The sequence below is a fragment of the Streptomyces sp. NPDC048352 genome (assembly GCF_040651895.1).
GTDB lineage: Bacteria > Actinomycetota > Actinomycetes > Streptomycetales > Streptomycetaceae > Streptomyces.
In genome coordinates, this window is record NZ_JBEZKZ010000059.1 from 1 (window position 1) to 46,478 (window position 46,478).

Annotated in this window: 43 protein-coding genes; 36 read left to right on the forward strand and 7 right to left on the reverse strand. The window is 71.7% G+C overall.

What is annotated here, in order from left to right:
* Positions 1 to 295: 295 nt before the first annotated feature.
* Positions 296 to 769: a GNAT family N-acetyltransferase gene (locus AB0D45_RS25470; protein ID WP_362462972.1), complete on the reverse strand. Its 474-nt coding sequence runs from the start codon at positions 767 to 769 to the stop codon at positions 296 to 298.
* A 194-nt stretch (positions 770 to 963) separates the two neighbouring features.
* Between AB0D45_RS25470 and thrS the strand changes: the two genes are divergently transcribed.
* Positions 964 to 2,940: a threonine--tRNA ligase gene (gene thrS, locus AB0D45_RS25475; RefSeq protein WP_362462975.1), complete on the forward strand. Its 1,977-nt coding sequence runs from the start codon at positions 964 to 966 to the stop codon at positions 2,938 to 2,940.
* Between the two features lie 111 nt (positions 2,941 to 3,051).
* Positions 3,052 to 3,600: an HIT domain-containing protein gene (locus AB0D45_RS25480; RefSeq protein ID WP_361607825.1), complete on the forward strand. Its 549-nt coding sequence runs from the start codon at positions 3,052 to 3,054 to the stop codon at positions 3,598 to 3,600.
* A 15-nt stretch (positions 3,601 to 3,615) separates the two neighbouring features.
* On the opposite strand, the gene AB0D45_RS25485 is transcribed toward AB0D45_RS25480, so the two are convergent.
* The gene (locus tag AB0D45_RS25485) at positions 3,616 to 5,298 is read right to left on the reverse strand and encodes a hypothetical protein (protein ID WP_362462978.1); all 1,683 of its coding nucleotides are present in this window, start codon (positions 5,296 to 5,298) and stop codon (positions 3,616 to 3,618) included.
* 233 nt (positions 5,299 to 5,531) lie between these two features.
* Positions 5,532 to 7,736: an elongation factor G-like protein EF-G2 gene (locus AB0D45_RS25490; RefSeq protein WP_362462980.1), complete on the reverse strand. Its 2,205-nt coding sequence runs from the start codon at positions 7,734 to 7,736 to the stop codon at positions 5,532 to 5,534.
* A 265-nt stretch (positions 7,737 to 8,001) separates the two neighbouring features.
* Here AB0D45_RS25490 and pgsA point away from each other — a divergent pair, with 265 nt between their 5' ends.
* The 15 genes from pgsA to AB0D45_RS25565 all read left to right on the forward strand — a co-directional run bounded on the left by pgsA (position 8,002) and on the right by AB0D45_RS25565 (position 23,431).
* A complete protein-coding gene (pgsA, locus tag AB0D45_RS25495; protein WP_361607834.1) occupies positions 8,002 to 8,667 on the forward strand; it encodes a phosphatidylinositol phosphate synthase in 666 nt (221 codons plus the stop codon).
* Complete coding sequence (locus AB0D45_RS25500; protein WP_362462983.1) at positions 8,667 to 9,569, forward strand: phosphatidylinositol mannoside acyltransferase; 903 nt, start codon at positions 8,667 to 8,669, stop codon at positions 9,567 to 9,569. Before pgsA ends, AB0D45_RS25500 begins: the two co-directional genes overlap by 1 nt.
* Positions 9,569 to 10,732, forward strand: coding sequence for a glycosyltransferase family 4 protein (locus tag AB0D45_RS25505; RefSeq protein ID WP_361607840.1), 1,164 nt, complete (start codon positions 9,569 to 9,571; stop codon positions 10,730 to 10,732). Before AB0D45_RS25500 ends, AB0D45_RS25505 begins: the two co-directional genes overlap by 1 nt.
* A 28-nt stretch (positions 10,733 to 10,760) precedes the next feature.
* A complete protein-coding gene (locus AB0D45_RS25510; RefSeq protein ID WP_361607843.1) occupies positions 10,761 to 11,303 on the forward strand; it encodes a hypothetical protein in 543 nt (180 codons plus the stop codon).
* A gap of 136 nt (positions 11,304 to 11,439) precedes the next feature.
* Complete coding sequence (pdxS, locus tag AB0D45_RS25515) at positions 11,440 to 12,357, forward strand: pyridoxal 5'-phosphate synthase lyase subunit PdxS (protein WP_361607846.1); 918 nt, start codon at positions 11,440 to 11,442, stop codon at positions 12,355 to 12,357.
* A gap of 8 nt (positions 12,358 to 12,365) precedes the next feature.
* Positions 12,366 to 12,956, forward strand: a complete 591-nt coding sequence (gene pdxT / locus AB0D45_RS25520; protein ID WP_362462986.1) for a pyridoxal 5'-phosphate synthase glutaminase subunit PdxT — start codon at positions 12,366 to 12,368, stop codon at positions 12,954 to 12,956.
* Between the two features lie 56 nt (positions 12,957 to 13,012).
* Positions 13,013 to 13,765 (forward strand): YebC/PmpR family DNA-binding transcriptional regulator, encoded by a 753-nt coding sequence (locus AB0D45_RS25525; protein ID WP_042812451.1) that lies wholly within the window; start codon positions 13,013 to 13,015, stop codon positions 13,763 to 13,765.
* Between the two features lie 121 nt (positions 13,766 to 13,886).
* Positions 13,887 to 14,432, forward strand: a complete 546-nt coding sequence (gene ruvC / locus AB0D45_RS25530) for a crossover junction endodeoxyribonuclease RuvC (RefSeq protein ID WP_361610274.1) — start codon at positions 13,887 to 13,889, stop codon at positions 14,430 to 14,432.
* Positions 14,429 to 15,058: a Holliday junction branch migration protein RuvA gene (gene ruvA, locus AB0D45_RS25535; protein ID WP_361610276.1), complete on the forward strand. Its 630-nt coding sequence runs from the start codon at positions 14,429 to 14,431 to the stop codon at positions 15,056 to 15,058. Before ruvC ends, ruvA begins: the two co-directional genes overlap by 4 nt.
* 444 nt (positions 15,059 to 15,502) lie before the next feature.
* Positions 15,503 to 16,564: a Holliday junction branch migration DNA helicase RuvB gene (gene ruvB / locus AB0D45_RS25540; RefSeq protein ID WP_362462990.1), complete on the forward strand. Its 1,062-nt coding sequence runs from the start codon at positions 15,503 to 15,505 to the stop codon at positions 16,562 to 16,564.
* Positions 16,565 to 16,686: 122 nt separating this feature from the next.
* The gene (gene yajC, locus AB0D45_RS25545) at positions 16,687 to 17,184 is read left to right on the forward strand and encodes a preprotein translocase subunit YajC (protein WP_362463033.1); all 498 of its coding nucleotides are present in this window, start codon (positions 16,687 to 16,689) and stop codon (positions 17,182 to 17,184) included.
* Between the two features lie 151 nt (positions 17,185 to 17,335).
* Entirely contained in the window at positions 17,336 to 19,129 is a 1,794-nt protein-coding gene (secD, locus tag AB0D45_RS25550) for a protein translocase subunit SecD (RefSeq protein WP_362462993.1), read from the forward strand.
* 3 nt (positions 19,130 to 19,132) lie between these two features.
* Positions 19,133 to 20,191, forward strand: coding sequence for a protein translocase subunit SecF (gene secF / locus AB0D45_RS25555; protein WP_362462994.1), 1,059 nt, complete (start codon positions 19,133 to 19,135; stop codon positions 20,189 to 20,191).
* Positions 20,188 to 20,742: an adenine phosphoribosyltransferase gene (locus AB0D45_RS25560; protein WP_361610282.1), complete on the forward strand. Its 555-nt coding sequence runs from the start codon at positions 20,188 to 20,190 to the stop codon at positions 20,740 to 20,742. Before secF ends, AB0D45_RS25560 begins: the two co-directional genes overlap by 4 nt.
* A 265-nt stretch (positions 20,743 to 21,007) precedes the next feature.
* Positions 21,008 to 23,431 carry a bifunctional (p)ppGpp synthetase/guanosine-3',5'-bis(diphosphate) 3'-pyrophosphohydrolase gene (locus AB0D45_RS25565; protein ID WP_361599730.1) on the forward strand — a complete coding sequence of 808 codons (2,424 nt, stop codon included), beginning with the start codon at positions 21,008 to 21,010 and terminating at the stop codon, positions 23,429 to 23,431.
* A 75-nt stretch (positions 23,432 to 23,506) separates the two neighbouring features.
* Here the strand turns inward: AB0D45_RS25565 and AB0D45_RS25570 are convergent, their stop codons facing one another.
* From AB0D45_RS25570 to AB0D45_RS25580, 3 genes are all read right to left on the reverse strand, one after another.
* A complete protein-coding gene (locus tag AB0D45_RS25570) occupies positions 23,507 to 24,757 on the reverse strand; it encodes a hypothetical protein (RefSeq protein WP_362462997.1) in 1,251 nt (416 codons plus the stop codon).
* Positions 24,758 to 25,009: 252 nt separating this feature from the next.
* A complete protein-coding gene (locus AB0D45_RS25575) occupies positions 25,010 to 26,239 on the reverse strand; it encodes a DUF349 domain-containing protein (RefSeq protein WP_361599736.1) in 1,230 nt (409 codons plus the stop codon).
* Positions 26,240 to 26,429: 190 nt separating this feature from the next.
* Positions 26,430 to 27,212 (reverse strand): peptidylprolyl isomerase, encoded by a 783-nt coding sequence (locus tag AB0D45_RS25580; RefSeq protein ID WP_362463000.1) that lies wholly within the window; start codon positions 27,210 to 27,212, stop codon positions 26,430 to 26,432.
* Positions 27,213 to 27,364: 152 nt separating this feature from the next.
* On the opposite strand from AB0D45_RS25580, the gene AB0D45_RS25585 reads away from it, so the two are divergent.
* The 4 genes from AB0D45_RS25585 (at position 27,365) to AB0D45_RS25600 (ending at position 31,531) form a co-directional block, all read left to right on the forward strand.
* Positions 27,365 to 28,075, forward strand: coding sequence for an MBL fold metallo-hydrolase (locus tag AB0D45_RS25585; protein WP_361599742.1), 711 nt, complete (start codon positions 27,365 to 27,367; stop codon positions 28,073 to 28,075).
* 10 nt (positions 28,076 to 28,085) lie between these two features.
* The gene (hisS, locus tag AB0D45_RS25590) at positions 28,086 to 29,345 is read left to right on the forward strand and encodes a histidine--tRNA ligase (protein WP_362463003.1); all 1,260 of its coding nucleotides are present in this window, start codon (positions 28,086 to 28,088) and stop codon (positions 29,343 to 29,345) included.
* A gap of 175 nt (positions 29,346 to 29,520) precedes the next feature.
* On the forward strand, positions 29,521 to 30,135 hold the full coding sequence (locus AB0D45_RS25595) for a vitamin K epoxide reductase family protein (RefSeq protein ID WP_362463005.1): 615 nt from the start codon (positions 29,521 to 29,523) through the stop codon (positions 30,133 to 30,135).
* Positions 30,136 to 30,175: 40 nt separating this feature from the next.
* Positions 30,176 to 31,531, forward strand: coding sequence for a replication-associated recombination protein A (locus AB0D45_RS25600; protein WP_362463007.1), 1,356 nt, complete (start codon positions 30,176 to 30,178; stop codon positions 31,529 to 31,531).
* A gap of 37 nt (positions 31,532 to 31,568) precedes the next feature.
* Here AB0D45_RS25600 and AB0D45_RS25605 read toward each other — a convergent pair whose 3' ends face one another.
* Complete coding sequence (locus AB0D45_RS25605; RefSeq protein ID WP_362463010.1) at positions 31,569 to 32,486, reverse strand: DUF2470 domain-containing protein; 918 nt, start codon at positions 32,484 to 32,486, stop codon at positions 31,569 to 31,571.
* 55 nt (positions 32,487 to 32,541) lie between these two features.
* Between AB0D45_RS25605 and rpsD the strand changes: the two genes are divergently transcribed.
* From rpsD to nusB, 15 genes are all read left to right on the forward strand, one after another.
* Positions 32,542 to 33,153: a 30S ribosomal protein S4 gene (gene rpsD / locus AB0D45_RS25610; protein ID WP_007263048.1), complete on the forward strand. Its 612-nt coding sequence runs from the start codon at positions 32,542 to 32,544 to the stop codon at positions 33,151 to 33,153.
* Positions 33,154 to 33,339: 186 nt separating this feature from the next.
* The gene (locus tag AB0D45_RS25615) at positions 33,340 to 33,768 is read left to right on the forward strand and encodes a DUF948 domain-containing protein (protein ID WP_361599758.1); all 429 of its coding nucleotides are present in this window, start codon (positions 33,340 to 33,342) and stop codon (positions 33,766 to 33,768) included.
* Between the two features lie 8 nt (positions 33,769 to 33,776).
* Complete coding sequence (locus tag AB0D45_RS25620; protein WP_362463013.1) at positions 33,777 to 34,139, forward strand: DUF6167 family protein; 363 nt, start codon at positions 33,777 to 33,779, stop codon at positions 34,137 to 34,139.
* Positions 34,139 to 36,808 (forward strand): alanine--tRNA ligase, encoded by a 2,670-nt coding sequence (alaS, locus tag AB0D45_RS25625; protein WP_361599764.1) that lies wholly within the window; start codon positions 34,139 to 34,141, stop codon positions 36,806 to 36,808. Before AB0D45_RS25620 ends, alaS begins: the two co-directional genes overlap by 1 nt.
* 2 nt (positions 36,809 to 36,810) lie before the next feature.
* The gene (gene ruvX / locus AB0D45_RS25630) at positions 36,811 to 37,281 is read left to right on the forward strand and encodes a Holliday junction resolvase RuvX (protein WP_359121373.1); all 471 of its coding nucleotides are present in this window, start codon (positions 36,811 to 36,813) and stop codon (positions 37,279 to 37,281) included.
* Positions 37,282 to 37,404: 123 nt separating this feature from the next.
* The gene (gene mltG / locus AB0D45_RS25635; protein ID WP_362463016.1) at positions 37,405 to 39,129 is read left to right on the forward strand and encodes an endolytic transglycosylase MltG; all 1,725 of its coding nucleotides are present in this window, start codon (positions 37,405 to 37,407) and stop codon (positions 39,127 to 39,129) included.
* A 7-nt stretch (positions 39,130 to 39,136) separates the two neighbouring features.
* Positions 39,137 to 39,964, forward strand: coding sequence for a shikimate dehydrogenase (locus AB0D45_RS25640; protein WP_362463019.1), 828 nt, complete (start codon positions 39,137 to 39,139; stop codon positions 39,962 to 39,964).
* Positions 39,965 to 40,170: 206 nt separating this feature from the next.
* Complete coding sequence (aroC, locus tag AB0D45_RS25645; protein WP_361599776.1) at positions 40,171 to 41,355, forward strand: chorismate synthase; 1,185 nt, start codon at positions 40,171 to 40,173, stop codon at positions 41,353 to 41,355.
* A complete protein-coding gene (locus AB0D45_RS25650; protein WP_362463023.1) occupies positions 41,352 to 41,870 on the forward strand; it encodes a shikimate kinase in 519 nt (172 codons plus the stop codon). The genes aroC and AB0D45_RS25650 overlap by 4 nt, the downstream gene beginning before the upstream one ends.
* Positions 41,867 to 42,958: a 3-dehydroquinate synthase gene (gene aroB / locus AB0D45_RS25655; RefSeq protein ID WP_361599782.1), complete on the forward strand. Its 1,092-nt coding sequence runs from the start codon at positions 41,867 to 41,869 to the stop codon at positions 42,956 to 42,958. Before AB0D45_RS25650 ends, aroB begins: the two co-directional genes overlap by 4 nt.
* Positions 42,955 to 43,395: a type II 3-dehydroquinate dehydratase gene (gene aroQ, locus AB0D45_RS25660; protein WP_362463026.1), complete on the forward strand. Its 441-nt coding sequence runs from the start codon at positions 42,955 to 42,957 to the stop codon at positions 43,393 to 43,395. Before aroB ends, aroQ begins: the two co-directional genes overlap by 4 nt.
* Positions 43,396 to 43,441: 46 nt before the next feature.
* The gene (locus AB0D45_RS25665; RefSeq protein WP_361599788.1) at positions 43,442 to 44,176 is read left to right on the forward strand and encodes an AAA family ATPase; all 735 of its coding nucleotides are present in this window, start codon (positions 43,442 to 43,444) and stop codon (positions 44,174 to 44,176) included.
* Positions 44,177 to 44,260: 84 nt separating this feature from the next.
* On the forward strand, positions 44,261 to 45,367 hold the full coding sequence (locus AB0D45_RS25670) for an aminopeptidase P family protein (protein ID WP_362463029.1): 1,107 nt from the start codon (positions 44,261 to 44,263) through the stop codon (positions 45,365 to 45,367).
* Positions 45,368 to 45,426: 59 nt separating this feature from the next.
* Positions 45,427 to 45,993 (forward strand): elongation factor P, encoded by a 567-nt coding sequence (gene efp, locus AB0D45_RS25675; RefSeq protein ID WP_361599794.1) that lies wholly within the window; start codon positions 45,427 to 45,429, stop codon positions 45,991 to 45,993.
* Between the two features lie 2 nt (positions 45,994 to 45,995).
* Positions 45,996 to 46,427 carry a transcription antitermination factor NusB gene (gene nusB, locus AB0D45_RS25680; protein ID WP_361599797.1) on the forward strand — a complete coding sequence of 144 codons (432 nt, stop codon included), beginning with the start codon at positions 45,996 to 45,998 and terminating at the stop codon, positions 46,425 to 46,427.
* Positions 46,428 to 46,478 lie beyond the last annotated feature (51 nt).

Here is a 46,478-nt window from a genome sequence, read left to right on the forward strand (position 1 = left end):
GGCTCGGCCGCCGGTCCGGGGCCGGTGGCCGCCCCGCCGCCGGTGAGCAGCGCGGCGGCGGCGAAGCAGGCGAGTCTGACGGCGGTACGGCGCATGATCTCTCGATCCCCCTGGGGTTCCTGTGCTTCGGGCGCCCCTGTGACGCGCCCGGCCGCCGACCGGTTCCCCGTGGGACCGTCCTCCAGAGCGCGGCCGCCGGCCGTCCTCCGGGTCCCGGCCGCCGGCCGCGCTCCGGTGCCGGCTGCGGTTCCCCGTTTCGGGCGCGGCCGGGGCCTCCGCCCGTCGTAAGTGGTCCCTACCCGGCCCCGGGCAGGGTGAAGGACGCCATCCGCAGGCCCGGGACGGGGGAGAAGTCCGCGCCCCGGGTGAAGCCGTGGCGCCCGTACAGGGTCACGGCCGGAGTGTTGTCCGCGCCGGTGGCGACCTCGACCGGGCGGCCGGGGAAGAGCTCCGTCAGCGCGTGGCGCAGCAGCAGCGAGGCGACGCCCCGGCGGAACCAGGCCGGGTCCACGCAGAGCCGGTCGACGGACACGCCGTCCCGCGTCTCCTCCCAGGCCAGGAAGCCCGCCACCGCGCCGGCGCCGGTGACCGCTCCCAGCCAGCGCAGCGGCCGCGCCCGCATCGCCTCCAGGTCCTCGCCGAGCGCGGGGATGCCGTCGAAGCCGATCAGCTCCGCCTCCACCGCGTAGGCGGCCCGGCCGATCCGGTGCACGGCGGCGGCCGTCGCGTCGTCGGTGAGGTCCAGCGGGCGCGGGCGCGGGCTCGGCACGGGGTGGGGTCCCTTCGGGTCCGGGGCGGGAGGGGCCACGCTACCCGCGGGGCCGGCCGGGCCCGCCGGGATTTCCGGGCCGGGCCGGGGCCGCCCCGGCCCGGGGCGTAACCGTTTAGCGGCGCGGCCGCTCGGCTCGGTACGATTCAGGCGCGCAGCGTTCGCTCGCGTGCCCCCTCAGTCAGGAGAGACCGGTGTCAGACGTCCGTGTGATCATCCAACGCGATTCCGAGCGGGACGAGCGCGTGGTGGCCACGGGCACTACGGCGGCGGAGCTCTTCGCCGGCGAGCGCACCATCGTCGCCGCGCGCATCGCCGGTGAGCTGAAGGACCTCTCGTACGAGGTGAAGGACGGCGAGACCGTCGAGCCGGTGGAGATCTCCTCCGAGGACGGCCTCAACATCCTGCGCCACTCGACCGCGCACGTCATGGCCCAGGCCGTGCAGGAGCTGTTCCCCGAGGCGAAGCTGGGCATCGGCCCGCCGGTCCGCGACGGCTTCTACTACGACTTCGACGTCGCCAAGCCCTTCACTCCCGATGACCTGAAGACCATCGAGAAGAAGATGCAGGAGATCCAGAAGCGCGGGCAGCGGTTCGCCCGCCGCGTGGTCTCCGACGAGGCGGCCCGCGAGGAGCTCGCCGACGAGCCGTACAAGCTCGAACTCATCGGCATCAAGGGTTCGGCCTCCACCGACGACGGCGCGAACGTCGAGGTGGGCGGCGGCGAGCTGACCATCTACGACAACCTCGACGCCAAGACCGGCGAGCTGTGCTGGAAGGACCTCTGCCGCGGTCCCCACCTGCCCACCACCCGCAACATCCCGGCGTTCAAGCTGATGCGCAACGCCGCCGCCTACTGGCGCGGCAGCGAGAAGAACCCGATGCTCCAGCGCATCTACGGCACCGCCTGGCCCTCGAAGGAAGAACTGAAGGCCCACCTCGACTTCCTCGCCGAGGCCGAGAAGCGAGACCACCGCAAGCTCGGCAACGAGCTCGACCTCTTCTCCATCCCCGACGAGATCGGTTCCGGCCTCGCGGTCTTCCACCCGCGCGGCGGCATCATCCGCCGGGTGATGGAGGACTACTCGCGCCGCCGGCACGAGGAGGAGGGCTACGAGTTCGTCTACTCCCCGCACGCCACGAAGGGCGCCCTCTTCGAGAAGAGCGGCCACCTGGACTGGTACGCGGAGGGCATGTACCCCCCCATGCAGCTCGACGGCGGTACCGACTACTACCTCAAGCCGATGAACTGCCCGATGCACAACCTGATCTTCGACGCGCGCGGGCGCTCCTACCGCGAGCTGCCGCTGCGCCTGTTCGAGTTCGGCACCGTGTACCGGTACGAGAAGTCCGGCGTGGTCCACGGCCTGACCCGCGCCCGGGGCTTCACCCAGGACGACGCGCACATCTACTGCACCCGCGAGCAGATGGCCGAGGAGCTCGACCGCACGCTCACCTTCGTGCTGAACCTGCTGCGCGACTACGGCCTGACCGACTTCTACCTGGAGCTGTCCACCAAGGACCCGGAGAAGTTCGTCGGCTCGGACGAGGTCTGGGAGGAGGCCACCGCGGTCCTCCAGCAGGTCGCCGAGAAGCAGGGCCTCCCGCTGACCCCCGACCCGGGCGGCGCGGCCTTCTACGGCCCGAAGATCTCCGTCCAGGCGCGCGACGCCATCGGCCGTACCTGGCAGATGTCGACCGTGCAGCTGGACTTCAACCTGCCGGAGCGCTTCGACCTCGAGTACACCGGCCCGGACGGCTCGCGCCAGCGCCCGGTCATGATCCACCGCGCGCTGTTCGGCTCGATCGAGCGGTTCTTCGCGGTGCTGCTGGAGCACTACGCGGGCGCCATGCCGCCGTGGCTGGCCCCGGTCCAGGCGGTCGGCATCCCGATCGGCGACGGGCACGTGGAGTACCTCCAGGAGTTCGCCGCCGCGGCGAAGAAGCAGGGCCTGCGGGTCGAGGTGGACGCCTCCTCCGACCGGATGCAGAAGAAGATCCGCAACCACCAGAAGCTCAAGGTCCCGTTCATGATCATTGTCGGTGACGAGGACATGGCCGCGGGCACCGTCTCCTTCCGCTACCGCGACGGTTCGCAGGAGAACGGCGTCCCCAAGGACGAGGCGCTGGCCAAGCTGGCCAAGGTCGTCGCGGACCGCGTCCAGGTCTGATCCGGGCCTGACCGGCCCGATGACGGGCCGGGCCACGGGCGGGGCCCCCGGAGAGCGATCACTTTCCGGGGGCCCCGCTCGTTCGCCAGGACGAGGTCATATGCTGCGCCTATGACGATTGAGCCGGAGCAGCAGATCGGTGTGGGCACGCAGGACGCGTTCCAGCGTCTGTGGACCCCCCACCGGATGGCCTACATCCAGGGAGAGAACAAGCCGACCGGCCCGGAAGCCGGCGACGGCTGCCCCTTCTGCGGGATTCCGGAGATGTCCGACCAGGAGGGCCTGGTCGTGGCGCGCGGCAAGCACGTATACGCCGTGCTGAACCTCTACCCGTACAACGGCGGCCACCTGATGGTCGTCCCGTACCGGCACGTCGCCGACTACACGGAGCTCGACGGGCCGGAGACGGCGGAGCTCGCCGACCTCACGAAGCGGGCCATGTTCGCGCTGCGCAAGGCCTCCGGCGCGCACGGCTTCAACATCGGCATGAACCAGGGCAGCGCCGCCGGCGCCGGCATCGCCGCCCACCTGCACCAGCACATCGTGCCCCGCTGGGGCGGGGACACGAACTTCATGCCGGTCGTCGGCCACACCAAGGTGCTGCCCCAACTCCTCGCGGACACCCGCCAGATGCTCGCCGACGCCTGGCCGCACGACTGATCGGGCCGTCCCGCCCTACGCGTCGTAGACGTCCGCCTTGCGCGGGGCCGGCTCCTGGATGAGGCCGTTCATGATCGAGGAACGGTTGGTGAAGGCCGAGGTGTCCACGCCGTTCTCCTCCAGCACCTTGAAGGTCGCCGTGTGCACCGCCCGCAGGACCGGGGCCACCGTGCGCAGGGCGTCGTCCGCCATGAAGCGGTGGCGCCACATGGAGCCGGCCCAGACGTGCCGCAGACCGAAGGGCTCGGGCAGGACGAGCTTGCCGCCGAGGTGGTCCAGGAGCGGCGGGTACCAGGTCAGGGGGGCGCGCACGGCCAGGCGTACCACCTCCGTGGTGTCCACCAGCGGCAGCGGGCGCTCGACGGTCTCCCAGAAGCGGATGGACTTCGGGACCTCGATCACCGGGGTCTTGGACTTGGTGGTGAACAGGCCGTGCACCGGGCCGAGGGCGTGCGCGGTGACGTCCACGCGCAGGGTCTTGTAGAGGACGGTGACGGTGACCAGCATCGTGATGACGAGCTGGCCGTCCCACAGCGGGTACTGGATGCCGAGGTAGTGCCGGTTGCCGGCGCTGAACTGCTGCTCGTTGCAGATCCGGGTGATCTCGTGCGGCTTGACCAGGAAGGAGTCGACGTCCTCTCCGCTCGGCCGGGCCACTTCGGCGGCGCCCTCGCCGACGGGGGTGACGATCCAGTGCTGGATCGAGGCGGGCGGGAACCCGCCGGTGTGCAGGGGGCCGCGCTCCAGCTTGCGCAGCTGCGTGTCGATCGCGCGTATGACGTCCCAGCTGCGGAACGGGTGGATCTCGTGCCCCTCCTTCCTCGGGGTCAGCTCCTCGGCCATCTGCCAGCTGCCCCAGCGGGTGCCCATGCCGAGGATGCCCTTGGGACCCGCGTAGAAGACGGAGTTGCTGCGGTCCTCCGCGGTCAGCTTCGCCAGCTGGCGGCGCAGGTCCTCGCGGGCCTTCTCGTCGGGGTTGCCGGGGACCGCCTCCGGGATCTTGGCGGCGACGGGGGCCCCGCCCCCGAGCAGGCCGTCCCAGCGGGAGCGCAGGTCGGCGGCGGTGTTCTCGCAGATCCGGCGGGCCAGGTACCAGCCGAGGACGGGGGCGACGAGCGTGCCGAGCAGGTAGACCTCCAGCAGACCGGTGCCGGGCTCGCGCTTGACCACCCGGTAGACCAGCACCGCGGCCATGAGGAACACGGCGACCAGCAGCGCGGTGCCGATCCAGGTGCTCTTCTTGCCCCCGCCCTTGGAGAGGGACTTGCGCAACTGGAAGAGGCCGAGCCACAGCAGCATCCCGGGCAGGAACAACACCCCGCTGACCAGCGTGATCAGGCGCAGCTTGCGGTCGCGTTCCTTGCGGATGCGGGAGGCGGCCAGGCAGTGCTCCACGACGGTCTGCGGGTCGGCGCCGAAGGACTGGATGAGCGGTTTGCGGCCGGGGGCGAGGGTGCGGGCCTCGACGGCGCGGCAGAAGGCCTCGCCCAGGTTGGGTTCGAGGAGGGAGATCTTGGGCGCCTTGACGGAGGCGGGGTGGTTCTCGCTGTTCGCCCCGAGGATGGAGGACAGCGCGGTGTCCTTGCCGCCGTCGCGGTACGCGGCCGAGGCGAGCGCGTTGGTCGCCGCGGTCTGGCCGCCGCCGCCCTGGAGAGGAATCTGTGCTCCGGGCCTGAAGTCGAAACCGTCGTCCGCCACCGCTGCCCCCATCGCCGTGCCACTGTGCTCTTCGCCCGTGGTGCTGTCGTGCTCGTGCTCGTGCTCGTCGTGCTTGTCGTGCTGTGCCGTGCGCGTCGTGCATGTCGCGCTGTGTCGTGGTCCGTTGTGCTGTGCGTCGCGGCGAAAAGCCTATCGGCGTACCCGCCCCCACGGTCATGGGACAGGGAAATACCGCCCACCGCAAGCGCGTCGGGTGGGCGGCAGCCGGACCACTATGTCGACTGGCTTCCCTTCTCCGCCTGTTCGCGTACCTTGTCCGCGAGGTGGGCCGGCATGGCCTCGTGCCGGGCGTACGCGCGCCGGAACCGGCCCGTACCGTGCGAGACGGACCGCAGGTCCACGGCGTACCGGCCGATCTCGATCTCGGGGACCTCGGCGCGCACCCGGGACCGGCCGGGGCCGGCCTGCTCGGTGCCGACCACGCGGCCGCGGCGGCCCGCGAGGTCGCTCATGACCGGGCCGACGTACTCGTCGGGCACCTCCACGTCGAGTTCGGCGACGGGTTCCAGCAGGTGGATCGGGGTGTCGGCGGCCGCCTCGCGCAGAGCCAGGGCGCCCGCCGTCTGGAAGGCGGCGTCCGAGGAGTCCACGGAGTGCGCCTTGCCGTCGCGCAGGGTGATGCGTACGTCGACCAGCGGGTAGCCGGCCGCGATGCCGCGGGCGGCCTGGGCCCGTACGCCCTTCTCCACGGACGGGATGAACTGGCGGGGCACGGCGCCGCCGACGACCTTGTCGACGAACTCGATGCCGCTGCCGGGCGGGAGCGGCTCCACCTCGATCTCGCAGATGGCGTACTGGCCGTGGCCGCCGGACTGTTTGACGTGCCGGCCGCGCCCGGCGGCCTTGGCGCCGAAGGTCTCGCGCAGGCTGACCTTGTGGGGCACCGGGTCGACCTGGACTCCGTAGCGGGTCCGCAGCCGCTCCAGGGCGAGGTCCTGATGGGCCTCGCCCAGGCACCACAGGACGAGCTGGTGGGTGTGCGGGTTCTGCTCCAGCCGCATGGTGGGGTCCTCGGCGACCAGGCGGGCCAGGCCCTGGGAGAGCTTGTCCTCGTCGGCCTTGCTGTGGGCCTCGATGGCGAGGGGGAGCAGCGGATCGGGCATCGGCCAGGGCTCCATGAGGAGCGGGGCGTCCTCGGCGGAGAGGGTGTCGCCGGTCTCCGCGCGGGTGAGTTTGGCCACGCAGGCGAGGTCTCCGGCGATGCAGGCGGCCAGGGTGCGCTGCTGTTTGCCGAAGGGGGAGGTGAGGGCGCCGATCCGTTCGTCGAGGTCGTGGTCCTCGTGCCCCCGGTCGGTCAGCCCGTGGCCCGAGACGTGGACGGTCTCCTCGGGGCGCAGGGTGCCGGAGAAGACGCGGACCAGGGAGACGCGTCCGACGTAGGGGTCGGAGGAGGTCTTGACGACCTCGGCGAGGAGCGGCCCGGTGGGGTCGCAGGTGACGTCGGGGCGGGGGGAGCCGTCCGGGGCGGTGACGGTCAGGGGGGCGCGTTCGGCGGGGGAGGGGAAGCCGCCGGTGACGAGTTCGAGCAGTTCCACGGTGCCCAGGCCCTGGCGGGCGCCGTCGGCGGCGGGGGCGGCCATCAGCACGGGGTGGAAGGTGCCGCGGGCGACGGCCCGCTCCAGGTCGTCGATCAGGGTCTTGACGTCGATGTCCTCGCCGCCGAGGTAGCGGTCCATGAGGCTCTCGTCCTCGCTCTCGGCGATGATCCCCTCGATCAGGCGGGAGCGGGCGGCCTCGATGAGGTCGAGCTCGGTGGGGTCCGGGTCGCGTTCGGTGCGCTCGCCGGAGGTGTAGTCGTACACGCGCCGGGAGAGCAGGCCGAGCAGGCCGGTGACGGGGGAGTGGCCGTCCGGCCCGGCCGGTCCGTGCAGCGGCAGGTAGAGCGGGACGACGGCGTCCGGGTCGTCGGCGCCGAAGATCTCGCCGCAGACATCGGCCATCTGGGAGTAGTCGGCGCGGGCTGCCTCCAAATGGGTGACGACGATGGCGCGCGGCATGCCGACGGCCTGGCATTCGTCCCAGACCATCCGGGTGGCTCCGTCGATCCCGTCGGAGGCGGAGACGACGAAGAGCGCCGCGTCCGCGGCGCGCAGGCCGGCCCGCAGTTCCCCGACGAAGTCGGCGTATCCGGGGGTGTCGAGCACATTGATCTTGATTCCGGCCCACTCGACGGGGACCAGGGAAAGCTGGACGGAGCGCTGGCGGCGGTGCTCGATCTCGTCGTAGTCCGAGACCGTGCCCCCGTCCTCGACCCGTCCGGCCCGGTTGACGGCCCCTGCCGTCAGGGCCAGGGCTTCGACCAGCGTGGTCTTGCCGGCGCCGCTGTGGCCGACCAGCACGACGTTCCGTACGGACTCGGGGCGGTCGGCCGTCAGTGCCCTGCCGGCGGCTCCGGCTTGGTGTGATGTGGCTCCCATGGTGCTCGTGCCTCCCGGTGTCGCGGTGAGGAGGGTGATCGGGGTCCTTCGAGCTTTGCACCGCCGTCACACTGCGTCCATACGTGGTACCGGCCACGGCCGGGTGAGCCGACGGCGGGTGACGGACGGGCGACGGGCGTCCGCCGCGGGCAGGGAGCGGGGGCGAACCGGTGGGTGCGCGGCGTGGCGGGTGCGGGGCGCTGGCTACGATGGGCCAGCCGGTGGCCGTGGTGGCCGTTCGGCCCAGCGACCCTCTGGGAAGGCCATGCTGAACAAGTACGCGCGTGCGTTCTTCACGCGTGTTCTCACGCCGTTCGCCGCATTTCTCCTGCGCCGGGGGGTGAGCCCGGACGCCGTGACCCTCATCGGCACCGCCGGAGTGGTGGCCGGCGCGCTGGTCTTCTTCCCCCGGGGCGAGTTCTTCTGGGGCACGATCACCATCACCCTCTTCGTCTTCTCCGACCTGGTGGACGGCAACATGGCCCGCCAGGCCGGCACCTCCAGCCGGTGGGGCGCGTTCCTCGACTCCACCCTCGACCGGGTGGCCGACGCGGCGATCTTCGGCGGGCTGGCGCTCTGGTACGCGGGCCTGGGCGACGACAACGTGCTGTGCGCGGTCGCGATCTTCTGCCTGTCCAGCGGCCAGGTGGTCTCGTACACCAAGGCCCGCGGCGAGGCGATCGGGCTGCCGGTCGCCGTCAACGGGCTCGTCGAGCGCGCCGAGCGACTGGTGATCTCGCTGGTCGCGGCAGGCCTGTCCGGGCTGCAGACCTTCGGGGCCCCCTCGTGGATCGGGGTGCTGCTGCCCGTCGCGCTGTGGATCGTGGCGGCGGGCTCGCTCGTCACGCTGATCCAGCGGGTGGTCACCGTACGCCGCGAGGCGGCCGAGGCCGACGCGGCGTCCACCGGGGCCGAAGGCGGCGCGCTCTGATGGGCAGGGCACAGGACAGGCTCGTCGACGGGCTGTACGGGCTCGGCTGGGCGGGCGTGAAGAAGCTGCCCGAGCCGGCGGCGGTGGCCCTCGGGCGCAAGATCGCGGACGTCGCGTGGAAGCGGCGCGGCAAGAGCGTGCTGCGGCTGGAGTCCAATCTGGCCCGCGTGGTGCCGGACGCGACTCCCGAGCGGCTGCGCGAGCTGTCGCACGCGGGCATGCGGTCGTACATGCGCTACTGGATGGAGTCCTTCCGGCTCCCGGCCATGGACGCGCGACGGTTCGGCGAGGACGTCCAGCTCGAGGACGACCACATCCTGCGCGAGGCGATCGCCTCCGGGCGCGGGGTCGTCGCCGCCCTGCCGCACCTGGCCAACTGGGACCTCGCGGGGGCCTGGGTCACCGGCCACCTGGGCGTACCCTTCACCACCGTCGCCGAGCGGCTGAAGCCCGAATCGCTCTACGACCGCTTCGTGGCCTACCGCGAGAGCCTGGGCATGGAGGTCCTGCCGCACACCGGCGGCTCCTCGTTCGGCACCCTGGCGCGCCGGCTGCGCTCCGGCGGGCTCGTCTGCCTGGTCGCCGACCGGGACCTGTCGGCCTCCGGGGTCGAGGTGGACTTCTTCGGCTCCCGGGCCAGGATGCCCGCCGGGCCCGCGCTGCTGGCGCAGCAGACCGGGGCCGTCCTGCTGCCGGTGACCCTGTACTACGGGGAGACCCCGAAGCTGTACGGCCGGTTCCACCCCGCGGTGGAGGTGCCGCAGCAGGGCACGCGGACCGAGAAGACCGCCGCGATGACCCAGGCGGTGGCGGACGCCTTCGCGTCGGGGATCGCCGAGCACCCCGAGGACTGGCACATGTTGCAGCGGTTGTGGCTCGACGACCTGGAGGAGCGCCCGTAGTGAAGATCGGCATCGTGTGCCCGTACTCGTGGGACGTCCCCGGAGGCGTCCAGTTCCACATCCGTGACCTGGCGGAACACCTGCTCCGCCAGGGCCACGAGGTGTCGGTGCTGGCCCCGGCGGACGACGAGACCCCGCTGCCCCCCTACGTGGTCTCGGCGGGACGGGCGGTGCCGGTGCCCTACAACGGGTCGGTCGCCCGGCTGAACTTCGGCTTCCTCTCCGCCGCCCGCGTACGCCGCTGGCTGCACGAGGGCGTCTTCGACGTGATCCACATCCACGAACCCGCCTCGCCCTCCCTCGGCCTGCTGTCCTGCTGGGCGGCCCAGGGCCCGATCGTGGCGACGTTCCACACCTCCAACCCCCGCTCGCGCGCGATGATCGCCGCGTACCCGATCCTCCAGCCGGCGCTGGAGAAGATCAGCGCCCGGATCGCGGTCAGCGAGTACGCCCGGCGCACGCTGGTGGAGCACCTGGGCGGGGACGCGGTGGTCATCCCCAACGGCGTCGACGTCGACTTCTTCGCCCGGGCCGACCCCAAGGCGGAGTGGGGCGGGCAGACCCTCGGCTTCATCGGCCGCATCGACGAACCCCGCAAGGGCCTGCCGGTGCTCATGGCGGCCTTCCCGGCCATCGTGGAGGCCTGCCCGGACGTACGCCTGCTGGTGGCCGGCCGCGGCGACGAGGAGGAGGCCGTGGCCTCCCTGCCCGCGGAACTGCGCTCGCGCGTGGAGTTCCTCGGCATGGTCTCCGACGAGGACAAGGCCCGCCTGCTGCGCAGCGTGGACGTCTACGTGGCCCCCAACACCGGGGGTGAGAGCTTCGGCATCATCCTGGTCGAGGCCCTGTCGGCGGGCGCCGCCGTCCTGGCCTCGGACCTCGACGCCTTCGCCCAGGTCCTGGACCAGGGCGCGGCGGGCGAGCTGTTCGCCAACGAGGACGCCGCCTCCCTGGCGACGGCGGCGATCGCCCTGCTGCGCGACCCGGCCCGCCGCGCGGAACTGAGCGCCCGCGGCTCGGCCCACGTCCGCCGCTTCGACTGGTCGACGGTCGGCGCGGACATCCTGGCGGTCTACGAGACGGTCACGGCCGGCGCGGCCGCGGTGGCCACGGACGAACGCGTCCCCCTCCGCACCCGCCTCGGCTTCACGCGGGACACGTAGGGGCCCGTAGCGGGTAGTGTCGCCGCCCGTGATCGAAAACCTTGTCTGGATCGCGGTGGTGCTCGCCGTCGTCGGGGTCTACCTCAGCTGGACCGCCGGGCGGCTGGACCGGTTGCACACGCGGATGGACGCCGCCCGGGCCGCGCTCGACGCGCAGCTCGTGCGGCGGGCGTCCGTGGTGCTGGAGGTGGCCACCTCCGGGGCGCTCGACCCCGCCTCCTCGCTCGTGCTGTACGAGGCCGCCCACGCCGCCCGGCAGGCCGAGGAGGAGCACCGCGAGGTCGCCGAGAGCGAGCTCAGCCAGGCGCTGCGGGCGGTGTTCGCCGACGTGGACCAGGTGGAGGTGCTGAAGGCCGCCCCGGGCGGCGAGGAGGCCGCCGAGGAGCTGGCCGCCGCGGTGCGCCGGGTGCCCATGGCGCGCCGGTTCCTCAACGACGCCGTACGGGCCGCCCGCGCGCTGCGCCGCCACCGCAAGGTCCGATGGTTCAGACTGGCGGGACACGCGCCGTTCCCCCTGGCCTTCGAGATGGACGACGAGCCTCCGGCGGACCTCGCGGACCGCCCCGCCTGAGGTTCCTAGGGCCGCGGGGGACAAATGAAAGAGCCACCGGCTCCACATTGGCCCTTGTAGTGGACTGGTCGGTGGGGTTTTCTCAGCGAGTAGCACCCGTCTTTCCTTTCGAGTTCCTTTCGAGTGAGGTCAACCCGTGAGCACGCTTCCCACCTCTTCCCAGTCCACTGAGTCGGCCATCGGCACCTCCCGCGTCAAGCGCGGCATGGCCGAGCAGCTCAAGGGCGGCGTGATCATGGACGTGGTCAACGCCGAGCAGGCCAAGATCGCCGAGGACGCCGGCGCCGTGGCCGTCATGGCCCTGGAGCGGGTCCCCGCCGACATCCGCAAGGACGGCGGCGTCGCCCGCATGTCCGACCCGAACATGATCGAAGAGATCATCGGCGCCGTCTCCATCCCGGTCATGGCCAAGTCCCGCATCGGCCACTTCGTCGAGGCGCAGGTCCTGCAGTCCCTCGGCGTCGACTACATCGACGAGTCCGAGGTCCTGACCCCGGCCGACGAGGTCAACCACTCCGACAAGTGGGCCTTCACCACCCCCTTCGTCTGTGGCGCCACCAACCTGGGCGAGGCCCTGCGCCGCATCGCCGAGGGCGCGGCCATGATCCGCTCCAAGGGTGAGGCCGGCACCGGCAACGTCGTCGAGGCCGTCCGCCACCTGCGCCAGATCAAGAACGAGATCGCCAAGCTGCGCGGCTTCGACAACAACGAGCTGTACGCCGCCGCCAAGGAGCTGCGCGCCCCGTACGAGCTCGTCAAGGAGGTCGCCGAGCTCGGCAAGCTCCCCGTCGTGCTGTTCTCCGCCGGTGGCGTCGCCACCCCGGCCGACGCCGCGCTGATGCGCCAGCTCGGCGCCGAGGGCGTCTTCGTCGGCTCCGGCATCTTCAAGTCGGGCGACCCGGCCAAGCGCGCCGCCGCCATCGTGAAGGCCACCACCTTCTACGACGACCCGAAGATCATCGCGGACGCGTCCCGCAACCTGGGCGAGGCCATGGTCGGCATCAACTGCGACACCCTCCCCGAGGCCGAGCGCTACGCCAACCGCGGCTGGTAGTCACTGCCATGACCAACCCCGTGATTGGTGTCCTGGCCCTCCAGGGCGACGTACGGGAGCACCTGATCGCCCTGGCCGCGGCGGACGCCGTGGCCAGGCCGGTCCGGCGTCCCGAGGAGCTCGCCGAGGTCGACGCCCTGGTGATCCCCGGCGGCGAGTCCACGACCATGTCCAAGCTCGCCGTGCTGTTCGGCATGCTGGAGCCGCTGCGCGAGCGCGTGCGCGCCGGCATGCCCGTCTACGGCACCTGCGCCGGCATGATCATGCTCGCCGACAAGCTGCTGGACGGCCGTGACGACCAGGAGACGCTCGGCGGCATCGACATGATCGTCCGCCGCAACGCCTTCGGCCGCCAGAACGAGTCCTTCGAGGCGAGGATCGACTTCGCCGGCATAGCGGGCGGACCCGTCGAGGGCGTCTTCATCCGCGCCCCCTGGGTCGAGTCGGTCGGCGCCTCCGCCGAAGTCCTCGCCACGTACGACGGCCACACCGTCGCCGTGCGCCAGGGCAACGTCCTCGCGACCTCCTTCCACCCCGAACTCACGGGCGACGACCGCGTCCACGCGTACTTCGTCGACATGGTGCGCGCGGGGCTGTGACGAGGCTTCGGTAGGATCGCGGTGAACACTGTTGGTTACGCGAAGGAGACAGGCGGATGTCCGGCCACTCTAAATGGGCTACGACGAAGCACAAGAAGGCCGTGATCGATGCCAAGCGCGGCAAGCTCTTCGCGAAGCTGATCAAGAACATCGAGGTCGCAGCCCGCATGGGCGGTGCCGACATCGACGGCAACCCGACGCTCTTCGACGCCGTTCAGAAGGCCAAGAAGCAGTCGGTCCCGAACAAGAACATCGACTCCGCGGTCAAGCGCGGCGGCGGCCTCGAGGCCGGCGGCGCCGACTACGAGACGATCATGTACGAGGGCTACGGTCCCAACGGTGTCGCGGTGCTCATCGAGTGCCTCACCGACAACCGCAACCGCGCCGCCTCCGACGTCCGCGTCGCCATGACCCGCAACGGCGGTTCCATGGCCGACCCGGGCTCGGTGTCGTACCTGTTCAACCGCAAGGGCGTCATCCTCCTGCCCAAGGCGGAGCTGTCCGAGGACGACGTGCTCGGTGCCGTCCTCGACGCCGGTGCCGAAGAGGTCAACGACAACGGCGACACCTGGGAGATCATCAGCGAGGCCACCGACCTGGTCGCGGTCCGCACCGCGCTCCAGGAAGCCGGCATCGACTACGACTCGGCCGACTCCAGCTTCGTCCCGACCATGCAGGTCGAACTCGACGAGGAGGGCGCGCGCAAGATCTTCAAGCTGATCGACGCGCTGGAGGACAGCGACGACGTGCAGAACGTCTTCGCCAACTTCGACGTCTCGGACGAGGTCATGGAGAAGGTCGACGCCTGACCGGCGCCGCTCTCCCCGCTCTGCCTCCGGCGGCGGGCCGACAGGACACACCCTGTCGGCCCGCCGCTTTGTCAGTGGGGCCGGATAGCCTGCACGGACAGGTGTCGACGTAGGGGGCGGAGTGCGCGTACTGGGTGTGGACCCGGGGCTGACGCGGTGCGGCGTCGGCGTGGTCGAGGGAGTCGCCGGGCGGCCCCTGACCATGGTCGGCGTCGGGGTGGTGCGGACGCCGGCCGATGCCGAGCTGGGGCACCGGCTGGTCGCGATCGAGGCCGGCATCGAGGAGTGGCTCGACGCGCACCGGCCGGAGTTCGTCGCCGTGGAGCGGGTTTTCAGCCAGCACAACGTTCGTACCGTCATGGGCACCGCCCAGGCCAGTGCCGTCGCCATGCTGTGCGCCGCGCGCCGCGGCATACCGGTCGCCCTGCACACCCCCAGTGAGGTCAAGGCCGCCGTCACCGGGAGCGGCCGGGCCGACAAGGCGCAGGTCGGGGCCATGGTGACCCGGCTGCTGCGGCTCGCCGAACCGCCCAAGCCCGCGGACGCCGCCGACGCGCTCGCCCTCGCCATCTGCCACATCTGGCGGGCCCCCGCCCAGAACCGCCTCCAGCAGGCGGTCGCCCGGCACGCCACCGCCCCGCACGTCCTGAAAGGCCGTACCCGATGATCGCCTTCGTCAGCGGCCCCGTCGCCGCGCTCGCCCCCACCCTGGCCGTGATCGAGGTCGGGGGCGTGGGCATGGCCGTGCAGTGCACGCCGAACACCATCGCCGGACTGCGGGTCGGCGAGCAGGCGCGGCTGGCCACCTCCCTGGTCGTACGGGAGGACTCGCTGACCCTGTACGGCTTCGCGGACGACGACGAGCGCCACGTCTTCGAGCTGCTGCAGACCGCGAGCGGGGTCGGGCCGCGGGTGGCCCAGGCGATGCTCGGGGTGCACAGCCCCGACGCGCTGCGGGTCGCCTTCGCCACGGGGGACGCGAAGGCGCTGACGGCGGTGCCGGGGATCGGGCCGAAGGGTGCGCAGAAGCTGCTGCTGGAGCTGAAGGACAAGCTGGGCGCGCCCGGCGGCCCGGTGGTCGGCGCGCAGCGCGCGCCCGCCGCGTCGGGGCCCGCCCCCTGGACCGAGCAGCTCACGGCCGCGCTGATCGGGCTGGGGTACGCGTCCCGGGACGCGGACGAGGCCGTCTCCGCGGTGACGCCGCAGGCGGAGGCGGCCATCGCCGCCGGCGGCTCCGCGCCGGTGCCGCAGCTGCTGCGGGCCGCGCTGCAGTCCCTCAACCGCGCCCGCTGACGGACGGCCGCACCGCTGCGCGGAGCCGCCATCCGGGACGGACCCGGCCAGGTCGGGGAGCAACACCGCACGACGGGCCTCCGCACAGGGGGACCCCGTCGGCGCGGCGGGACCCAGCACCGGGCGCGGGGCTCCGCACTGGGCGCGGTACCGGGACCCGGCACGGGACCCCGTCGGCGCGGCGGAACCCCCGAACCCGGCACGGGGCCGGGGCTGGGACGGGACCCCGCACCGTGCGCCGGTCCTCTCTCCGGGCGCGGTACCGGGACCCGGCACGGGACCCCCGCCCGCGCAGCGGGACCCGGGACCCGCCGCGGGACCCCGCACCGCGCGCCGGTTCCCGCACCGGGCACGGGACCCCCGCCCGCGCGGCGGGATCCCGACCCCGGCCGGGCCGGGGACCGGATCGACCACCGCAACGACGTAGAAGGCAGACTGAGCACCGTGAACTGGGATGACGAGAGCGACGACCGGATCGTGGCCGCGGCTGCCGACGGGGAGGACACCGCCGTCGAGGCGGCGCTGCGGCCCAAGGACCTCGGCGAGTTCGTCGGCCAGGAGAAGGTCCGCCAGCAGCTGGACCTCGTGCTGAAGGCCGCCCGCCAGCGCGGTGCCACCGCCGACCACGTGCTGCTGTCCGGCGCCCCCGGCCTCGGCAAGACCACCCTCTCCGTGATCATCGCAGCGGAGATGGGCGCGCCCATCCGGATCACCTCCGGACCCGCCATCCAGCACGCCGGCGACCTCGCCGCGATCCTGTCCTCCCTCCAGGAGGGCGAGGTCCTCTTCCTCGACGAGATCCACCGCATGTCCCGGCCCGCCGAGGAGATGCTGTACATGGCCATGGAGGACTTCCGCGTCGACGTGATCGTCGGCAAGGGGCCGGGAGCCACCGCCATCCCGCTGGAGCTGCCGCCCTTCACCCTCGTCGGCGCCACCACCCGCGCCGGCCTGCTGCCCCCGCCCCTGCGGGACCGCTTCGGCTTCACCGGGCACATGGAGTTCTACGCCCCCGAGGAACTGGAGCGCGTCGTCCACCGCTCCGCCCGCCTCCTCGACGTCGAGATCGACACCGCCGGCGCCGCCGAGATCGCCGGCCGCTCCCGCGGCACCCCCCGCATCGCCAACCGGCTCCTGCGCCGCGTACGCGACTACGCGCAGGTGCGGGCCGACGGGGTGATCACCCGTGAGGTGGCCGCCACCGCCCTCCAGGTGTACGAGGTGGACGCGCGCGGGCTGGACCGGCTGGACCGGGCCGTGCTGGAGGCCCTGCTCAAGCTGTTCGGCGGCGGGCCCGTCGGGCTGTCGACCCTGGCCGTCGCCGTGGGCGAGGAGCGGGAGACCGTCGAGGAGGTGGCCGAGCCCTTCCTGGTACGGGAGGGCCTGCTCGCCCGTACCCCCCGCGGGCGGGTCGCGACCCCCGCCGCATGGGCCCACCTGGGCCTCGTCCCGCCCCAGCAGGGCGGCAGCGGATCAAGCGGACAACAGGGCCTCTTCGGGGGCTGACGGCGCGGAGGTTAGACCGGTCAGGAACTGCGGTGCCATGCTGGGCGTTGTTCCATCGGTGCGGACTCGCCTAGACTCCGCCGATGCCGACCCTTCGGGCCGGCGTGCCCACCCCCGTAGAAATGGCCGCTCCCCGGCGCGGCCGTGCGAAGGATCCTCGTCCCGTGAACAACATCAGCTTCTTGCTCCCGTTCATCGTGCTCATCGGGGCGATGTTCCTGATGACCCGGTCCGCCAAGAAGAAGCAGGCCCAGGCCGCTCAGATGCGCGACCAGATGACGACCGGCACCGGCGTCCGCACCATCGGCGGCATGTACGCCACGGTGAAGGAGATCGGCGAGGACACCGTCACCCTCGAGGTGGCTCCGGGTGTCCACGCGGTTTACGCGAAGAACGCCATCGGCGCCGTCCTGGAGGACTCCGAGTACAACCGGATCGTCCACGGCTTCTCCGAGACCCCCGAGGACACCCCGGTCGTCCCGGACGACGCCTCCTCGCTCACCGGTGGCGACGCCCCGAAGACGGACGAGGCCCCCAAGCTCGACCTGGGCAAGAAGGACGAGCCCAAGGACGACGAGCCGAAGGACGGCAAGACCGACGGCGAGCCCGGCACCAAGTAGCGTCAGCTCGGGGGCCGCGGTGGTGTCCGACCGGCATCCGCCACGGTTCCCGCAGTGAACTTCTGCGGGGGGCAGGGGTCCCCACCACACATTTCGTGGCCGTCCGCGCGCTGACCCGGCGCGGGACGGTTGGACAGGGAGAAACGACAAGGTGGCAGCACCGAAGAAGGGCCGGCGGCCCACGGGGGCTCAGGGGAGGCCGGGGCGCGCCCTGGCCTTCATCCTGATCGCGATGGTGGCGCTCACCGCGGGGATGTTCCTCACGAAGCAGACGACGCCCCGGCTGGGCATCGACCTCGCCGGCGGTACGAGCATCACGCTCAAGGCCAAGAGCGAGCCCGGCAAGCCGGACGCCGTCAACGAGACCAACATGAACACGGCGGTCGGCATCATCGAGCGCCGCGTCAACGGTCTCGGCGTCTCGGAGGCCGAGGTCCAGACCCAGGGCCGCGACCACATCATCGTGAACATCCCCAAGGGGACGAACGAGCAGCAGGCGCGCGAGCAGGTCGGCACCACCGCCCAGCTGTACTTCCGCCCCGTGCTGGCCTTCGCCGACGGCGCCCCCGCCGCTCCCGAGCCGAAGCCGAGCACGTCGCCGAGCCCCTCCGCGAGCGGTTCCGGCGCCCCCAAGGCCGAGGGCTCCAAGCCCTCCGCGTCGGCCACCCCGTCGTCCAGCGCCACTTCCCAGGGCCGTGTGCTCAGCGAGGCCCTCAAGGCCCCGGGCACCCCCACTCCCTCGCCCTCGGCGAGCGAGTCGAAGAAGGCAGACGACAGCAAGGCCACGCCCTCCGCCCCGGCCCCCGTTCCGACCCCGTCGACGGACCCGGCCGTAGCGGACCTCCAGGCGAAGTTCGCGGCTCTGGACTGCACCAAGGAGGACCAGCGGGCCGCCGCGGGCAAGGGCGCCAAGCCCGAGGACCCGATGATCGCCTGTGGCCGCCGCGGCGACGCCTGGGGCAAGTGGGTCCTCGGTCCGGCGCAGGTCAACGGCCAGGACGTCAAGGACGCTCAGGGCGTCATCGACCAGCAGCGCGGTCAGTGGATCGTCACCATGCAGTTCACCGACAAGGGCGCCGACAAGTTCGCCAAGATCACCGGTGAGCTGGCCACCAAGCAGTCCCCGCAGAACCAGTTCGCGATCGTGCTCGACGGCGAGGTCATCTCCGACCCGTCCGTCGGCCAGGCGCTGACCGGCGGCAACGCCGAGATCTCCGGCGGCTTCACCCAGCAGTCCGCGCAGGACCTGGGCAACATGCTCTCGTACGGCGCCCTGCCGCTGTCCTTCCAGGAGGACAGCGTCACCACCGTCACCGCCGCCCTCGGCGGCGAGCAGCTGAAGGCCGGCCTCATCGCCGGCGCCATCGGCCTCGCCCTCGTGGTGATCTACCTGCTCGTGTACTACCGCGGTCTGGCCTTCATCGCCATCGTCAGCCTGATGGTGTCCGCGATCCTCACGTACACGATCATGGCGCTGCTGGGCAAGGGCATCGGCTTCGCCCTGAACCTGCCGGCCGTCTGCGGCGCTATCGTCGCGATCGGCATCACGGCCGACTCGTTCATCGTGTACTTCGAGCGCATCCGGGACGAGATCCGCGAGGGCCGCACCCTGCGTCCGGCCGTCGAGCGCGCCTGGCCGCGGGCCCGGCGCACCATCCTGGTCTCCGACTTCGTGTCGTTCCTCGCCGCCGCGGTGCTCTTCATCGTCACCGTGGGCAAGGTCCAGGGCTTCGCCTTCACGCTGGGTCTGACCACCCTGCTCGACGTGGTCGTGGTGTTCCTCTTCACCAAGCCCGTCATGACCCTGCTGGCCCGTACGACGTTCTTCTCGAGCGGGCACCCGTGGTCCGGGCTCGACCCCAAGCGGCTCGGCGTCAAGCCGCCGCTGCGCCGGTCCCGCCGCGGCGCGTCCGTCCCCGCCCCCGTCGACGCAAAGGAGGCGTGAGAGATGTCGAAGCTGGGAGATCTCGGCGCCAGGCTGTACCGCGGTGAGGTCGGCTACGACTTCGTCGGCAAGCGCTTTCTCTGGTACGGCGTTTCCATCCTGATCACCATCACGGCGATCGTGGCCCTGGCCGTCCAAGGCCTCAACATGGGCATCGAGTTCAAGGGCGGCGCCGTCTTCACCACCCCGAAGACGTCGGTCTCCGTCGCCAAGGCGACCGAGGACGCGGAGAAGGCCTCCGGGCACGACGCGATCGTCCAGGAGCTCGGCACCGGCGGCCTGCGCATCCAGATCTCCGGTCTGGACACCGACTCCGCGGCCTCCGTGAAGAAGCAGCTCGGCGCCGACCTCAAGGTCGACGCGGCCCAGATCAACGCGGACCTGGTCGGCCCCAGCTGGGGCGAGCAGATCGCGAACAAGGCCTGGACCGGCCTCGGCGTCTTCATGGTCCTCGTGGTGATCTACCTCGCCATCGCCTTCGAGTGGCGGATGGCGGTCGCCGCGCTGATCGCGCTGATCCACGACCTCACCATCACCGTCGGCGTGTACGCCCTGGTCGGCTTCGAGGTCACCCCGGGCACCGTGATCGGTCTGCTCACCATCCTCGGTTACTCCCTCTACGACACCGTCGTCGTCTTCGACGGTCTCAAGGAGGGCTCGAAGGACATCACGAAGCAGACCCGCTACACCTTCAGCGAGATCGCCAACCGCAGCATCAACGGCACGCTGGTCCGCTCGATCAACACGACGGTCGTCGCGCTGCTCCCGGTCGCGGGCCTGCTGTTCATCGGCGGCGGCTTCCTGGGCGCCGGCATGCTCAACGACATCTCGCTGTCGCTGTTCGTCGGCCTCGCGGCCGGCGCGTACTCCTCGATCTTCATCGCCACCCCGCTGGTCGTGGACCTGAAGGAGCGGGAGCCGGCGATGAAGGCGCTGACCAAGCGGGTGCTCGCCAAGCGCGCGGCCGCGGCCGCCAAGGGCGAGGGCGCCGACCCGGACGCCGAGGCGGACGAGACCCCGCAGGTCGTGGCCCAGGGCGGCCAGGGGAGGCGGCGCCGGTGACCACGGCCTCTTCCGCCGAGCTCCGCGAGCTGCTGCTCAGCCGGATCACCGACGTCCCGGACTATCCGAAGGCGGGGGTGGTGTTCAAGGACATCACCCCGCTGCTCGCCGACCCGAAGGCCTTCGCCGCGCTGACCGAGGCCCTGGTCGAGCTGGCCGTCCGGTACGGCGCCACGAAGATCGTCGGCCTGGAGGCGCGGGGGTTCATCCTCGCGGCCCCGGTCGCGGTCCAGGCGGGCCTCGGCTTCGTCCCCGTGCGCAAGGCCGGCAAGCTGCCGGGCGCCACGCTCGCGCAGGCGTACGAGCTGGAGTACGGCACCGCCGAGATCGAGGTCCACGCGGAGGACCTGTCGGCCGGTGACCGGGTCATGGTCATCGACGACGTCCTGGCCACCGGCGGCACCGCCGAGGCCTCGCTGGAGCTGATCCGGCGGGCCGGCGCCGAGGTCGCCGGGGTGGCGGTCCTGATGGAGCTGTCGTTCCTCCCGGGGCGGGCCAAGCTGGCCGCCGCGCTGGCGGGGGCCCCGCTGGATTCGCTGATCGTCGTCTGACCTGCTCTGCCGGAGCGGCGGGTTCCCGGGATGCCGGGGACCCGCCGCTTTCGTGTGGGTGCGGCGCCGCTTCCGCGGGCTCCGCCCCCGCCCCGCGGGGCGGCCGGCGCTGGAGGCGGGCCGGAGCCGGCCCGGGCGCGCGTCCCGGGGAGCGGCCGCGGCGAACGGGGCGGCGGAACCCTCGCTACCATGGTTTATCCGGACCTGACCGGGGCCCCGGATCCTCCCCCGGACTCCCTCCGGGGGGACCCCCAGAGGAGCGCTCTTGCCAGACGAGGTCCAGCCACTCTCCGCCGCACAGCCCGACCCGCAGGCCGAGCAGGCCGCGGCGGCCGCAGCCACGCCCCCGCCCGCCCCGCCGGTCAAGCCCGCGCCGGCCAGGCCGGCCGGGTCCTCCAACCGGGTGCGCGCCAGGCTGGCGCGTCTCGGCGTGCAGCGTTCCAACCCGTACAACCCGGTACTGGAACCCCTGCTCCGCATAGTCCGCAGCAACGACCCGAAGATCGAAACGGCGACGCTGCGCCAGATCGAGCAGGCCTACCAGGTCGCCGAACGCTGGCACCGCGGCCAGAAGCGCAAGAGCGGCGACCCGTACATCACCCACCCGCTCGCGGTGACCACCATCCTCGCCGAGCTGGGGATGGACCCGGCCACCCTGATGGCGGGCCTGCTGCACGACACCGTCGAGGACACCGAGTACGGCCTGGACCAGCTCCGCCGCGACTTCGGCGACGCCGTCGCCCTCCTCGTCGACGGCGTCACCAAGCTCGACCGGGTCAAGTTCGGCGAGGCCGCCCAGGCCGAGACCGTCCGCAAGATGGTCGTCGCCATGGCCAAGGACCCCCGGGTCCTCGTCATCAAGCTCGCCGACCGCCTGCACAACATGCGCACCATGCGCTACCTCAAGCGGGAGAAGCAGGAGAAGAAGGCCCGCGAGACCCTCGAGATCTACGCGCCGCTGGCCCACCGCCTCGGCATGAACACGATCAAGTGGGAGCTCGAGGACCTCGCCTTCGCGATCCTCTACCCCAAGATGTACGACGAGATCGTGCGGCTGGTCGCCGAGCGGGCGCCCAAGCGCGACGAGTACCTCGCCGTCGTCACGGACGAGGTGATGGTCGACCTGCGCGCGGCCCGCATCAAGGCCACCGTCACCGGCAGACCCAAGCACTACTACAGCGTCTACCAGAAGATGATCGTCCGCGGCCGTGACTTCGCGGAGATCTACGACCTGGTCGGCATCCGCGTCCTCGTGGACACCGTCCGGGACTGCTACGCCGCCCTCGGCACGGTGCACGCGCGCTGGAACCCGGTCCCCGGCCGGTTCAAGGACTACATCGCGATGCCCAAGTTCAACATGTACCAGTCGCTCCACACGACGGTCATCGGACCCAGCGGCAAGCCGGTCGAACTCCAGATCCGCACCTTCGACATGCACCGCCGCGCCGAGTACGGCATCGCCGCGCACTGGAAGTACAAGCAGCAGACCGTCGCCGGCGCCTCCAAGGTGCGCACCGACGTCCCGCAGGCCGCCAAGGGCAGCGCCGGCCAGGACACGGTCAACGACATGGCCTGGCTGCGCCAGCTGCTCGACTGGCAGAAGGAGACCGAGGACCCGGGCGAGTTCCTCGACTCGCTGCGCTTCGACCTCTCCCGCAACGAGGTCTTCGTCTTCACGCCGAAGGGCGACGTCATCGCGCTGCCCGCAGGCGCCACCCCCGTCGACTTCGCGTACGCCGTCCACACCGAGGTCGGCCACCGCACCATAGGGGCGCGGGTCAACGGCCGCCTCGTCCCGCTGGAGTCCACGCTCGACAACGGGGACCTGGTGGAGGTCTTCACCTCCAAGGCCGAGGGCGCGGGCCCCTCCCGCGACTGGCTGGGGTTCGTGAAGTCCCCGCGGGCGCGCAACAAGATCCGCGCCTGGTTCTCCAAGGAGCGCCGCGACGAGGCCATCGAGCACGGCAAGGACGCCATCGCGCGGGCCATGCGCAAGCAGAACCTGCCGATCCAGCGGATCCTGACGGGCGACTCCCTCGTCACGCTGGCGCACGAGATGCGCTACCCGGACATCTCCTCCCTGTACGCGGCGATCGGCGAGGGCCACGTGGCCGCGCAGGGCGTCGTACAGAAGCTGGTGCAGGCCCTCGGCGGCGAGGAGGCCGCCAACGAGGACATCGAGGAGAGCATCCCGCCGTCGCGCGCCCGTACCAAGCGGCGCGGCAACGCCGACCCCGGTGTGGTCGTCAAGGGCGTGGACGACGTGTGGGTGAAGCTGGCCCGCTGCTGCACCCCGGTGCCCGGCGACCCGATCATCGGCTTCGTCACCCGCGGCAGTGGCGTATCGGTTCACCGCGCCGACTGCGTCAACGTCGACTCCCTCTCCCAGCAGCCCGAGCGGATGCTGGAGGTGGAGTGGGCGCCGACCCAGTCCTCCGTCTTCCTGGTCGCCATCCAGGTGGAGGCGCTGGACCGGTCGCGTCTGCTGTCGGACGTCACCCGGGTCCTCTCGGACCAGCACGTGAACATCCTCTCTGCGGCCGTGCAGACCTCCCGCGACCGGGTGGCGACCTCCCGGTTCACCTTCGAGATGGGCGACCCCAAGCACCTGGGCCACGTCCTGAAGGCCGTACGGGGCGTCGAGGGCGTCTACGACGTCTACCGCGTCACCTCGGCCCGCCGGCCGTAGCGCACCGCACCGCGCACGACAGTGGGCGCCACCCCCGAGGGGTGGCGCCCACTGTCGTGCGACGTGCCGGGCCGGTCAGGGGCAGCCCCACCAGACGAAGTTGAGGTTGCCCCCGAAGAGCGCGGAGACGGCGGTGGCCGAACCGATGATCCACATCACGGTGCTCCTGCGGGCCCGCGCGAGGGCCAGCGCGAAGGGGAACAGCAGCGGGAACGCCGGCATGATGAAGCGCATCTTCGAGAAGTAGAAGCCCGCGCCGCCCAGCGCCATCAGCATGATCATGGCCGCGAAGATCCACACGACCATCGGGGGCCGGCGCCGACGCGTCATCAGCACGAACAGCACCACCGCCGTGACCACCGTCAGCGAGACCACCACGTGGTTGAGGGTGGTGTGGACCTCGGTGAAGGTCTTCTTCAGCTCGTTGACCGTGTCGAAGCCGCCGTCATAGACGGAACCCCACCGCCGCTGGAGCTCGAAGTAGCCGTCCCAGCGGCCGAAGTGCCAGCCCACGTAGCCGACGTACCCGAACCAGCCCAGCGGCGCGATCAGCGAGGCCGCCACGATCCGGCCCACGGCCGGCCGCTGCGCACGCCGCTTGCGGCGCCACTGCACGTACTCCCACACGCCCGCCAGCACCACGGCCGCGACGATGGCCGAGCCGGAGGGCCGGGTGGCGCCCGCGAAGAGGGCCAGCACACCGGCCGTCAGCCAGGACTTCGTCATCACCGCGTACATCGCCCACACCGAGAGGGCGAGGAACAGCGGCTCGGTGTACGCCATCGACTGGACCAGCGCCGCCGGAACGATCGCGAACAGGGCGCAGGTGAAGAGCGCCACCCGGCGTCCGTAGATCTTGTCGGTGACGGCGAAGATGCCCCACGCGGCGATCACCGAGGCGAACAGCGCCAGCCCCATCGCCACCCAGTTCATGGGCAGGTGCGTGACGTACGAGGTGTACCGCACCAGCATGGGATAGACGGGGAAGAACGCCATCTGGCAGCTCGGACCCGCGAAGGCGCAGGGCGAGGGGGTCGCCAGCGGAGTCGTCAGACCGTTCTCGGCGATGTGCAGGTAGTAGACGGCGTCCCAGCGCCCGCCCAGGATCTCCAGCGGCTGTACGCCCTTGCGCTCCGCCCAGACCGCCATGACGGCGAGCCCGGTGGCGCGCAGGGCCAGGTGGATCAGCAGCGCCTTCCGGGCCCGCTCGAGGTTGGCGAGTACGCGCCGTCCGAGGCCCCGGGGACCCGACTCCTTCTTGCTGGTGATCGGCCGGGCAACAAGAAGTGAGTCGGGGACATCGGCGCGTATCTGGGTATGCGTCACATTCGATCCTGGTCGTCGCCCGGCAGAGGGCCGCCGAGGCGGCACCGTACAACGTTACACAGGTGTCAGGTGCGACCAGCGCGCACCCTGTGTCGAAGCCAGGTGACGAAGAGGCTCCACAAAAGGGGACGCGTTCGCGGCGTGTGAGGAAGATCCGGTACGGGGGGCGCGCCACCCCGCGACGGCCGATGGGCACCACCGGACGGAACCGGTGGTGCCCATCGGCGGAGCAGGGCCCAGGGCCCCAGGGCGTCAGCCGCCGAACTCCTCCAGGCCCTTCAGCGCCTGGTCCAGCAGGGCCTGCCGGCCCTCGAGCTCACGCGCCAGCTTGTCCGCCTTCGCGTTGTTGCCGGCCGCGCGCGCCGCGTCGACCTGCTCGCGCAGCTTGTCGACGGCCGCCTGGAGCTGACCCGTCAGACCGGCCGCGCGGGCCCGCGCCTCCGGGTTCGTACGGCGCCACTCGCCCTCCTCGGCCTCCTGGATCGCCCGCTCCACGGCGTGCATCCGGCCCTCGACCTTGGGACGCGCGTCGCGCGGCACGTGGCCGATGGCCTCCCAGCGCTCGTTGATGGCACGGAACGCGGCGCGGGCCGCCTTCAGGTCCGTCACGGGGACGAGCTTCTCCGCCTCGACGGCCAGCTCCTCCTTCAGCTTCAGGTTCTCGACCTGCTCGGCGTCGCGCTCCGCGAAGACCTCGCCGCGCGCCGCGAAGAACACGTCCTGCGCACCGCGGAAACGGTTCCACAGGTCGTCCTCGGCCTCGCGCTGCGCCCGGCCCGCCGCCTTCCAGCTGTCCATCAGCTCGCGGTAGCGGGCGGCCGTCGGACCCCAGTCCGTCGACTTCGACAGCGACTCGGCCTCCGCGACCAGCTTCTCCTTGGCCTTGCGGGCCTCCTCGCGCTGGGCGTCCAGCGCGGCGAAGTGGGCCTTGCGGCGCTTGGAGAAGGCGGAGCGGGCGTGCGAGAAGCGGTGCCACAGCTCGTCGTCCGACTTGCGGTCGAGCCGGGGCAGGCCCTTCCAGATGTCCACCAGCGCGCGCAGCCGCTCGCCGGCGCTGCGCCACTGGTCGCTCTGCGCCAGCTGCTCGGCCTCGGTGACCAGGGCGTCCTTGGCCGAACGGGCCTCGTCCGCCTGCTTGGCCTTCTGGACCTTGCGCTCCTCGCGCCGCGAGTCCACCGTCGCCACCAGCTTGTCGAGCCGGACGCGCAGCGCGTCGAGGTCCCCGACGGCGTGGTGCTCGTCCACCTGGGTCCGCAGGTGCTCGATGGCCGTCTGGGCGTCCTTGGCGGACAGATCGGTGGTCCGCACCCGCCGTTCGAGGAGGCCGATCTCGACCACCAGGCCCTCGTACTTGCGCTCGAAGTAGGCCAGGGCCTCCTCGGGGGTGCCCGCCTGCCACGAGCCGACGACCTGCTCGCCCTCGGAAGTACGCACGTACACGGTGCCGGTCTCGTCGACTCGGCCCCACGGGTCGCTGCTCACAGCGCCTCCTCCACCTGATGCCCGCCGAGGGGTTCAGCCCCCGGGCATCGTCCACAGTTTCCTGGGGCGGGCAGCGCCCGCCCTGCACAACGCCAACATAGGCGACCGCCGGGCCGGCTGTCCGCATCCCGCACGACGGAATATCGGTGCGGGGGAGGCGGGCCGGCCGGGCCCGGGGCCGCGTGACCCGTCAGTTCTTGGTGACGGCGCCCTTCTGGATGGTCACCGGCGTCTTGGGGGCCCCGTCCTGGGCTCCGTCGGAGGTCCCGGCCTTGGCCACCTCCTCCAGCACCTTCAGGCCCGCGGCGTCGATCCTGCCGAAGGGCGTGTAGGACGGGGCGAGGGGGCTGTCCTTGTAGACGAGGAAGAACTGGCTGCCGCCGGTGCCGGGCCGGCCGGTGTTCGCCATCGCCACGGTGCCGGCCGGGTAGATCACCTGGCCCTGCTCGTTCGGCTTGCCCAGGGCGTCCAGGTTCTCGTCCGGGACGTTGTAGCCGGGCCCGCCCATGCCCGTGCCCTCCGGGTCGCCGCACTGGAGGACGAAGATCCCGCCCGTCACCAGGCGGTGGCACTTGGTGCCGTCGAAGAAGCCCTTGTCGGCGAGCGACTTGAACGAGTTCACCGTCTGCGGGGTCTTCGCGGCGTCCATCTCGAACTTCACGTCGCCCGCGCTGGTCTTCAGGTCGAAGGTGTACTTCGCCTTGTCGTCGATCGCCATAGCGGGGGAGGGGGACTTCTTCGGCGCCGGCGCCGACGGGCTCGCCGAGGGGTCCGCCGCCGCGTCCTTCGTGTCCTCGCCGTCGAACACGCCGCCCGCGACGAGGCCGACCAGCGTGGCGACCACGACGGCCGCCGCCGCGCCGATGACCGCCATGCGCTGCCGCGACTTGCGGCGGGCCTCCGCGCGGCGCTTCTGCTGGCGCTCGAACTTCTCCCTGGCGAGCTGTCGCCGACGCTGATCGCTCGTGACCACCGGGTCGTCTCCTTGTGCGTCTCTGGTACCGCTGTCCGGGCTGGGTTAGGCCGTACCGTATATGGGTTCGCTGTGTGATGAGGGGCGCCGGTAGGCTCTGAGCAGCAGATTCCGATCCGCTGCCTGCCGCCGGACGACGATTGAGGACGAACGTGCTGATTGCCGGATTCCCCGCCGGGGCCTGGGGCACCAACTGCTACCTGGTCGCCCCCGCCGCCGGTGAGGAGTGCGTCATCATCGACCCGGGCCACCAGGCCGCCCAGGGCGTCGAGGAGACGCTGAAGAAGCACCGTCTCAAGCCCGTCGCGGTCGTCCTCACCCACGGCCACATCGATCATGTGGCCTCGGTGGTCCCGGTGTGCGGAGCACACGACGTACCGGCCTGGATCCACCCCGAGGACCGCTACATGATGAGCGACCCGGAGAAGGCGCTCGGCCGCTCCATCGGGATGCCGCTCATGGGGGAGCTGACCGTCGGTGAGCCGGACGACGTCCGCGAGCTGTCCGACGGCAGCAGCCTCAAGCTGGCCGGGATGGAGTTCTCGGTGGCGCACGCGCCCGGGCATACCAAGGGGTCGGTGACCTTCCGGATGCCCGAGCAGGCGGAGGTCCCGCCGGTCTTCTTCTCGGGTGACCTGCTCTTCGCCGGCTCCATCGGACGCACCGACCTGCCCGGCGGCTCCCACGCCGAGATGCTCCAGTCGCTGGCCCGCGTGTGCCTGCCGCTGGAGGACTCGACGGTGGTGCTGTCCGGCCACGGTCCCCAGACCACCATCGGCCGCGAGCGCGCGACCAACCCGTACTTGCGGGAAGTCGCCGCCGGCCTGGGGGACGGCACCGCCGCCCCACGACGAGGAATGTGACGAGAGTTTCGTGGCTACTTTTCAGGCCCCCAAGGGCACGTACGACCTGATCCCGCCGGTCTCCGTGAAGTACCTGGCGGTGCGCGAGGCCATCTCCGCGCCCCTGCGCAACTCCGGCTACGGCTACATCGAGACCCCCGGCTTCGAGGACGTCGGCCTCTTCGCCCGCGGCGTCGGCGAGTCCACCGACATCGTCTCCAAGGAGATGTACGCCTTCGAGACCAAGGGCGGCGACCAGCTCGCCCTGCGCCCCGAGGGCACCGCCTCCGTCCTGCGCGCCGCGCTGGAGGCCAGCCTGCACAAGAAGGGCAACCTGCCGGTCAAGCTCTGGTACTCGGGCTCGTACTACCGCTACGAGAAGCCGCAGAAGGGCCGCTACCGCCACTTCTCGCAGGTCGGTGCCGAGGCCATCGGCGCCGAGGACCCGGCGCTGGACGCCGAGCTGATCATCCTGGCCGACCAGGCGTACCGCTCGCTGGGCCTGCGGAACTTCCGCATCCTGCTGAACTCGCTCGGCGACAAGGAGTGCCGCCCCGTGTACCGGGAGGCGCTCCAGACCTTCCTGCGCGGCCTCGACCTCGACGAGGAGACCGTCCGCCGGGCCGAGATCAACCCGCTGCGCGTCCTCGACGACAAGCGGCCCGAGGTGCAGAAGCAGCTGGTGGGCGCGCCCGTGCTGCGCGACTACCTCTGCGACGCCTGCAAGGCGTACCACGAGGAGGTCCGGGCCCTGGTCACGGCAGCCGGCGTCGCTTTCGAGGACGACGAGAAGCTCGTGCGCGGCCTCGACTACTACACCCGCACCACCTTCGAGTTCGTCCACGACGGCCTGGGCTCGCAGTCCGCGGTCGGCGGCGGCGGCCGCTACGACGGCCTGTCCGAGATGATCGGCGGACCGGCGCTGCCGTCGGTCGGCTGGGCGCTCGGGGTGGACCGCACCGTCCTCGCCCTGGAGGCGGAGGGAGTGGAGCTGGACATCCCGGCCTCGACGGCGGTGTTCGCGGTCGCGCTGGGCGCGGCCAAGCCGGCCGTCTTCGCCCTGGTGACCGAGCTGCGCAAGGCCGGGGTCGCGGCCGACATGTCCTACGGTGGAAAGGGCCTCAAGGGCGCCATGAAGGACGCCAACCGCAGCGGCGCGCGCTTCGCGATCGTCGCGGGTGACCGCGACCTCGCCGAGGGCGTCGTCCAGCTCAAGGACATGGAGTCCGGCGAGCAGGCCGCCGTGCCGGTCACCGACGTGGTCGCCCAGGTCCGGGCCCGTCTGGCCTGACGTACGCGTCCGCCCGGGGCGGGGCGGGGGACGTCCTCCCCCGCCCCGCCCCGGGCCGTTTTCCGAGGGGGCGTCCCGGCCGTCCTTATCCCCGCCGAACGGAAGGCGCACGCCCCCGTACGGCACAATGGCCCCTGCTTGATGACCTTGCGGACGCGGAGCGGGCGGGATCGGGATGACGACAACAGGCGCGGGCGCGGACACCGCCCGGCGGACCTTCGGCGGGAGCCGGGCACTGGCCCTGCTGCTGGTCATCACGGGAGCGGCGGGCCTGCTGGCCGCCTGGGTGATCACCATTGACAAGTTCAAGCTGCTGGAGGACCCGAACTTCACGCCGGGCTGCAGCCTGAACCCGATCGTCTCCTGCGGCAACATCATGAAGAGCGAGCAGGCGGCGGTCTTCGGCTTCCCGAACCCGATGCTGGGCCTGGTCGCCTACGGGATCGTCGTCTGCGTCGGCATGAGCCTGCTGGCCGGCGCCCGCTTCGGCCGCTGGTACTGGCTGACCCTGAACGCCGGCACCCTGTTCGGCGTCGGCTTCTGCACCTGGCTGATGTACCAGTCGCTGTACAACATCAACTCGCTGTGCCTGTGGTGCTGCCTGGCCTGGGTCGCCACCATCCTGATGTTCTGGTACGTCACCTCGCACAACGTCCGCCAGGGCCTGCTGCCCGCCCCCGGCCCGCTGCGCGGCTTCCTGGACGAGTTCACCTGGGTCCTGCCCGTCCTGCACGTCGGGATCATCGGCATGCTGATCCTGACCCGCTGGTGGGACTTCTGGACCTCCTGAGCCCCGCCGCTCTGTCAGTGGCCTCGCATAGGCTTCCGGTGTGGAACCAGATCTCTTCACCGCCGCCGCCGAGGACCGCCGGGAGAAGGACCCCGCGAGCTCCCCGCTCGCCGTCCGCATGCGCCCGCGCAACCTGAACGAGGTCGTCGGCCAGCAGCACCTGCTGAAGCCGGGCTCGCCGCTGCGCCGGCTGGTGGGGGAGGGCGCCGGGGGACCGGCCGGGGCCTCGTCGGTGATCCTGTGGGGGCCGCCCGGCATCGGCAAGACCACCCTCGCCTACGTCGTCAGCCAGGCCACCCAGAAGCGGTTCGTCGAGCTGTCGGCGATCACCGCGGGCGTCAAGGAGGTCCGGGCCGTCATCGAGGGCGCCAAGCGCGCCGCCGGCGGCTACGGCAAGGAGACCGTCCTCTTCCTCGACGAGATCCACCGCTTCAGCAAGGCGCAGCAGGACTCGCTGCTGCCCGCCGTGGAGAACCGCTGGGTCACCCTGATCGCGGCTACCACGGAGAACCCGTACTTCTCGATCATCTCCCCGCTGCTGTCGCGCTCGCTCCTCCTCACCCTGGAGCCGCTGACCGACGAGGACCTGAGCGCGCTGCTGCGGCGCGCGCTGACGGAGGAGCGCGGGCTGGGCGGGGCGGTGGCCCTGCCGGCCGACGCCGAGGCGCACCTGCTGCGCATCGCCGGCGGCGACGCCCGCCGGGCGCTGACCGCGCTGGAGGCGGGGGCCGGTGCGGCCATCGCCAAGGGCGAGGAGGAGATCACCCTCCAGACGCTGGAGGAGGCGGTCGACCGGGCGGCGGTCCGCTACGACCGGGACGGCGACCAGCACTACGACGTGGCGAGCGCCCTGATCAAGTCGATCAGGGGTTCGGACGTGGACGCCGCCCTGCACTACCTGGCCCGGATGATCGAGGCGGGGGAGGACCCGCGGTTCATCGCGCGGCGCCTGATGATCTCCGCGAGCGAGGACATCGGCCTGGCGGACCCGACGGCCCTGCCGCTGGCGGTCGCGGCCGCCCAGGCGGTGGCGATGATCGGCTTCCCGGAAGCCGCCCTGACCCTGTCGCACGCCACCATCGCGCTGGCGCTCGCGCCCAAGTCGAACACCGCGACGACCGCGATCGGCGCCGCGCTGGCCGACGTCCGCGCCGGGCTGGCCGGGGCCGTGCCCGCGCACCTGCGGGACGGGCACTACAAGGGCGCGGCGAAGCTGGGGCACGCGGTCGGCTACGTCTACCCGCACGACGTGCCGGGCGCGATCGCGGCGCAGCAGTACGCCCCGGACGAGATCCACGGCAAGCGGTACTACGAGCCGACGCGCTACGGCGCCGAGGCGCGCTACGCGGACGTGGTCGACAAGGTGCGCGAACGCCTGCGCGGCGGCGGCTCCTGAGACCTCGGCAGCGCCGGGTTCCGGCCCGGGGCGGGCCTCAGCGAGCGGCGGCGAAGAGGGCGCGCATCGCCCGCCGCAGGCCGCAGACGTCGGCCACCGGCTCCGGGAAGTCGAAGCGGGCGTCGAAGGAGGCCCGGCCGGGTCCGCCGGTGAAGCGCACGCGCAGCCCCAGGCGGTCCAGGGCCAGGGGTACGGCGCTCATCCCGGCCGTGTGCCGGGAGCCGAGCAGCCCGCACAGATCGGCGACGCGTTCGGCGTGGGCGGAGGCCAGGTGCTGGAGCAGCTCCGTCTCGTGGGCGGTCAGCGGGTCCGGCGCGGCGGCCACCAGCTCGTCCGGGTCCACCGGCTCGGCGCCCCACAGGTCGTCCACCGCGATCTCGCCGACCTCCAGGCGCAGCATCATCTGGGCGGGGCGGCCGGTGTACGGGGGGTCCAGCGACTCGGTCAGGCCCAGCAGCTCGCCCACCGGATGCCGCTCCGCGAGCAGCGCCGCACAGGGCGCGCGGTCGTCCCCGCGCACCGGCGTCAGCCACCCGGCCAGCCGCGCGCGGCCTCGGATACGATGGGGCACGGACACCGGCGCCACGTCCGTGATCTCGATCACGGCCGGGAGGTCGTCGTCCTGGGCGTGAGCGGCTGCCCTGGCAGCCGCGGATCCCCCTGGTACCAGGAGGAGCACGTCCCCGTCCGGGGTGACGGTCCGCGCGGCCGGCACCCCTGTCCACCACTCCGCCTGGTCAGGGGACCGCACCTGGTCGAAAGCACCGGGCAGCGTGAGGGATACTGAGGCGTTGGACTCTACGAGGGTTCGTACGCGTTCGGCTCCGGTGAGCTGCCGAACGCCTTCCCTGGGACGCGGCTGACCTTGCTTATCGTCGTCGAAAGCGGATTCCGTTTCGTTGGAATCCGAACTGCGGCGCGCACTGGGCAGGGGGATCCCATGTGGTCGAGACATTACGTCCTCCTCGATAAGGTAAGCCTCACCTAACTTACATGGAGGTAGGTTCCCCGTGAACCAGAAGCGACCCAAGGTCAAGAAGTCTCGTGCCCTCGGCATCGCCCTGACGCCGAAGGCCGTCAAGTACTTCGAGGCCCGCCCCTACCCGCCGGGCGAGCACGGCCGTGGCCGCAAGCAGAACTCGGACTACAAGGTCCGTCTGCTCGAGAAGCAGCGTCTGCGCGCCCAGTACGACATCTCCGAGCGCCAGATGGCCCGCGCGTACGACCGCGCGAAGAAGGCCGAGGGCAAGACGGGCGAGGCGCTCGTCGTCGAGCTCGAGCGTCGTCTGGACGCCCTGGTCCTGCGTGCCGGCATCGCCCGCACCATCTACCAGGCCCGCCAGATGGTCGTCCACGGCCACATCGAGGTCAACGGCGGCAAGGTCGACAAGCCGTCGTTCCGCGTGCGTCCCGACGACGTCATCACGGTCCGCGAGCGCAGCCGCGAGAAGCACCCCTTCCAGGTCGCCCGCGAGGGTGGCTACGCCGGCGAGGGCGAGACCCCGCGTTACCTCCAGGTGAACCTGAAGGCCCTGGCCTTCCGCCTGGACCGCGACCCGAACCGCAAGGAAATCCCGGTCATCTGCGACGAGCAGCTCGTCGTCGAGTACTACGCCCGCTGATCCGGCGGCCGTAGCCCTCACAGGCTGGTATCGGCCCGCCGTCCCCTCCGGGGGGCGGCGGGCCTTTCCGTGCCCGGAAGCCGTCCGGGAATTCCGGTACTGCGGCGGATCTCCGGCGCGATAGGGTCGGAGAAGACTTTTCTCCGTAGGCAGTCCGTGGGCGAGCAGATCAGAAAGCGGTGCAACGTGTCCGGTGGAGAGGTGGCCGGCATCCTCGTGGCCGTCTTCTGGGCCATCCTGGTGTCCTTCCTCGCCGTGGTGCTGGTGCGGCTCGCGCAGGTGCTGCGGGCGGCCACCAAGCTCGTGGCCGACGTCACCGAGCAGGCGGTCCCGCTCCTTGCGGACGCCTCGACCACCGTCCGCTCCGCGCGCACCCAGCTCGACCGGGTCGACGCCATCGCGAGCGACGTCCAGGAGGTCACCTCCAACGCCTCCGCGCTCTCCTCCACCGTGGCCTCCACCTTCGGCGGACCCCTGGTCAAGGTCGCGGCCTTCGGCTACGGCGTCCGCAAGGCCCTGGGCCGCACGCAGGACGAGCCGCAGAAGACCACCCGGCGAACCGTGATCGTCGGCCGTACGGTGCCGCAGGCCCGGCGCCGGAAGCAGAAGGGCTGAAACCGCCGATGTTCCGCCGAGCCTTCTGGTTCACCGCAGGCGCCGCCGCCGGCGTGTGGGCCACCACCAAGGTCAACCGGCAGCTGAAGAAGCTGACGCCGGAGAGCCTCGCCGCCCAGGCCGCCGACAAGGCCGTGGAAGCCGGGCACCGCCTCAAGGAGTTCGCCCTCGACGTCAAGGCGGGAATGACGCAGCGCGAGGACGAGCTGAACGACGCACTGGGGTTGCACCAGGATCCCGACCGGCCCGACAACGTCACCGCCCTGCCCGGGCCGCGACGGCTGCGGGCCATCGAGTACCACCAGAACGACCAGACCACCCACCGTTCGAACCGCTCGACGGTCACGCACAACCGGAATGAGGACCACTGATGGAGTCGGCTGAGATCCGCCGCCGCTGGCTGAGCTTCTTCGAGGAGCGCGGTCACACCGTTGTCCCTTCGGCGTCGCTCATCGCGGACGACCCGACTCTGCTGCTGGTCAACGCGGGCATGGTGCCCTTCAAGCCGTACTTCCTCGGCGAGACCAAGCCCCCGGCCCCTCGCGCCACCAGCGTGCAGAAGTGCGTCCGCACGCCGGACATCGAAGAGGTCGGCAAGACCACCCGCCACGGCACGTTCTTCCAGATGTGCGGCAACTTCTCCTTCGGGGACTACTTCAAGGAAGGCGCCATCAAGTACGCCTGGGAGCTGCTCACCAGCTCCGTGGCGGACGGCGGCTACGGCCTCGAGCCCGAGAAGCTGTGGATCACGGTCTACCTCGACGACGACGAGGCCGAAACGATCTGGCGCGACGTGATCGGCGTCCCGCAGGAGCGCATCCAGCGGCTGGGCAAGAAGGACAACTTCTGGTCCATGGGCGTTCCCGGCCCCTGCGGCCCCTGCTCCGAGATCAACTACGACCGGGGCCCCGAGTTCGGCGTCGAGGGCGGCCCCGCCGTCAACGACGAGCGCTACGTGGAGATCTGGAACCTGGTCTTCATGCAGTACGAGCGCGGCGCCGGCGACGGCAAGGAGGACTTCCCGATCCTCGGGGACCTGCCGTCGAAGAACATCGACACCGGTCTCGGCCTCGAACGCCTCGCCATGATCCTGCAGGGCGTGCAGAACATGTACGAGACCGACACCCTGCGCGTGGTGATGGACAAGGCCACCGAGCTGACCGGCGTGCGCTACGGCGCCGCGCAGAGCACCGACGTCTCGATGCGCGTGGTCGCCGACCACATGCGCACCTCCGTCATGCTCATCGGCGACGGCGTCACCCCCGGCAACGAGGGCCGCGGGTACGTGCTGCGCCGCATCATGCGCCGCGCCATCCGCAACATGCGCCTCATGGGCGCCACCGGCCCCGTCGTCCAGGACCTGATCGACGTCGTCATCGACACGATGGGCCGGCAGTACCCGGAGCTGCTCACCGACCGCAAGCGCATCGAGACCGTGGCCCTCGCCGAGGAGGCCGCCTTCCTCAAGGCCGTCAAGGGCGGCACCAACATCCTCGACACCGCCGTGACCGAGACCAAGGCCGCCGGCGGCACGGTCCTCTCCGGCGACAAGGCGTTCCTGCTCCACGACACCTGGGGCTTCCCGATCGACCTCACCCTGGAGATGGCCGCCGAGCAGGGCCTCACCGTGGACGAGCCCGGCTTCCGCCGCCTGATGCAGGAGCAGCGCGACCGCGCCAAGGCCGACGCCAAGGCCAAGAAGACCGGCCACGCCGACATGTCGGCCTACCGGGAGATCGCCGACGGCTCCGGCGCCACCGAGTTCACCGGCTACGCCACCAACCAGGGCGAGGCCACCATCGTCGGCCTCCTGGTCAACGGCGTCTCCGCGCCGGCCGCCTCCGAGGGCGACGACGTCGAGGTCGTCCTCGACCGCACCCCCTTCTACGCCGAGGGCGGCGGCCAGCTCGCCGACCAGGGCCGCATCAAGCTCGACTCGGGCGCCGTCATCGTCGTCCGCGACGTGCAGCAGCCGGTCCCGGGCGTCTCCGTGCACAAGGGCTCGGTACAGGTCGGCGAGGTGACCGTGGGCGCCTCCGCCTACGCCGCCATCGACGTCCACCGCCGCCGGGCCATCGCCCGGGCCCACTCGGCCACGCACCTGACCCACCAGGCGCTGCGCGACGCCCTCGGCCCGACGGCCGCCCAGGCCGGCTCCGAGAACTCGCCCGGCCGCTTCCGCTTCGACTTCGGCTCGCCGAACGCCGTCCCCGGCTCGGTGCTCACCGACGTCGAGCAGAAGATCAACGACGTGCTCTCCCGCGAGCTCGACGTCCACGCCGAGATCATGAGCATCGACGAGGCGAAGAAGCAGGGCGCCATCGCCGAGTTCGGCGAGAAGTACGGCGAGCGGGTCCGCGTCGTCACCATCGGCGACTTCTCCAAGGAGCTGTGCGGCGGCACGCACGTCGGCAACACCTCCCAGCTGGGTCTGGTGAAGCTGCTCGGCGAGTCCTCCATCGGCTCCGGCGTGCGCCGCGTCGAGGCCCTCGTCGGCGTCGACGCGTACAACTTCCTCGCCAAGGAGCACACGGTCGTCGCCCAGCTCCAGGAACTGGTCAAGGGCCGTCCGGAGGAGCTGCCGGAGAAGATCGCCTCCATGCTCGGCAAGCTGAAGGACGCCGAGAAGGAGATCGAGAAGTTCCGCGCGGAGAAGGTCCTCCAGGCCGCCGCCGGTCTCGCCGCGGGCGCCCAGGACATCCGCGGCACCGCCCTCGTCGTCGGCCAGGTGCCGGACGGCACGGGCGCCGACGACCTGCGCAAGCTGGTGCTGGACGTCCGCGGCCGCATCCAGGGCGACCGCCCGGCCGTCGTCGCGCTGTTCACCGTGGCGAACGACCGCCCGCTGACCGTCATCGCCACCAACGAGGCGGCCCGCGAGCGCGGCCTCAAGGCCGGTGACCTGGTCCGCACCGCCGCCAAGACCCTCGGCGGCGGCGGTGGCGGCAAGCCGGACGTGGCCCAGGGCGGCGGCCAGAACCCGGGCGCCGTCCCGGAGGCCATCGCCGCGGTCGAGCGCCTCGTGGCAGAGACGGCCTGACGATGAGCCTGCGCCGCGGCCGCCGACTGGCCATCGACGTCGGAGACGCCCGGATCGGGGTCGCGTCCTGCGACCCCGACGGGGTGCTGGCCACGCCGGTGGAGACCGTCCCGGGCCGGGACATCCCCTTCGCCCACCGGCGGCTGCGGCAGCTCGTCGAGGAGTACGAGCCCCTCGAAGTCGTGGTCGGCCTCCCCCGCTCGCTCAGCGGGCGCGAGGGGCCGGCCGCGGCCAAGGTGCGCGCATTCGCGAACGAACTGGCCAAGGGGATCAAGCCGGTGACGGTGCGGCTGGTGGACGAGCGGATGACCACGGTCACCGCCGCCCAGGGCCTGCGCGCCTCCGGCAGGAACGCGAAGAAGGGCCGGTCGGTCATCGACCAGGCGGCCGCTGTGGTCATCCTCCAGAACGCTCTTGAGACCGAACGGGTATCAGGTAATCCGCCCGGTGAGTGCGTCGAAGTGGTTGTCTGATCGCGATACGGTAACGTTCCGCGCGATGAGACGGCATTCGAACAGCCGTCGCTCACAAGAGGCGGAACCGGGTGTCGCGGCCGATGGAAGCCGTGGCCTTCGTCTCGCGGCTCTAGGGGACCGATGACTGAGTATGGCCGGGGCGGTGGCTCCGAACCGTGGCACCCCGGGGACCCGTTGTACGGGGACCAGGGGTGGACCGCGCACCAGACGCAGCAGGCGCAGGTGCCCTACTCCGGGGACCCGCAGCAGCACTACGCCCACCCGCAGGAGCCGCAGTACCAGCAGCAGTACGAGGGCCAGTACCCGCAGCAGTACCCCGAGCAGGGCTATGACCAGCAGGTCCAGCACCCGCACCAGCCCATGGCCCAGCAGCCGATGGCGCCGCAGCCCCTGTACGACGGCAGCGGCGGCCAGGGCTGGGACACCGGCCAGGGCCAGTACGCGGCCGCCGCCGTGCAGGTCGACGCGTACGCGGTCGCGGACCCGTACGCCGGCGCGGACCCGTACGCGCAGCAGGCCGTGGCGGCCTACCCCGGCGAGGCCCCCGACCTGTACACCACGGCCGAGGCCTACCCGCCGCCCACGCCGCCCGGCCTGCGCCACCTCGAACCGGAACCGGTCGAAGAGGCTCCGGTCGAGGAGCCCGAGGAGGACTTCCTCGCCGAGGGCGGCCGCTCGGACGACGGCGACGAGCCGCCCTCGCGCGGGCGTCGCGCCGGCGGCCGCGCCAAGGGCGGCAAGGGCGGCAAACAGAAGAAACGCAGCGGCGCGGCCTGTCTGATCGCCGCCGTGGTGATCGTCGGCGTCGTCGGCGGTGGCGGCTACTACGGCTACACGTACCTCAAGGACCGCTTCGGCGCGGCCGAGGACTTCGCCGGCGAGGGCAGCGGCGAGACGGTCGAGGTCGAGATCCCCAAGAACGCCGGCCTGGGCCAGATGGGCCGGATCCTCAAGCAGGCCGGCGTGGTCGCCAGCGCCCAGGCCTTCGTCGACGCCGCCAACGCCAACCCCAGGGGCAAGTCGATCCAGCCCGGCGTCTACCCGCTGAAGAAGAAGATGTCGGCGGCGGCCGCCGTCGCGGTGATGATCGACCCCACCAAGCTGAACGTCCTCACCGTCACCGAGGGCATGCGCAACTCCAAGGTGTACGAGGCGATCGACAAGAAGCTCGGCAAGCCGGACGGCACCACGAAGGACATCGCCCAGCGCGAGGCGAAGAACCTCGGCCTGCCGGCCTGGGCCGGGAACAACCCGAAGATCGTGGACCCGCTCGAGGGCTTCCTGTTCCCGATGCGCTACGACCTCAGCAAGGACAGCACCCCCGAGTCCCTGCTGCGGCAGATGGTCAAGAACGCGGCCGACAAGTACCTGGAGATGGGGATCGAGGGCAAGGCCAAGGAGCTGGGCCTGGAGAACCCGCTCCAGGTGGTCACCGTCGCCAGCCTCGTCAACGCCGAGGGCAAGAACCACGACGACTTCCGGAAGATGTCCGAGGTGGTCTACAACCGCCTCAAGAAGACCAACGACGTCACGAACCAGAAGATCGAGTTCGACTCGACGTACAACTACGTCAAGAACCAGAGCGAGATCAACTTCAACCTCAAGGAAGCGCAGAGGTTCGACAACCCGTACAACACCCACTTCGTCAAGGGACTGCCGCCCGGCCCGATCGGGAACCCCGGCGCGGACGCGGTGACCGCTACGCTCAACCCCGACCACGGCGGCTGGATGTTCTTCGTGTCGGTCGACGGCGACAAGACGACCTTCACCAAGACCTACGACGAGCACCTGAAGCTCGTCGCGGAGTTCCAGGAGCGGCAGGCGCAGAAGAAGAACGGCGGGTAGGCACGACATGTCACGGATACGGGCCGCGGTGCTGGGTTCGCCCATCGAGCACTCCCTCTCACCGGTGCTGCACCGCGCCGCGTACCGGGAGCTGGGCCTCGCCGACTGGTCCTACGACCGGTTCGAGATCGACGAGGCCGCGCTGCCCGCCTTCGTGGCCGGCCTCGGCCCCGAGTGGGCCGGGCTGTCGCTGACCATGCCGCTCAAGCGGGCGGTCATGCCGCTGCTCGACGCGGTCAGCGACACCGCGGCCTCCGTGGAGGCCGTCAACACGGTCGTCCTCACCGAGGACGGACGCCGCCTCGGCGACAACACCGACATCCCCGGGATCGTCGCCGCCCTGCACGAGCGCGGCGTCGAGAAGGTGCCCGCCGCCGCCGTCCTGGGCGCGGGCGCCACCGCCTCCTCGGCGCTCGCCGCCCTCGCCCGCATCTGCACCGGCGAGGTCACGGCGTACGTCCGCTCCCGCGCCCGCGCCGACGAGATGCGCCAGTGGGGCGAGCGGCTCGGCGTCGACGTCCGCACCGCCGACTGGTCCGACGCGGCGCAGGCGCTGGCCGCCCCGCTGGTCATCGCCACCACCCCGGCCGGTGCCACGGACGACCTGGCAACCGCCGTCCCGGCCGCCCCCGGCACCCTCTTCGACGTCCTCTACGACCCCTGGCCCACCGCCCTGGCGGCCTCCTGGACGCAGCGCGGCGGCACCCTCCTCGGCGGCCTCGACCTGCTCGTCCACCAGGCCGTGCTCCAGGTCGAGCAGATGACCGGCCGCACCCCGGGCCCCCTCGCGGCCATGCGGGCCGCCGGCGAAGCGGCACTGCGCGCCCGCCACTGACGCGTACCCGGCCCTGCGCGACGGCCGCGGGCGCGGAACGTAGGGAACGGATAGCCGCGCCCGGCAGAGTCCCCGCGTACCCCTCGTCCGTCAGCTGGACCGAGATCCGCCGGACAGCCCGGACGTGGGAGGATTCGGGTACGGCGGTCCGGTCCGCGCATCCGGACGCGTCGTCGCAGTGCCAGGCGCGAGCATGAGGAGCATCGTTGAGCAGGTTGCGTTGGCTGACCGCAGGAGAGTCGCACGGACCGGCACTGGTCGCGACGCTGGAGGGCCTTCCCGCCGGCGTCCCGGTCACCACCGAGCTGGTGGCCGACCACCTGGCGAGGCGCCGGCTCGGCTATGGCCGCGGTGCCCGGATGAAGTTCGAGCAGGACGAGATCACCTTCCTCGGCGGCGTCCGCCACGGCCTGTCCCAGGGCGGCCCGGTCGCGGTCATGATCGGCAACACCGAGTGGCCCAAGTGGGAGACGGTCATGTCGGCCGACCCCGTCGACCCCTCGCTGCTCAAGGAAACCGGCCGCAACGCGCCGCTGACCCGCCCCCGCCCCGGCCACGCCGACCTCGCGGGCATGCAGAAGTACGGCTTCGACGAGGCCCGGCCGATCCTGGAGCGCGCCAGCGCCCGTGAGACGGCCGCCCGCGTCGCCCTCGGCGCCGTAGCCCGCTCCTTCATCAAGGAGGTCGCCGGCATCGAGATCGTCTCGCACGTGGTGGAGCTGGCCTCGGCCAAGGCGCCCTACGGCGTCTACCCGACCCCGGCCGACGTCGAGAAGCTCGACGCCGACCCGGTGCGCTGCCTCGACGCCGACGCGTCGAAGGCGATGGTCGCCGAGATCGACCAGGCCCACAAGGACGGCGACACCCTCGGCGGCGTCGTCGAGGTCCTCGCGTACGGCGTGCCCGTCGGCCTCGGCTCCCACGTCCACTGGGACCGCCGCCTCGACGCCCGCCTCGCCGCCGCGCTCATGGGCATCCAGGCCATCAAGGGCGTCGAGGTCGGCGACGGCTTCGAGCTGGCCCGCGTGCCCGGCTCGAAGGCGCACGACGAGATCGTCTCCACCCCCGAGGGCCTCAAGCGCACCTCCGGCCGCTCCGGCGGCACCGAGGGCGGCCTGACCACCGGCGAGCTGCTGCGCGTACGCGCCGCCATGAAGCCCATCGCGACCGTGCCGCGCGCCCTGGCCACCGTCGACGTCGCCACCGGCGAGGCGACGGTCGCGCACCACCAGCGCTCCGACGTCTGCGCCGTGCCCGCCGCGGGCATCGTCGCCGAGGCCATGGTCGCGCTCGTGCTGGCCGACGCCGTGGTCGAGAAGTTCGGCGGCGACTCGGTCCCCGAGACCCGCCGCAACGTCCGGTCGTACCTCGACAACCTGCAGATCCGGTGACGGGCGGCCCCCTGGTCGTACTCGTCGGACCCATGGGCTCCGGCAAGTCCACGGTCGGCGCGCTGCTCGCCCGGCGGCTCGGCGTCCCCTACCGGGACACCGACGCGGACATCGTCGCGGCCCAGGGCCGGGCGATCTCCGACATCTTCGTCGACGAGGGCGAGCCCTACTTCCGCGAGCTCGAGCGCGGGGCCGTCGCGGCCGCCGTCGCCGAGCACACCGGAGTGCTCGCCCTCGGCGGCGGCGCCGTCCTCGACGAGGGCACCCGCGCCCTGCTCGCCGGGCTGCCCGTCGCGTACCTGTCGATGGACGTCGAGGAGGCGGTGCGCCGCGTCGGCCTCGGCGCGGCCCGCCCCCTGCTGGCCGTCAACCCGCGCCGCCAGTGGCGCGAGCTGATGGAGGCCCGGCGCCCCCTGTACACCGAAGTCGCGCGCGTCGTCGTGGCCACCGACGACCGCACCCCCGAAGAGGTCGCCCAGGCGGTCCTCGACGCTCTGGAGTTGAAGGACGTATGACAGACCAGGTGACGCGGATCCAGGTCGGCGCCAGCGCCGGACACGACGCGTACGACGTGCTGGTCGGCCGGCAGCTGCTCGGCGAGCTCGGCGGCCTGATCGGCCCGAAGGCCCAGCGGGTCGCCGTGATCCACCCCGAGGCGCTCGCCGACACCGGCGAGGCGCTGCGCGCGGACCTGGCGGAGCAGGGCTACGAGGCGATCGCCATCCAGGTGCCGAACGCCGAGGAGGCCAAGACCATCGAGGTGGCCGCGTACTGCTGGAAGGCCCTCGGCCAGTCCGGCTTCACCCGCACCGACGTCATCGTCGGCGTGGGCGGCGGAGCCACCACCGACCTGGCGGGCTTCGTCGCCGCCGGCTGGCTGCGCGGAGTGCGCTGGGTCGCCGTACCGACCACGGTGCTGGGCATGGTGGACGCGGCCGTCGGCGGCAAGACCGGCATCAACACCGCCGAGGGCAAGAACCTCGTCGGAGCCTTCCACCCGCCGGCCGGGGTGCTCTGCGACCTCGCGGCGCTGGAGTCGCTGCCGGTCAACGACTACGTCAGCGGCCTGGCCGAGGTCATCAAGGCCGGCTTCATCGCCGACCCGGTGATCCTCGACCTGATCGAGGAGGACCCGGCCGCCGCCCGTACGCCCGCCGGCCCGCACACGGCCGAGCTGATCTGCCGCTCCATCCGGGTCAAGGCCGACGTGGTCTCCAGCGACCTCAAGGAGTCGGGGCTGCGCGAGATCCTGAACTACGGCCACACCCTCGCGCACGCCATCGAGAAGAACGAGCGCTACAAGTGGCGCCACGGCGCGGCGGTCTCCGTCGGCATGGTCTTCGCGGCCGAGCTCGGCCGGCTGGCCGGGCGCCTGGACGACGCCACGGCCGACCGTCACAGGGCGGTCCTGGCCTCGGTGGGCCTGCCGCTGACCTACCGCGGCGACCAGTGGACCAAGCTGCTCCAGACCATGCAGGTCGACAAGAAGTCCCGCGGCAACCTGCTGCGCTTCATCGTCCTGGACGGCCTGGCCAAGCCCACCGTGCTGGAGGGCCCCGACCCGGCCCACCTGGTCGCCGCGTACGGCGAGGTCTCGGCGTGAGCCGCCGGGTGCTGGTCCTGAACGGCCCGAACCTGGGCCGGCTCGGGTCCCGCGAGCCCGACGTGTACGGGGCCACCTCGTACGCCGGGCTGGTGGAGAGCTGCCGCGCCCTGGGCGCGGAGCTCGGCTTCGACGTGGAGGTCCGCGAGACCAACGACGAGGGCGAGCTGGTGCGCTGGCTGCACGAGGCGGCGGACGGCAGGATCCCGGTGGTCATCAACCCGGGCGCCTTCACGCACTACTCGTACGCCATGCGGGACGCGGCCGCGCAGCGCACCGCGCCGCTGATCGAGGTGCACATCTCCAACCCGTACGCGCGGGAGGAGTTCCGGCACACCTCGGTCATCGCGGCCGTGGCGACCGGCACCGTCGCCGGCTTCGGACTGGGCTCCTACCGGCTGGCGCTGCGTGCGCTGGCGGAAGAGGTCACGGCCTGAGATAACGTTCTCGCATCAGTCGCCTGAACGAGACGGAGTGGCGCGGATGCAGCACGGAGTGGGGGGCTGGGGTCTGCCGGGACAGCCCCCGGCGGTTCCCCCGCAGCCGCCGATACCCCCTGCGCAGGGCTGGCCGGTGGCGCCGGTCCCCGACGCGACGGGGCACATACCGCTGCCTCCCGCCGCCGCGGCACCGCCCGCGGCGTCCGCGCCCGGCACCGGCGGGGCCACGCTCGCCGTGCTGCTCATCGGCCCGGCGGGCGCCGGCAAGACCACCGTGGCCCGGCACTGGGCGGGCACCCGCCCGGTGCCGACCGCGCACATCAGCCTGGACGACGTCCGCGAGTGGGTCTGCTCGGGCTTCGCGGACCCGCAGGCCGGCTGGAACGACCACTCCGAGGCCCAGTACCGCCTCGCCCGCCGCACCTGCGGCTTCGCAGCCCGCAACTTCCTGGCCAACGGGATCTCCTGCATCCTCGACGACGCGGTCTTCCCGGACCGTCCCGTGGTGGGCCTCGGCGGCTGGAAGCGCCATGTGGGGCCCGCGCTGCTGCCGGTGGTGCTGCTGCCCGGCCTGGAGATCGTCCTGGAGCGCAACGCGGCCCGCTCCGGCAACCGCCGGCTCTCGGACGAGGAGGTGGCCCGCATCCACGGCCGGATGGCGGGCTGGTACGGGTCCGGGCTGCCGATCATCGACAACTCCCAGCTGGACGTCGAGGGCACTGCGCGGGCCCTGGACGAGGCCCTCGCCCGGGCGCTGGCCAGCCCGCCCCGCTGGTAGGGAGCCTGCTGGGGGGCGCGGTCGCGGCCCCGTCCGGACGCGCTCGCCGGGCCGGATGCGCGGGGCGCTCGTAGGCTCGAAGACATGTCAGACGTGTACGCGGCCCGCAGGGGCCTGCTCCGGGAGCGCTGCGGCGCCGCTGGCAACTCCGCCGCACTGGTCACGCGTCCGGCGAACGTCCGCTACCTCGCCGGGGCGTCCCCGCTGGACGCAGTCCTGCTGGTCGGGCCCGCCGAGGACGTGCTGTTCTGCGCCGGGCCGCCCACCGGCGAGGCGGACGAAGGACGGCTGGACGAGGGGCTGCGGGTGTCCGTGCTGCCCACCCCGGGCGCCGATCCGGCCGTGGCAGCGGCCGACCTGGCGGCCTCCGGGCGGGCCGACTCGCTCGCGGTGGAGGAGCACCACCTCACCGTCGGCCGGCACCGGGCCGTGCACTCGGTCGCCCCCCGGCTGCGGCTGGCGGACCTCGGCGCGGCCGTGGAACAGCAGCGGCTGGTCAAGGACGAGGAGGAGATCGCCTGCCTGCGGATCGCCGCGGAGATCGCCGACCAGGCCCTCGGCGAGCTGCTGGAGTCGATCCTGGTGGGCCGCACCGAGCGCCACCTGGCCCTGGAGCTGGAGCGCCGGCTCGTCGACCACGGCGCGGACGGCCCCGCATTCCCCACCTCCGTCGGCACCGGCCCCCACTCGGGCCGCTCCCGGCACCGGCCCTCGGACCGGCGGGTGGAGGAGGGCGACTTCCTCTCCGTCTGCCTGGGGGCGAACTACCGGGGCTACCGCTGCGAGATCGGCCGCACCTTCGTGATCGGCACCACCCCGGCGGACTGGCAGATCGAGCTGTACGACCTCGTCTTCGCCGCCCAGCGGGCGGGCCGGCAGGCCCTCGTACCGGGCGCCGCGTACCGCGAGGTGGACCACGCGGCACGGTCCGTACTGGACTCGGCGGGGTACGGCGAGGCGCTGGCGGGATGGATGGGGCACGGGGTCGGCCTGGAAATCGACGAGGACCCGCAGCTTGCACCTACGGCAATGGGTAAACTGGACGCTTGCGTGCCGGTCACCGTCGAACCGGGGGTTCACCTCCCCGGCCGGGGAGGTGTCCGGATCGATGACACGCTCGTCGTGCGCCCCGAGGCGGACGGCGGTCCCGAGCTACTCACCATTACGACCAAGGAGCTGCTCGCGCTCTAGTCCGCACCGCCGGACCGTGCGCGCGTCCTTGGTCTTCCAGTGCAGGAGATTCCGCAACCGTGGCTTCCACGAACGACCTCAAGAACGGCATGGTGCTCAAGCTCGACGGTGACCAGCTCTGGTCCGTCGTCGAGTTCCAGCACGTCAAGCCCGGCAAGGGCCCGGCCTTCGTGCGCACCAAGCTCAAGCACGTGCTCTCCGGCAAGGTCGTCGACAAGACCTTCAACGCCGGCACGAAGGTCGAGACCGCCACGATCGACCGGCGTGACATGCAGTTCTCGTACATGGACGGCGACTACTTCGTCTTCATGGACATGCAGACCTACGACCAGCTGATGGTCGACCGCAAGGCCGTCGGCGACGCCGCCAACTTCCTGATCGAGGGCTTCACCGCCTCCGTCGCCCAGCACGAGGGCGAGGTGCTGTACGTCGAGCTGCCGGCCGCCGTCGAGCTGACCATCGAGCACACCGACCCGGGCGTCCAGGGCGACCGCTCCACCGGCGGCACCAAGCCCGCCAAGCTGGAGACCGGCCACGAGATCCAGGTCCCGCTCTTCGTCACCACCGGCGAGAAGATCAAGGTCGACACCCGCACCAGCGCCTACCTCGGCCGGGTGAACAGCTAACCGTGGCTGCCCGGAGCAACGCGCGCAAGCGCGCCTTCCAGATCCTGTTCGAGGCCGACCAGCGCGGTGTGCCCGTGCGCGAGGTCCTCGCGGACTGGATCCGCCACGCCCGTTCGGACGACCGGCAGCCGCCGGTCAGCGCCTTCACGATGGATCTCGTCGAGGGCTACGCCGACAAGGTGAAGCGCATCGACGACCTGATCGTCACCTACGCCGTGGACTGGGACCTCGACCGGATGCCGGTCGTCGACCGGAACATCCTGCGTCTCGGCGCCTACGAGCTGATCTGGGTGGACGACACCCCGGACGCCGTGGCGATCGACGAGGCCGTCCAGCTGGCCAAGGAGTTCTCCACGGACGACTCCCCGGCCTTCGTGAACGGCCTGCTGGGCCGTTTCAAGGACCTGAAGCCGAGTCTGCGCCGGGGCGAGTAGCCTCCCGCGGAACCGGCTGTGGGGGTTGGGGGGCGGCCGCGGGGGGGCGCG

Excerpts from the sequence above, each read along its gene's own strand:
- AB0D45_RS25480 (WP_361607825.1), top strand. The coding sequence starts at position 3,052 with ATGACGATTGAGCCGGAGCAGCAGATCGGTGTGGGCACGCAGGACGCG.
- AB0D45_RS25490 (WP_362462980.1), bottom strand. The coding sequence starts at position 7,736 with ATGGGAGCCACATCACACCAAGCCGGAGCCGCCGGCAGGGCACTGACG.
- pgsA (WP_361607834.1), top strand. The coding sequence starts at position 8,002 with ATGCTGAACAAGTACGCGCGTGCGTTCTTCACGCGTGTTCTCACGCCG.
- AB0D45_RS25500 (WP_362462983.1), top strand. The coding sequence starts at position 8,667 with ATGGGCAGGGCACAGGACAGGCTCGTCGACGGGCTGTACGGGCTCGGC.
- pdxT (WP_362462986.1), top strand. The coding sequence starts at position 12,366 with ATGACCAACCCCGTGATTGGTGTCCTGGCCCTCCAGGGCGACGTACGG.
- AB0D45_RS25525 (WP_042812451.1), top strand. The coding sequence starts at position 13,013 with ATGTCCGGCCACTCTAAATGGGCTACGACGAAGCACAAGAAGGCCGTG.
- ruvA (WP_361610276.1), top strand. The coding sequence starts at position 14,429 with ATGATCGCCTTCGTCAGCGGCCCCGTCGCCGCGCTCGCCCCCACCCTG.
- yajC (WP_362463033.1), top strand. The coding sequence starts at position 16,687 with ATGGCCGCTCCCCGGCGCGGCCGTGCGAAGGATCCTCGTCCCGTGAAC.
- secF (WP_362462994.1), top strand. The coding sequence starts at position 19,133 with ATGTCGAAGCTGGGAGATCTCGGCGCCAGGCTGTACCGCGGTGAGGTC.
- AB0D45_RS25595 (WP_362463005.1), top strand. The coding sequence starts at position 29,521 with ATGACGACAACAGGCGCGGGCGCGGACACCGCCCGGCGGACCTTCGGC.
- AB0D45_RS25605 (WP_362463010.1), bottom strand. The coding sequence starts at position 32,486 with ATGTCTCGACCACATGGGATCCCCCTGCCCAGTGCGCGCCGCAGTTCG.
- AB0D45_RS25620 (WP_362463013.1), top strand. The coding sequence starts at position 33,777 with ATGTTCCGCCGAGCCTTCTGGTTCACCGCAGGCGCCGCCGCCGGCGTG.
- alaS (WP_361599764.1), top strand. The coding sequence starts at position 34,139 with ATGGAGTCGGCTGAGATCCGCCGCCGCTGGCTGAGCTTCTTCGAGGAG.
- ruvX (WP_359121373.1), top strand. The coding sequence starts at position 36,811 with ATGAGCCTGCGCCGCGGCCGCCGACTGGCCATCGACGTCGGAGACGCC.
- mltG (WP_362463016.1), top strand. The coding sequence starts at position 37,405 with ATGACTGAGTATGGCCGGGGCGGTGGCTCCGAACCGTGGCACCCCGGG.
- AB0D45_RS25640 (WP_362463019.1), top strand. The coding sequence starts at position 39,137 with ATGTCACGGATACGGGCCGCGGTGCTGGGTTCGCCCATCGAGCACTCC.
- aroB (WP_361599782.1), top strand. The coding sequence starts at position 41,867 with ATGACAGACCAGGTGACGCGGATCCAGGTCGGCGCCAGCGCCGGACAC.
- AB0D45_RS25665 (WP_361599788.1), top strand. The coding sequence starts at position 43,442 with ATGCAGCACGGAGTGGGGGGCTGGGGTCTGCCGGGACAGCCCCCGGCG.
- AB0D45_RS25670 (WP_362463029.1), top strand. The coding sequence starts at position 44,261 with ATGTCAGACGTGTACGCGGCCCGCAGGGGCCTGCTCCGGGAGCGCTGC.